Genomic DNA, 56,168 nt, shown 5'->3' on the forward strand with positions numbered 1-56,168 from the left:
CACGGACGAACCCGAACCGATCGCCTTCTCGGCCATGTGGTCGCCCCACAACCGCAGCGCCGCGCTCAGGAACATCCTCGCCCTCGCCAGCGAGATGGAGCGGTCGAGCCCTGGCCATTGAGCCTTGGGGCGATTCGCTCCGGCCACATCGGCGAGGCTACGGCGCAGGCGAGCGCACGAACACAACCCCTCCTATTTACCGCCGATAGTATCCGGCAGCCCTCCCGCCCTCTCTTTTCTGTTGCCTGTCCCGGATTTGCCTACTCTCTGATCGGCTCCGTCTCTTTTGCCGACTGGAGCCCGTATGCGCGGAGGCCGAATCCTTTGGGGTCAGATCGCCGTGGTCTTCACCATCGTTCTGGTGATGACCTGGGCGGCGACGCAATGGACGGCATGGCGGCTCGGGTTTCAGCCGCAGCTTGGCAACCCATGGTTCGAGCTGGCCGGCTGGCCGATCTATTATCCGCCCGCGCTGTTCTGGTGGTGGTATGCCTTCGACGCCTATGCACCCTCGATCTTCGTCGAGGGCGGCGTCATCGCGGCATCGGGCGGCCTCATGGCTGTCGCCGCCGCCATTCTCATGTCGATCATCCGGGCGCGGGAAGCGCGCAACGTCGCAACCTATGGCTCGGCGCGATGGGCCGAGGATCGGGAAATCCGCGCCGCAGGGCTGCTCGGCCCGGATGGCGTCGTGCTCGGCCGATACGAGCGCGACTATCTACGCCATGACGGGCCGGAACACGTTCTTTGCTTCGCGCCGACCAGAAGCGGCAAAGGCGTCGGCTTGGTGGTCCCCACCTTATTGACGTGGCCGGGAAGCTGCATCGTCCACGACATAAAGGGGGAAAATTGGACGCTGACAGCGGGCTTCCGCGCGAAGCATGGCCGGGTGTTGTTGTTCGATCCGACCAACGCCAGATCGTCGGCCTACAACCCGTTGCTGGAGGTGCGGCGGGGCGAATGGGAAGTCCGCGACGTGCAGAACGTCGCGGATATTCTGGTCGATCCCGAAGGCAGCCTCGACAAGCGCAACCATTGGGAAAAGACGAGCCACAGCCTTCTGGTAGGCGCAATCCTGCATGTTCTCTATGCAGAGGCCGACAAGACCTTGGCGGGCGTCGCAAACTTCCTGTCCGATCCCCGCCGCCCGGTCGAGGCGACCTTGCGTGCGATGATGGACACGCCGCACCTGGGCGACGCGGGCGTTCATCCGGTCATCGCGTCGTCGGCGCGCGAGCTGTTGAACAAGTCCGAGAATGAACGGTCGGGCGTGCTCTCCACCGCCATGTCCTTTCTCGGCCTCTATCGCGATCCTGTCGTGGCGCGGGTAACGGCGCGGTGCGACTGGCGCATTGCCGATCTCGTCGGCAGCAAGGAGCCGGTCAGTCTCTACCTCGTCGTGCCACCCAGCGACATCAACAGAACGAAACCGCTCATCCGCCTGATCCTCAATCAGATCGGCAGGCGATTGACGGAGGAATTGCATACGTCCGGCAAGCGGCATCGGCTTCTGTTGATGCTGGACGAGTTTCCCGCGCTCGGCAGACTCGACTTCTTTGAATCAGCACTCGCCTTCATGGCCGGCTACGGGATCAAATCCTTCCTGATCGCGCAGAGCCTAAATCAGATCGAGAAGGCTTACAGCGTCAACAATAGCGTGTTGGACAATTGCCATGTCCGCGTCGCCTTTGCGGCGAACGACGAGAGGACCGCGAAGCGGATCAGCGACGCGCTCGGCACCGCGACCGAGATGCGCGATTCCACCAACTATGCCGGGCATCGGCTCGCGCCCTGGCTGGGGCATCTCATGGTCTCGCGTCAGGAGACGGCGCGGGCGCTGCTCACACCCGGCGAAGTCATGCAGCTTCCGCCCAGCGACGAAATCGTCATGGTCGCGGGCACGCCGCCCATCCGGGCGGCCAAGGCACGCTATTTCGAGGATGCGCGGTTCATGGAACGCATCCTGACCCCGCCCGACCCGGCGGCCAGTCCCGCCATAGCAAACCTATCTTCCGACGATTGGTCGAACCGCATCGTCGCGGCGACGAATGCGGCGGCTCCGGCCACGGCCAGCGGGACCGAAGGCGATCCCGCCAATGCCGGCATCCGCCGCGAGCCGGAATTGCCCGAGCATGAGGAAATCGTCGCGCAGCCACCCCCGTCCGAACAGGAGTTCGATTTGCTGGACGACGAGCCGGACGTTGACCCCGCCAAGGCCCGCGCGCTGCGCCAGCGGATGCGGATGGTGGCGCGGCAGGTCTCCATGAATCCCGATGACGGTATCGAACTATGAGGACGTGCCTTTGACCAACCGCACCCGCATCAATGTCTATCTGGCCCCCGAACTGCTTGGCGAGGTGAGGACGCTGGCCCTGCGCCGCAATGTCGCTCAATCCAAGATCGTGGAGGCCGCTGTCGCATCCTTCCTGTCCGGCGACACGTCGGATCGGCTGGAGGCGGCCATGTCACGGCGGCTCGACAAGCTCGGCCGCCAGATCGATACGCTCGACGAAGATCTCGCCGTGCTCGGCGAGACCGTCTCGCTGTTCATCCGCATATGGCTTTCGTCCACGCCGACGCTGCCGGAGAGCGCGCAGGCTGCTGCGCGCGCCAAAGGCGTGGAACGGTTCGAGGGCTTCATGCAAATGCTCGGCAAGCGTCTGGCGACCGGAGACAGATTCCTGAAAGAGCTGTCGCGCGACATCGAATCACAACCTGCCGATTCCGGGTCATCGGAAGTCCCGGAGGATTGAGCGGCAGTATTCAACCCATCCTATTTGCCGTCGATAGCCGCCGATCACCGCATTCGCTTAGATAGTTGTTGAACCAGCCCGATTTCGGGCTTTCTTAATCGACCCCATTGCGGGGACCATCTGTCGCGCCCCGTGAGGAAACGGGGCCACGATGACCGCCACACACAACAGACCGGAAGCGATCCAGCGCGGCGCGCGCATGTTGCGCACCGCACTCGGCCCCGCCATCGCGCGCTTTCTGGAAGACCCCGCCGTCGTCGAGGTGATGCTGAATCCCGATGGCCGTATATGGATAGATCGACTTTCCGAAGGGCTGGCCGACACGGGCGAGATCATGTCGCCGGCCGATGGCGAACGCATCGTTCGGCTGGTCGCGCACCATGTCGGCGCGGAGGTTCATCCGCGCAGCCCGCGCGTCTCGGCCGAGCTTCCCGAGACCGGCGAGCGCTTTGAAGCCTTGCTTCCCCCGATTGTCGCCGGACCCGCTTTCGCCATCCGCAAACCCGCCGTCGCGGTGTTTACGCTGGACGACTATGTGGCCGCCGGCATCATGTCCGCCGATCAGGCAACGGCGTTGCGCGAAGCAGTCGCCTCGCGCGCCAACGTGCTTGTCGCGGGCGGCACGTCCACCGGCAAGACCACGCTCGTCAACGCGCTTCTGTCGGAGATCGCAAACAGCGCGGATCGCGTCGTCATCATCGAGGACACGCGCGAGCTGCAATGCCGCTCGGAAAATAAGGTGCCCATGCGCACCAAGGACGGTGTGGCCGACCTCACTGAACTGGCGCGGTCGTCCATGCGCTTCCGGCCCGACCGCATTCTCGTCGGCGAGGTGCGCGGCCCGGAAGCCCTCGACCTGCTCAAACTTTGGGGCACCGGCCATCCGGGCGGGGTCGGCACCATCCATGCCGGTTCCGGCATCGGCGCGCTGCGCCGCCTCGAACAGCTCATTCAGGAGGCCGTCGTCACGGTCCCCAAGGCGCTGATCGGCGAAACCATCGACCTTGTTGCCGTCCTCGCCGGGCGCGGTTCCGCGCGTCGGCTGGCCGAACTCGCCCGCGTCGAAGGGCTGGGGCCGGACGGCGACTACCGCATCAACCCCGCAACCAGCACCGAAGGAGATTCCCAATGATCCATCACGCCCTGCGTATCCGTCGCCATATCGCGACGGCCGCCGCCGTCACCTACGTCAGCCTGTTCCTCGCCCCGGCCGCCCATGCGTCCGGCTCGTCGATGCCGTGGGAAGCCCCTCTCCAAAGCATCCTCCAGTCCATTGAGGGGCCGGTCGCCAAAGTGGTGGCCGTCATCATCATCATCGTCACCGGCCTGACGCTCGCCTTCGGCGATACGAGCGGCGGGTTCAGGAGATTGATTCAGATCGTGTTCGGTCTGTCGATTGCGTTCGCCGCCAGCTCGTTCTTCTTGAGCTTCTTCAGCTTTGGCGGCGGGGCGCTCGTTTGATGGCGGGCGCGTTCGAGCAACTGGACACGGTGCCGGGCTTCACGATCCCGGTCCACAGGGCGCTGACCGAGCATATCCTGCTCGGCGGCGCTCCACGCTCCATCGCCATCATGAACGGCACGCTGGCCGGGGCCGTGGGCCTCGGCCTGCGCCTCTGGCTGGTCGGCCTCGCCATATGGGCCATCGGCCATTTCGCGGCCGTCTGGGCGGCCAAGCGCGATCCGCTTTTCGTGGAAGTCGGGCGGCGACATCTGCGCATCCCCGGCCATCTGGCGGTGTGAGGGCGCGGCCATGATGAACCTTACAGAATATCGCCGCACCGCCACCCGGCTCGCCGACTATCTGCCATGGGCCGCACTGGTCGGCTCCGGCGTCGTCTTGAACAAGGACGGGAGTTTTCAGAGGACAGCGAAGTTTCGCGGTCCCGATCTGGATTCTGCCGTCGCCGCCGAGCTGGTCGCCGTCGCCGGCCGGATCAACAATGCCGTGCGCCGCCTCGGATCGGGCTGGAGCATCTTCGTCGAGGCGCAGCGCTCCGAGGCCGCGACCTATCCCGACAGCATCTTTCCCGACGCAGCATCTGCGTTGCTGGACGCCGAACGGAAGGCAGCATTCGAGGAAGCCGGGACGCATTTCGTGTCCGGCTACTTCCTGACCTTCCTCTATCTGCCGCCGGCCGAGGAAGCCGCCCGCGCGGAATCCTGGCTCTACGAGGGTCGCGAGCAAGCCGGCGTCGATCCTTGGGAAGCCCTGCGCGGCTTTGCCGACCGCACAGACCGCGTGCTGGCGCTGCTCGACGGCTTCATGCCCGAATGCCGCTGGCTCGATGACGGCGAGACGCTGACCTACCTGCATTCCACCATCTCCACGAACCGGCATCGCGTGCGCGTGCCTGAGGTGCCGATGCACTTGGACGCGCTGCTCGCCGACCAGCCGTTGACCGGCGGTCTGGAGCCGCGCCTGGGCGGCCAGCACCTCCGCGTGCTGACCATCGTCGGCTTCCCCACCGCGACCACGCCTGGCCTTTTGGACGAGATGAACCGGCTGCCGTTTCCGTATCGGTGGAGCACGCGCGCGATCCTGCTCGACAAGACCGATGCGACCCGGCTGCTGACGAAGATCAGGCGGCAATGGTTCGCCAAGCGCAAGAGCATCGCGGCGATCCTGAAAGAGGTGATGACCAACGAGGCGTCCGCGCTTGTGGACACCGACGCCGCGAACAAGGCGCTCGACGCCGACATGGCGTTGCAGGAACTCGGCGCGGACTTGGCGGGCATGGCCTACGTCACCGCCACAGTGACGGTATGGGATGCCGACCCGCGCATAGCCGACGAGAAATTGCGCCTGGTCGAGAAGATCGTTCAGGGCCGCGACTTCACCGCCATGGCCGAGACCGTCAACGCGGTTGACGCATGGCTCGGCAGCCTGCCCGGCCATGCCTACGCAAACGTGCGGCAGCCACCCATCAGCACGTTGAATCTCGCCCACGTGATCCCGCTATCGGCGGTGTGGGCGGGGCCGGAACGAGACGAGCATTTCGGTGCACCCCCTTTGCTCTTTGGAAAGACCGAAGGCTCAACCCCGTTCCGGCTAAGTCTCCATGTCGGCGATGTGGGCCACACCCTTGTCGTCGGCCCCACGGGCGCGGGTAAATCCGTGCTGCTCGCCCTCATGGCCTTGCAGTTCCGCCGCTATGCGGAATCGCAGGTGTTCGCGTTCGATTTCGGTGGCTCGATCCGGGCCGCTACACTTGCCATGGGCGGGGACTGGCACGATCTCGGCGGCAACAGCGCCGCCGCGCCGCCAGTGGACGAGACCGATGCCATCGACCGGGCGTTGGCCGCGCTCGATCCCCTCTACGATGGCGTCGCGCTGCAACCGCTCGCCCGTGTCCACGACACCTATGAACGGGCATGGGCCGGAGACTGGATCGCCGCCATCCTCATGCGCGAGGGGCTGTCGATCACGCCGGAGGTGAAGGAGCATCTTTGGACGGCGCTGACCTCGCTGGCGTCCGCGCCGGTCGAGGAACGCACCATCACCGGCCTTGCGGTCCTGCTGCAATCCAATGATCTGAAACAGGCGCTACGCCCGTTCTGCGTCGGCGGTGCCTATGGCCGGCTGCTCGACGCCGAGACGGAGCATTTGGGATCGGCGGACGTGCAGGCGTTCGAGATCGAGGGCCTTGTCGGAACCGGCGCGGCCCCGGCCGTGCTCGCCTATCTGTTCCATCGCATCGGCGACCGGCTCGACGGGCGGCCGACGCTGCTCATCATCGACGAGGGCTGGCTTGCGCTGGACGACGAGGGTTTCGCCGGCCAGCTCCGCGAATGGCTGAAAACGCTCCGCAAGAAAAACGCCAGCGTCATCTTCGCCACGCAAAGCCTGTCCGACATTGATGGGAGCAACATCGCGCCCGCCATCATCGAGAGCTGCCCGACGCGGCTCTTGCTGCCGAACGAGCGCGCCATCGAGCCGCAGATTACAGCCATCTATCGCCGCTTCGGCCTCAATGACCGCCAGATAGAAATCCTCGCAAGGGCCACGCCCAAGCGCGACTATTACTGCCAGTCGCGGCGCGGAAATCGCCTGTTCGAGCTTGGCCTGTCCGAAGTCGGCCTCGCGCTCTGCGCCGCATCAGCCAAGTCCGACCAGACGCTCATTGCGCAGATCGTCGCCGAACACGGCCGCGCCGGCTTCCTCGCTGCCTGGCTGCGCGAGCGCGGCGTCGATTGGGCGGCCGACCTGATCCCCGACCTCACCAACCTCGCCGACCGACCGGAATCCGCCGCGCCGGCCCGGCTCGATACCCACCCCACGCAGGAGATCCTTCCATGACCTATTCCAAGATCGCTCGGGCTTCGGCCCTCGCATTGGTGCTTTCCGTACCCGTCGCGCTTTCGCCGATGGCGGCGGCACCGGCACACGCCCAGCTTTTCGGCCGGATCGTCTATGACCCGTCCAACTACGCGCAGAACGTGCTCACCGCCGCCCGCTCCCTGGAGCAGATCAACAACCAGATTCAAAGCCTCCAGAACGAGGCGACCATGTTGATGAATCAGGCCCGCAATCTGGCGAGCCTGCCGTTCTCGTCGCTTCAGCAGCTCCAGCAGAACGTGAGCCGCACGCAGCAGCTTTTGGGACAGGCACAGAACATCGCTTTCGACGTGCAGCGGATCGACCAGGCGTTCCAGCAGCAATACGGCAATGTCTCGCTCTCGGCCACCGACCAGCAGCTCGTCGCCGATGCCCGCGCGCGCTGGCAGAACACGGTCGGCGGCTTGCAGGACGCCATGCGCGTGCAGGCCGGCGTCGTCGGCAACATCGACACCAACCGCACGCAGATGTCGGAGCTTGTCGGGCAGAGCCAGAACGCCACCGGCGCGCTGCAAGCCACGCAGGCGGGCAACCAGCTTCTCGCCCTCCAGTCGCAGCAGCTTTCCGACCTGATCGCCTTGCTCGCCGCCAACGGTCGGGCGGGCGCGCTGACCGAGGCCGAGCGCGCGACCGCCGCCGAACAGGGCCGCATCCAGCGCGAGCGGTTCCTGACGCCGGGTACCGGCTACCAGCCGGGCAATGCGCAGATGTTCAACGGCAACAACTGACGGGAGGCTCGCCATGGACGGCAAGATGCTGGCCCGGCTCGGGGCCGTGGTGTTCATCGCCATCGCCGTCACGGCGACCGCCATCGACATGGCGCGGAAGGACGAACCGTCCGCGCCGCCCGCTGCGCCGACCTTCCAGCCGCCGGCCGATCCGCTGCGCGAAACCCTGCGCCGCTGCCAGCGGCTCGGCGAGGCGGCCGCCAGCGACGCCGACTGCCTCGCCGCCTGGGCTGAATCCCGCGACCGCTTCTTGCGTCCCACGCCGTCGCCCGCCGCGCCGCAGTCCAGCGAAAGGCGGTAGGCACATGGGGAACACGGGCGTCATCGACAATTTCCTCGGGGTCTTCACCCAATATATCGACTCCGGGTTTGGCTTGCTCGGCGGAGAGGTGGCGTTCATCGCCACGACGCTCATCGTCATCGACGTGACGCTGGCTGCCCTGTTCTGGAGCTGGGGGGCGGATGACGACATCATCGCCCGGCTGGTGAAGAAGACCCTGTTCGTCGGGGTGTTCGCCTACATCATCAGCAATTGGCAGAACCTCGCCCGCATCGTCTTCGAGAGCTTCGCCGGACTCGGACTCATGGCGTCGGGCACTGGCTTTTCCGTCACCGATCTGATGCGGCCCGGTCGCGTGGCGCAAACCGGCCTCGACGCCGGCCGGCCGCTGCTCGATTCCATCTCCGACCTGATGGGCTGGATCGCGTTCTTCGAGAACTTCATTCAGATCGCCTGCCTGTTGTTCGCCTGGGCGCTCGTGGTGCTCGCCTTCTTCATCCTCGCCATCCAGCTTTTCGTGACGCTGATCGAGTTCAAATTGGTGACGCTCGCCGGCTTCGTGCTGATCCCCTTCGGCCTGTTCGGCAAGACCGCCTTCATGGCCGAAAAGGTCTTGGGCAACGTGATTTCCAGCGGCATCAAGGTTCTGGTGCTGGCCGTCATTATCGGCATCGGCTCGACACTGTTCTCTCAGTTCACGGCCGGCTTCGGCGGCCAGACACCGAGCATCGACGACGCGATGGCCATCGTTCTGGCCGCGCTGTCGCTGCTCGGCCTCGGCATCTTCGGTCCCGGTATCGCCAACGGCATCGTCTCCGGTGGCCCGCAGCTCGGTGCGGGCGCGGCCGTGGGAACCGGCCTTGCCGCAGGCGGCATGGTGCTGGCTGGCGGCGCGGCGGCAGGGGGCGGGGCGATGCTGGCTGCAAGAGGCGGTGCCGCCGCCCTGTCCGGCGGGGCCGCGGCCGTTCGCGGAGGTGCTGCCACCGCAGGCGCGGCGACCGCCGCCTACAGCGTCGGCGCGCTCGGCCAGTCTGGCGCGACAGGCGTCGCCTCCGGCCTTGGCGGCGTCGCCCGTGCCGCAGGCTCCGCCGCCGTCTCGCCGCTCAAACGCACCGCCGCGCGGGCCAGTGATTCCGTCAAATCCAGCTTCACCGAAGGCGCACGCGCCGGCTTCGGCGCGACCGGCGGCACGGTCGGCGGCGGCGATAGCGCGTCGGCAGCCGCATCGCCGTCTCCCCAAACCAACACGCCGCCAGCCTGGGCGCAGCGGATGCAGCGCTCGCAGGCGCTCAACCACGGCACCACCATGGCCGCCCATGCCGTGCGCTCCGGCGATAGCCATGGCGGCGGCTCTTCCGTCAATCTTTCCGAAAGCGACCGCTCATGAGCATCTTCAAACGACCAGCAGCCCACTACGGCAAGACCCCACAACCCGAGACGCCCTATCAGAAGGCCGCGCAGGCATGGGACGAGCGCATCGGCTCGGCCCGCGTGCAGGCGAGGAACTGGCGGCTGATGGCCTTCGGTTCCCTGTTCCTCTCGGCCGGCTTCGCCTCGGCGCTGGTCTGGCAGTCCGCACGCGGGACCGTCGTGCCGTGGGTTGTTCAGGTCGATGATCTCGGCCAGGCGCAGACCGTCGCCCCGGCCGTTGCCGACTATCGCCCGACCGACCCGCAGATCGCATGGCATCTCGGCCGCTTCATCGAGCAGGTCCGCGCGATCCCGGCAGACGCCATCATCGTCCGCCAGAATTGGTTGAGAGCCTACGAGTTCACCACGGATCGCGGCGCGGCGGCGCTCAACGACTATGCGCGGGCCAACGACCCGTTCACCCGCGTCGGCCGCCAGCAGATCGCCGTTGAGGTCTCCAGCGTCATTCGAGCCTCGCCCGACTCGTTCAGGGTGGCATGGACCGAACGGCACTACGAGAATGGCCAACTCGCCACGACCGAGCGATGGACCGCGATCCTGACCACCGTGCTCCAGACCCCGCGCGACGCCGAGCGCCTGCGCGCCAATCCGCTGGGCATCTATGTGAACGCAATTTCGTGGTCGCGGGAGATGAGCCAATGAGGACGATCACCCGCACGCCCGCGATTGCTGCCATGTTGCTTTCGGCGACCATGCTGGCCGGATGCGCCACCAATCGCACCCAGCAATGGAGCTATGACGATAGCGTGCCACCGCTGCCGACCGTGCAGGCGGCCGTCACCAACGACATGCCCCGGCCATTGCATGTTCCGCCGGCATGGACCGTGGCGCGCGGCGGCACCGCAGCGAGCACGCCGGCCGCCCGCGTCGAGAACGCCAATGCGGCCGCCCGCGTCGAGCCACGCCGCGAGGGCTACTACAACGCCATCCAGATTTACCCCTGGAGCGAAGGCGCGCTCTATCAGGTCTATGCCGCAGTCGGTCAGATCACCACCATTGCGCTGGAACCGGGCGAGGGCCTGACCGGCGCGGGACCGATTGCGGCCGGCGACACCGCCCGCTGGATCATCGGCGATACCGAAAGCGGCAGCGGCACGACCCGGCGCGTGCATGTGCTGGTGAAGCCGACCCGGCCGGACATCTCGACCAACCTCGTCATCTCCACCGACCGCCGCATCTACATGATCGAGCTGCGCGCCCGCGATGCGCTCTACATGCCCGCCGTCGCCTGGGCCTATCCCGCGCCGCCGGCAGGCCAGCGCCAGACCGTTCCGGCCGCGCCGGTCATCCCGGCCGAGGCCGCGCGCAACTACCGTTACGGCCTGACCGGCGACAGTCCGCCATGGCGGCCCATTTCCGTCTTCGACGACGGCCGCCGCGTCTATGTCGTCTTCCCGGCCGGCATCGTGCAGGGCGAAATGCCGCCGATCTTCGTGCTCGGCTCCGATGGCGAACCGCAGATCGTCAATTCCCGCATCCACCAGAACGTCCTGATCGTGGACCGCCTGTTCGGCGCGGCCGAGCTGCGCCTTGGCGGCGGCGACCGCCAGCAGGTCGTCAGGATCGTGCGCGTCGAGCAGACGCAGGCGGTGGCCCCGCAGGTCATCGGGGCAAGCACAGGAGGGCCGTCGTCATGACGGAAACCGTCACCAGCACGAATACCACAGCTCCGATGCGGCTGCGCGCCGAGCCGCCGCGCGTCACCCGCCTGTCCCGCAAGATGCTCGCCGGCGTCGGCGCTGTCGCCTTGCTCGGCATCGGCGGCGCTCTGATCTACGCCCTCCAGACCCGCGACGTGGGACCGGGCGGCGGCGAACTCTATTCGACCGAGAACCGCCCCACGGCGGACGGCTTGTCCGGCCTGCCGCGTGACTATACCGGCCCGGTCCTAGGGCCGGCGCTGCCCGGCGACCTCGGCCGTCCGATCCTCGACGCGCAGAACCGGGGGCAGCCGGTTGCGCCGCCGGTCATGGCGACGCCCGCCGTCGATCCCGAGGAAGAACGTCGCCGCGCCGAGGAAGAAGCCGCACGCCTGAGCAACGTGTTCTTCCAGACAGGTCCGAGCGCAGGAGCCGTCCCCGGCNCGGGGGCAGCCGGTTGCGCCGCCGGTCATGGCGACGCCCGCCGTCGATCCCGAGGAAGAACGTCGCCGCGCCGAGGAAGAAGCCGCACGCCTGAGCAACGTGTTCTTCCAGACAGGTCCGAGCGCAGGAGCCGTCCCCGGCGCGACCATGCCCGGCCTTGCCGGTCTCGACCTTGGAGGCCAGACGGCGACACAGGATCGGCAAACGGCGTTCCTTAACGGGCCGGTGGACCGGCAGACCGTCTCGGCGGATCGCGTCATGCCGCCACCCTCGCCTTACATCCTTCAGGCCGGAGCCGTCATCCCCGCTGCGTTGATAACCGGCATTCGTTCCGATCTGCCTGGCCAGATCACCGCCCAGGTCACAGAGAACGTCTATGACAGCCCGACCGGCAGCTTGCTCCTGATCCCGCAGGGCACGCGCATCATCGGCCAGTATGACAGTGGCGTGCAGTTCGGCCAGCGCCGCGTGTTGCTGGTGTGGAATCGTCTGATCTTGCCGGGCGGACGCTCCATCGTCCTCGAACGCCTGCCGGGCGCGGATGCTTCCGGCTATGCCGGTCTTGAGGATGGCGTCGATTATCACTGGTGGGATTTGATGAAGGCCGCCGGACTGTCCACGCTGCTCGCGGTCGGCACGGAGCTGGCGACCAGCGACGAGGACCGGCTTATTCGCGCCATCCGCGACGGGGCGCAGGACACCATCAATCAGGCCGGTCAGCAGATCATCCAGCGCCAGTTGCAGGTCGCGCCCACGCTGACCATCAGGCCGGGCTTCCCGGTCAGGGTCATCGTGACCCGCGACCTCATATTCGAGCCAGCAGGAGGTTGACCATGACTAAACTGAAACTTGGCGCGATCCCCGACGACAAGCCAATGAAAGTCACGGTGGAGCTGCCCGCGTCGCTCCACCGCGATCTGACCGCCTATGCCGAGGTGCTGGCCCGCGAGACCGACCAGCCCGTCGCCGATCCCATCAAGCTGATCGTGCCCATGCTGGAGCGGTTCATCGCCACGGATCGGGGGTTTGCGAAGGCACGGCGCTCGACCGACAGAGCGTCGTCGGCGAGGACATGAGCACGGAGGTATTATGACAGATCATTCGCTATCTGCGCTGACGAAACGGACCATTCGCAGGCACCAGCTTCGCGAGTTGGTTCCCCTTGCTGACACCACCATCTACGACATGGAGCAACGGGGGGAATTTCCTCAACGGTTCTATTTGACGGCTCGTTGCGTAGTTTGGGACCTTGCCGAAGTGGAGGCATGGCTTGAGGAACGTCGCCAAGCCTCCAGAGAGAAAGCCATCAAGCGCGCGCCGTCTCCCGACGTGAAGCTCAGGAAATTCCGACCCGTCAAACAGTAGGTTCAGAGCGCAGAAGGTCCATGGACGGCGGATACAGCGTCGGGACGTATTTCTGGCCGGCAACCCAGGCATCCACGAGGTTCGCCCACTCCTGCATCATGTGGCGGCGCTGGTGCTCGTATTCGGCTTTGTTGTAGATGCCGCGCGACGAACGTCCGTCCTCATGCGCCAGGCACTTTTCGATCCAGTCGCTATTGAAGCCCAACTCGTTCAACAGGGTTGAGCCTGTCCGGCGCAGATCGTGGACCGTGAACGGTTCGAGCGGCAAACCCTCCTTCTTCGCCCGGACCACGACGGCCGTGGTAATGCGGTTGAACGTCGCGCGCGACATCGGCGCATCCGCATCGTAGCGCGATGGCAGCAGATATTTGGAGTTGCCGGCGCAGGTCTTGAGCGCAATGAGGATGTCGATTGCTTGCTGCGCAAGATAGACGTTGTGCGCCTTGGATCGCTTCATCCGCTCCTTCGGGATCGACCAGACGGCGTTCTCGAAATCGACCTCATCCCAGGTCGCGTCCTGTAGCTCACTCTTCCTGACCATGGTGAGCAGGAACAGCTTCATGCCGAGCCGGATCGTCGGCAGCGTGGGCACATGCTCAAGCTGGCCGAGCATGACCCGGATTTCGGCAGGCGACAGAGAGCGGTCTCTGGGAACGAACGTTGTGATGGAGGCAGGCCCAACCTCATCGGCCGGGTTGGCCACCTTTTCCCCGTGCAGGATCGCGAAGGCGTAGACGAGCTTCACAATATCGCGGACGTGGACGGCTGTGGCCGGGGCTCCCCGTGCCTTCACCTTCTCGCACAGTGAACGCAGATCATCCGGTGTGATTTCCGTCAGGAGCCGCCTGCGAAACGTAGGCAGTATGTCACGCTCAAAGATCGAGCGGCGCATCGCGCGGGTGCTGTCCGCCATCCGCGCCTCTTGCAGCCAGCGTTCGCCAAGCTCGCCAAAGCTCTTTGCTTCCTTGATACGGCGTTTGTCCCGCCGCTTTTCGTGGGCCGGTGAGATGCCATCCTGGAGCATCAGTTTGGCCTCGATCAGCTTCTCCCGAGCACGAGCGAGCGAGGCACCGGCGGGACCATACTTGCCGATGATTACCGTTTCCCGCCGTCCGTTCAAACGGTAGTCGTACCGGAAGGTCATCGCTCCAGTCGGAGAGACCAGAAGGTACATACCGTCACGGTCCGTCACCTTGTATTTTTTGTCTCGTGGTTTCAATGCCTTAATGGCTGCATCCGTGAGCATTCTTCCCTCCGAAATTGACCCGAAAAGGAGGAATCCGCCCAAAAAGTCCGTCAGCCCAATTTTGACCCCTTCGCAGAAATTTCTTTCATGAAATTCAATGACTTATGGTCAAAAAAAGTCCGTCAGCGGCTTCCATTCCCCTGACGGTACTTTCAAAAAGTCGATTGAGCAAGTTCGGGGATGCCGTCGAAAAGTCCGTCTATCGCGAGGCTTGCCCTGCGATAGACGACGATAGACAGAGATTAAATTATCGTTTGATTTCAGAGTGTTATAGAGGGCTCTGGAGGGCTATCGGCGGCGTTTGGATAGGCCTGAATCATTCCCACTCGATCGTGCCAGGGGGCTTCGAGGTCACGTCGTAGACGACGCGGTTGATGCCGCGGACCTCGTTGATGATGCGGGTTGCCGCATTGCCGAGGAATTCCATGTCGTACGGGTAGAAATCCGCCGTCATGCCGTCCACCGACGTCACCGCGCGCAGGGCGCAGACGAACTCGTATGTCCGCCCGTCACCCATCACGCCCACCGTCTGCACCGGCAGAAGCACAGCGAAGGCCTGCCAGATGGCATCGTAGAGGCCAGCCTTGCGGATCTCGTCCAGGTAGATCGCGTCGGCCTGACGCAGGATATCCAGCTTCTCCCGCGTGACGCCGCCCGGGCAGCGGATCGCAAGCCCCGGTCCAGGGAAAGGGTGCCGCCCGACGAATTGCTCCGGCAGGCCAAGCTCCCGCCCGAGGGCCCGAACCTCGTCCTTGAACAGCTCGCGCAGCGGTTCCACCAGCTTCATGTTCATGCGTTCGGGAAGACCGCCCACATTGTGATGCGACTTGATGGTCACCGAAGGGCCGCCGGTAAAGGACACGCTCTCGATCACGTCGGGATAAAGCGTGCCTTGCGCCAGGAAGTCGGCGCCGCCGATCTTGGCGGCTTCCGCCTCGAAGGTCTCGATGAAAAGACGGCCGATCGTCTTGCGCTTGATCTCCGGGTCGAGTTCGCCCTCCAGCGCGTCGAGGAACAGATCCTGAGCTTCGACGTGCACCAGCGGGATGTTGTAATGGTCGCGGAACATCGTGACCACTTCCTGCGCCTCGTTCAGGCGCATCAAGCCGTGATCGACGAAGATGCAGGTCAGCTGGTCGCCTATGGCTTCATGGATCAGGATCGCCGCAACCGAAGAGTCGACGCCGCCTGACAATCCGCAGATCACCCGCCCGCCGCCGACCTTCTCGCGGATTTCCGCAACCGCCTGCTCGCGGAAGGCGGCCATTGTCCAGTCGCCCTTCAGGCCGACGATCCGGTGCACGAAATTGGAAATCAGCCGTGCGCCATCCGGCGTGTGCACCACCTCCGGGTGAAACTGCACGCCATAGAAGCGCCGCCTCTCATCCGCAATGGCGGCAAAGGGCGCGCCGGGCGAAACTCCGACGATCTCGAAGCCTTCGGGCAGCGCGGTAACCCTGTCGCCATGGCTCATCCAGACCTGATGCCGCGTGCCTTCGGCCCACACGCCCTCGAACAGCGGCGAATTCTTCTGCACTTCGACGAAGGCGCGGCCGAACTCCCGATGCAGACCGCCCTCGATCCGTCCGCCGAGCTGGGCGCACATGGTCTGCTGGCCGTAGCAGATGCCGAGAACCGGCAGGCCCGCGTCGAAGATCTCCTGCGGGGCGCGCGGAGAATCCTGCTCGGTCGTCGAAGCCGGGGAGCCGGACAGGATCACGCCCTTCGGCTTCAACCGCGCGAAGCCTTCCGCCGCAGACTGGAACGGTACGATCTCGGAGTAGACGCCCGCCTCGCGGACGCGTCGCGCGATGAGCTGCGTCACCTGCGAGCCGAAGTCGATGATGAGGATAGTGTCGGGGTGCTGGGTCATGGCGAACTTCTAGATAAAGTCGCCCAAAAGGCAAGGGCCTTTTTCGCCCTTATCGGCTTGTCAGCCCTCGTTCTCGTTCGCCAAGATCGGAGCCGGACGCCAGCCGCCGGCAAGCACGACCTCCAGCGTATCGACGGCGATCGCCAGACGCTCGTCGAGGGCATCCAGCAGACGCGTCCAGTCTTCGTAGCGCCGCAGGTCCGCGGCGCCGTCCGATATGCCGCGCAGGGCCACCATCGGCACGCCGAAGCGCTGGCAGGCGCGCATGACGGCGAAGCTTTCCATATCGACCATGTCGGCGTCGATCGCCAGATAGCGCGACCCGGTCACCACGTCCGAGCCGGTCGACAGGCGCGCGGACGGGACTGCGGGCAGCGGCGTCTCCAGCGGCGTTTCGACGAGATGGTCCGTAAACGGTGTCTGCCCCTTGTCGAAGCCGAGCGGCGAGGCGTCCATGTCGCGCCACGAGACGCTGGACGCCTGGTAGATCTCGCCCTGCGGCAGGGTACGCGAGCCGGCGGAGCCCAGGCATACCACGAGGCCCGGCATGGCGCCGGCTTCCTGCGCCAGCCTGAGCGCCAACCCGGTCTCGAGCGCGGCCTCCACGGGGCCGACGCCGACGATGGCCGGCTGGATGCGCTTTCGCAGCTGCGGCCCGTATTCCGGCATCGCCGCCATGACGAACAAGGTCGGTACCCCACCCAGCGATGCGATCCGCGCCTGGCTCATCATGCAGCTCCAACCCGGGTCAGCCGGGCGAAGAAGAACCCGTCCGTACCCGTGCGATGCGGCGTCATCGTCATCGCCCGGCCGCCCGCGACATCGACCGGAATGTATGGTGCGCCCGGCTGCGGTATCGCCGTCTGCCATAGGGTCGACGCATCCTCGACGCGGAATTGAGGATGCGTGTCGACGAAGCGGGCGACGCGCGCGCCGTTCTCCTCTTCCAGGACGGAGCAGGTCACGTAGGCCAGATGCCCGCCGGGCCTGACATATTGCGCCGCCGCCGACAGAACCTTGTCCTGCTCGGCCATGCGGCGGTGAAGCTGCTGCTCCGTCAGCCGCCACCGGGCATCCGGGCGGCGCCGCCAGGTGCCCGACCCGGTACATGGCGCATCAACCAGGACGAGATCCATAGACCCCGCAAGCGACGAAAGATCGTCGCGCGGCGCATGAACGGTGATCGCCTCGGCGCCGGCGCGCCGGAGCCGTTCCCAGATGGGGGCCAGCCGCTGGCGGTCCGCGTCGTAGGCGTGGACGGCCCCCTCGCCGGCCATGTCGGCCGCCAGCGCCAGCGTCTTGCCGCCGGCGCCGGCGCAGTAATCGAGCACCGAAATGCCGGGCCGCGCCCCGGCCAGCAAGGCCGCGATCTGCGACCCTTCGTCCTGGATTTCGAACAGGCCGGTCTGGAAGGCTTCCTCAACCTGCACGTTGGGGTGGCGGCCGTCCCCCTGGATCGGCGGTATCCGCAAGCCCTGCGGCGCGTACGGCGTCGGCACGGCGCCGAACCCGCGGAGCTTTTCGAGTACCTCGTCCCGGTTGGCGCGCAGCGTGTTGACGCGCATGTCCAGCGGGGGGCGATCGCCCATGGCGCGCGCCTCGGCCACCCACTCGTCGCCGAGCGAGCGCGCAAGGGGCACGGCCAGCCAATCCGGCACATCGGCCGCCACGGCATCCGGCGCATCGGAAAGCGGCGCCTGTGTCAGGCGGACGAAACCGTCGGAAGCCGGCATCTGCGGCGCGAACCTGTCGCCTGCGAGCGCTACCGAAAGATCCTGCGCAGGCAGGCCGGCATCCACCACTGCCGCGAACGCCAGTGCGCGGGGTGTATCGTCGCCCATGCGCCAGCCCAGAGAACGGCGGCGTCGCAGCACGTCGTAGACGATATTGCCGATGGCCGCCCTGTCGCCGGAGCCGGCAAAGCGATGCGAAAGGCCCCAGTCCTTCAGCGCATCGGCCACAGGGCGTCGGCGCGAATCCATGTCTTCGATGATTTCGATCGCGGCCGCGATTCTTCCGCCAAGGCGCATGGACAAGATCCTGAAGTCGTTCCTGCCGTTTGGTACCGAAGGCACCCGGCATCGGCAAGCCCATCGAAAAAGGGGCCGCCCGTCGCCAGGCAGCCCCCTTCGGAATGTCGGCTCGCGGTGGTTACTCGGCGGCCTGCTGCGGCGTGTTCGGCGTCACCGAGATTGCAGGCTCGCGGCCCGCGAGTTCGGCGCGGGCCTTGCGAACTCCGGCCCCGTAATCCGGATGGACCTTGTCGAACAGGGCGATCTGCCGCTCGGCGATCTCTTCCGGGATACCGCCCATCGCCGCCGCGATATTGGCGAAGAGGCGCGCCTTCTCGCCATCGTCGAACAGGTTGAACAGGGCGCGCGGCTGGCCGAAATCGTCGTTGCCTTCGCGGTGGTCGTAACGCGAGGCATCACCCGAGATACGCAGGGGCGGCTCCTGTGCCGACTTGTCCTCGAACGGGCCGTTGACCGAGTTCGGCTCGTAATAGGCATCCGGATTGCCGGTCTTGATGCCGCCGAAGACGTTCATCTGGCCATCGCGATGGTAGTGATGCACCGGGCAGCGCGGCTGGTTGACCGGGATGGTCTCGTAATGCGTGCCGAGGCGGTGGCGATGCGCGTCGGCGTAGGAGAAGACGCGCGCCTGCAGCATCTTGTCGGGCGAATAGGCGATGCCCGGCACGATGTTCGACGGCGAGAAGGCGGCGTTCTCGATCTCGGCGAAGTAGTTTTCCGCGTTGCGGTTCAGTTCCATGACGCCGATATCGATCGGCGGATAGTCCGCATGCGGCCAGACCTTCGTCAGGTCGAACGGGTTGTAGGGCGTCTTCTCGGCATCCGCCTCGGGCATGATCTGCACCTGCAGCGTCCAGCGCGGGAACTCGCCCTTTTCGATGCCGCCGAACAGCGCTTCCTGGTAGCTTTCGCGCGTACGCCCGATGACCTGGTCGGCTTCTTCGTTGGTGAAGTGCTTGTGGCCCTGCTGGGTCTTGAAGTGGAACTTCACCCAGTAACGCTCGCCCGCGTCGTTCCACAGCGAGAAGGTGTGCGAGCCGTAGCCGTTCATGAACTGCGGCGCCACGGGCAGCCCGCGGTCGGACATGAGGATCGTTACCTGGTGCAGGCTCTCGGGCGAAAGCGACCAGAAGTCCCACATGGCGGTCGGCGAACGCATGTTGGTCTTGGGATGGCGCTTCTGCGTGTGGATGAAATCCGGGAACTTGTAGGCGTCACGCACGAAGAAGACAGGCGTGTTGTTGCCGACGAGATCCCAGTTTCCGTCCTCGGTATAGAACTTCAGGGCGAAGCCGCGCACGTCGCGCTCGGCGTCGGCGGCGCCCATTTCGCCGGCAACGGTGGAGAAGCGTGCCAGCATCGGCGTCTCGGCACCCGGCTGCAAGACCTTGGCCTTGGTGTAGCGCGAGATGTCGCCGGTGATCGTCAGCGTACCGAAGGCGCCCCAGCCCTTGGCGTGAACGACCCGTTCCGGAATGCGCTCCCGGTTCTGGTGGGCCAGCTTCTCGATGAGCTGGTAGTCCTGCAGGAGCGCCGGGCCGCGAGGACCGGCCGTCCACGTGTTCTGGTTGTCGGGCACCGGCGAGCCGGCGGTCGTCGTCAGGGTCTTGCGATCGGTCATGTCAATCTCCGTCTTGCCGTCCAACAGGCGAAACCTGGAGACGTTCCAACATCCTTTTTCGATAAATTCCAATCGTATTTACGCTGCGCGTCGATTAGTTTATCTGATGACGATGCTGACCGTACGCCAGATGCGCTATTTCGAGGCGCTTGCCGACACGCTCCATTTCGGGCGCGCGGCCCATCGCCTCAACATCACGCAACCCGCCCTTTCCGGCCAGATCGCGCAGATGGAGGCGGATTTTGCGGCACGGCTTTTCGAGCGTCGTCCATCGGGCGTGGTCCTGACACCGGAAGGCGACGCGGTTCGCCAGCGCATACGGCGGATCATGGGCGAGATCCGGGACCTCGAAGCCATGGCGGGACGGCGCGAGGGCCTGACCGGCCAGTTGCGGCTGGGCGTCATCGCGTCGGTTGCGCCGTACCTGCTGCCCGATCTGCTGCCCAAGGCCGCAACGCGCTTTCCCGGCCTCGATCTCGGCCTGAAGGAAAACGTTACCGAGCGCCTCCTGGCGGACCTGTCGGCCGGCAGCCTCGACTGCGCCCTCGTGGCGCTTCCGGTCACGGACCCCTCCTTCCGCGTCGTCGAACTGGTCGACGATCCCTTTTATCTGGCGGTGCCGACGGCCGATGCGGCGCGCATCGCAGCACCTGTGCGGCCTCAGGCGCTCGTCAACGAACGGTTGATCCTGCTCGAAGAGGGCCACTGCATGCGCGACCAGGCGCTGGCCGTGTGCAAGATCGTGGAAACCCGCGACCTGGCATCGCTGGGCGCCACCTCACTCGCGACGCTTCTGCGCATGGTGGCCGGCGGACTCGGCGTCACGCTGGCGCCACTGCTGGCACTGGCCGCGGAAGGCCGCAGCGGCGGCATAGAGTTCCTGCCCTTCGGTGCACCGCAGCCGATCCGCCGACTGGCCCTTGCCTACCGCGCGTCTTCCGGACGGGAGTCGGGCTTCGCCGCCTTGGCCGATTGCATCAGAGGCGTGCTTGCAGAGGAACAGGCAAAGAGCCTGCACCATGTCGAATCCGCATGACGATTATAACTTTTGATTGAGCATATTCCATTCAGGATCAGTCGAACGCAGGAGAACCGCGAGTTAAGATTGCGGAATCGAGCGACACACGTTTAGCTAACGCATTGCGATTAGCCGATTGCGCTCCGATGCCTGCTCCATGCGCCCATTCCGATGCCCGAGCCTGAGGCCCCCGATCCGGCGCAAGCGCGCATCGCCGCGCTCGAGGCGGAGCTGGCGCTGGCGCGCAAGGCACTCAACGAAAGCCGTTCGCGCTATCGCCTCATCGTCAACAGCATCGTCGACTATGCGATCATCGCCACCGACCTGGACGGCAGGATAACCCTGTGGACGGAGTCGGCCTCCACGCTGTTCGGATGGTCCGAACAGGCGATGATCGGCCGCTCCATCGAGGAAATCTTCACCGAGGCGGATATCCTCGCCAAAGTACCGTCGGCGGCGATGCGCGCGGCCCTCGCCTCCAGCTCGACCCGGCAGGAGCGGTGGCATCGCCGCGCCGACGGCATGCACTTCTTCGCCTCGGGAGAAGTCATGGTCTTGCGAGACGACAGCGATGCTTTGGCGGGCTTCCTGCACATCCTTCGCGACCGTACCGAAGAGCGACGCATCCAGCATGAGCTGGAGGCGAGCCGCGAGCGGCTGGACTATGCTCTCAATTCGTCCGCGCTGGTCGGCACGTGGGACTGGGACGTCGTCAACGATCTCGTCTATGCCGACGACAAGTTCCGCGATTTCTTCGGATTGCCGACATCCGCAGCGACGGGCCCGCTGCCTATCGAACGGTTTCTGGAGGGTGTCCACCCCGAAGACCGGGAGACGGCCAGAACCCGGATCATGGCCGCCAAGATATCGGGCCAGCCCTTTACGCTGGAATACCGCACCATCGACCGTATGGGCGATGTCCACTGGGTATCGGCACAGGGGCGCTGCTTCCACGATGCGCTCGGCGATCCGATCCGGTTTCCCGGGGCCATCATCGACATCACGCAGGAAAAGCGACGGCGCAACATGCAGGCCGCGCTGCTGCGCCTGGGCGACGAAGGCGTCGAGCAGCTCGGCGATTCGATCGACTATTCCGTGCGCTCGCTGGCGATCATAGGGGAGACGCTGGAGCTGGGCCAGGTGGGATACGCCGCCATCACCGATGACGGCCAGTATTTCGCGGTCACCGCGCAATGGACCGACGGCGTTTCGCCCGCCATCCCGCCGCACGGGAAGATCGGCCGGATCGAACGGCGGCTGGTGGATCGGCTCACGCAGGACGGAACGCTGGTTGTGGAAGATGTGCACCTGCACCCAGCCACCCGCGAAAACATGGAGTTCTGGCAAGGGTTGAACGTCGCCGCCATGATCAACATGGCGGTGGTGGAAGACGGCCGTGTGCGGATCATCCTGTTTCTTTTCAGCTCCCGCCCCCGCAACTGGGACGAAGAGGAGCTCGCTTTCGTCCGCGACATCCTCAACCGTGCGTGGACCTACAGCCGCCGCCGGCTCGCGGAGCGGCGGCTGATCGAAACCGAAACGCGGCTCCGCCTGGCGCAGGAAGCCGCGGATATCGGCACGCTCGACTATCGCCCCTTGTCCGGCGCGTTCGACATGGACGAAAGATGCAGGGCCATCTTCGGCGTTGCCGGGACGGCCGAGCCGATCTTTCCGGACGATCTCCTTGGGTCGATCGCGCCGGAAGACTGTCCCGTGCTTCGGGTCCAGGTGGAGAAGGCGCTCGGCTCCGGCACGGAAAGCCTTCTGGACCTGCAGTTCCGGACCTTCAATCGGGTCGACGGCGGCATCCGGCACATCCGCCTGGAAGCGCAGACCGTTGCCGAAGAGGGGCGCGTCGTCCGCTTCGTGGGGGCGGTGCATGACGTGACGGAGGAGAGGACGGCACAGGACAGGCAAGCCTTGATGACGCGGGAACTGCGACACCGGGTCAAGAACACGCTTGCCATGGTAGAGGCGCTGGCCGGGCTGACCATGCGCCGGGCAGCCACCCCGCGCGAGGGGCTCGCCGCGTTCGTCGCCCGGCTGGCCGCCCTGCGCGAGGCGCACGAAATCCTGACGACGACCAGTTGGACCAGCGCGCCGCTGCGCGCCGTCGTCGACCGGATCATGGCCGGCCGCGATGCGACGAAGGCCAAGCGTATCCGATATGGCGGGCCCGACGTGCATCTGTCGGCCCGGCAGAGCCTTGCCCTTTCACTGACCCTTTTCGAGATGCTGTCGAACGCGATGCGCTACGGATCCCTGAGCGGCGGGACGGGGATCGTCGATCTCGGCTGGTCGGTCTCGATGACGCCTTCCGGCCCGCACCTCCGGATGATCTGGAAGGAGCGGGGTGGCCCGACGGTCCAGCCGCCGCGCCGCTTCGGGCTGGGCCTGAAGCTGATCCGGCAGTCCCTTCCGGTCGAGATCGGTGGAACGGTCGACCTGACCTTTCCCCCGGACGGAGCCAGCCTCGTCATCGAGGCGCCGGTGCATCTCGGCCCGGACGAGGCTGAAAACCGCGGGGACGGGCCGCCGAGGGATGCCGCAGAAAGACCTTAAACGGCGATATCGATGACGCCGGCTTCGCCGGATTCCGTGCCGAATGCCAAAAGCCGGCCCTCACGGTGCCAGCTCATGCCGTTCACCGAACCCTTGCCGCCGCGACGCAGCAGCGCCTCCTTCTGGTCGGCGAAGCGAACCGCAAGGACCATTCCGTCCGCATAGCCGATGGCCAGGATATCGTCGCCCGGGTGGCACGCCACGCTGGTGACCATCGTGTCGCCGCGCGTACCCAGTTCCAGCGGCGCCTTGCCCATCGGACCTTCCTTGCCGGAGAATGGCCAGAGGATCGCCGCCGGGGCTCCCGTCGTGGCAAGATACCTGCCCTTCGCCGACCAGGACCAGCCTTTCACCTTCGACGGATAACCCGTCATGCGCATGTGCTTTCCGTCGTCCAGGCGCCAGCCATGTAGAGCGTTTTCCTGCATGGCCGTCACCAGGAACCGCCCATCGGGAGAAAAGCCGACGGACATGTGCGCGCCCTTCCACTCCAGGCCGGTCGGCGGCGTCTGCATCGCCGGAAACCAGAGGCTCGCGCCGTCGTAGCGCGCAAAGGCGACGCGCATGCCCTTCGGTGCAAACGCGACGTCCTCGGCCGAGCGGTCGTGCGTATGCGTCTTCATGGTGCCGTCCGGCAGGCGGACATGGACCGTGCGACCGGAGGTGAAGGCGACGGCGCCGGACGGACCTCCGGCGACCGAGGATATCCATTTGCGGCCGATAGAGGCCAGCTCTACGGCCTGGCCATCGACGCCGAGCGCGACCACGCGCCCGTCTTCGCCGCCGCAGAGGAGACGGTTGGACGTTTCGTCATGCCTGGCCACTACCAGGCCGGCCGGGTTTGTCTCGATGGCGGTTTCCCCACCCTGCATCCGCCGGACTGTACCGTCGGCGAGCGCAAAGAAAGGGACGTCGCCGAGGAAGGTGGCGCAGGCGACGAAGGTGTCGAACTCGTACGGGGCGATCTGTGGCATCAGGCGGGCGTCTTCGCTTCCGCCCTGCAGGCCATGAAGCCGGCTTCCAGCCGCGCACGATCCAGTTCGCGGCCGATGAAGACGAGCCGGCTTTCACGCGGCTCCCCGTCCCGCCACTTGCGCTGGTGGTCACCCTCGATGATCATGTGCACGCCCTGCACAACATAACGGTCCGGATCCCCTGCAAAGGCGATGATGCCCTTCAACCGCAGGATGTTCGGCCCCTCGGTCTGGGTCAGTGCCTGTATCCAGGGAAAGAATTTCTTCTCATCCATCTCGCCGCCCTTGAGCGAGATCGACGTCACCGTGACGTCGTGGATGGCCGCCGCCTCGCCGTGGTGGTGATGGCCATGGTCGTGATGATGATGGTCATGATCGTGGTCGTCATGATGATGATGATGGTCGTGGTCGCAGTCCGGCCCGCAGACATGGTCGTCATGCGCGTGGGCGGCCTGCTCCAGGAAGGCGGGGTCTTCGTCCAGCACCCGCGCAAGGTCGAAGGCTCCCTGGTCCAGCACACGGGCAAGGTCCACCTCGGCCCGGGCGGCGCGGTGGATGCGGGCATGCGGATTGATGGCGCGCACGGTGGCCTCGACGGCGGCAAGCTCTTCGGCGGTCACGAGATCCGTCTTGTTGACGATGACGACGTCGGCGAAGGCGATCTGGTCTTCGGCCTCGCGCGAGTCCTTGAGGCGCAGCGGAAGGTGCTTGGCGTCGACGAGGGCCACGACGGCGTCGAGGCGCGTGCGGGCGCGCACGTCGTCGTCCATGAAGAAGGTCTGCGCCACGGGCACCGGGTCCGCCAGACCGGTGGTCTCGACGATGATCGCGTCGAACCGGCCCTTGCGGCGAACCAGCCCTTCCACCACGCGCACGAGATCGCCTCGCACGGTGCAGCAGATGCAGCCGTTGTTCATCTCGTAGATTTCCTCGTCGGTCTCCACGATCAGGTCGTTGTCGATGCCGATCTCGCCGAACTCGTTGACGATGACGGCATAGCGCTTGCCGTGATCGCCGGTCAGGATGCGGTTCAACAGGGTGGTCTTTCCCGAGCCGAGATAGCCGGTCAGTACCGTTACGGGAACCTGTTCGGCGGCGGCGTTATCTGTGCGCGACATGGGCTTGCCTGTCTCCTGCGGATAGGTTGGACACCGATATAAGGAGCCGGCGCTGCGATTGCACGGATGATTTTGGAGGGGAAGCGGCTTCTGGCCGCGCTTCCTATGGACGGACCGCCGGCGCCCCTGCAAGAGTGACGCGACGGACGAGTGCGGAAAGGCCAGGCATGAAGAAGGGCAAGACATCCATCCTGCGGCAGCTGACCGTTACCGCACGGGCGGAACGCCAGTTGCTGGCGCGGCATCTGGCCGGCCTCGGCCTGCATCCGGGCCAGGACGCGCTGCTTCTTGCGCTCGCCGCGCGCGACGGACAATCGCTGGCTGAACTTGCCGCCGGCCTGGGTGTGTCCGCGCCCACCGTCACCAAGACGGTCGGGCGCATGTCCGCCGAAGGTTTCCTCGAAAAGCGCGCGTCGACCGAAGACCGGCGCCAGAACTTCGCTTTCCTGACCGACAGCGGCCGCCTGGCCGCAAGCGCCGTCAGGCGGGCGCGCCGCGACATGGAGGAGACGGCGCTCGCCGGATTCAGCCAGAAGCAGCGCAGGCGCCTGCGCAAGCTCCTCGGCAAGATGGACCGCAACCTGGCGCCGGCCGCCGCCGAAAGCGGCGAAGAGGGGGAAGCGTCGCACTCCTCTGTTGCATGAAAAGCGGTCCATCGCTTAAGGATCGTTCAGGCAGATTCACTGCCGGATCGAATGTCTCGGGAGATCGGTGGCTCAAAAGGTCAAATTGTCGACGATTGCGGAGGCGCTCGGCCTGTCCACCGCAACCGTGTCCCTGGCGTTGCGTGACAGCCCGCTGGTGGCCGAGTCGACCCGTGAGCGCATCAAGGAAGAGGCGCGCGCCTCCGGCTACATCTACAACCGGCGCGCAGCGAGCCTTCGCACGTCGAAATCCGGCATCATCGGCGTCTGCGTCAGCGACATCATGAACCCGTTCTTCGGCGAGATCCTGAAGGCCATCGAGAACGAGCTCGACCGGCATCGCCAGACCTTCGTCCTGTGCAATCACTACGACCAGCTCTCCAAGCAGCGCGCCTTCGTGGACACGATGCTGCAGCTCGGCGCAGACGGCCTCATCATGTCTCCGGCCATCGGGACGCCCGCTCCCGACATCCACCTTGCCGAACAGAACGACCTGCCGGTCACCCTCATCGCCCGGACGGTCGAGGGCTGCGGCGTCACGTCCTTCAGCGGCGACGACAGCTATGGCATGCGTCTTGCCGTCAATCACCTGATCGGCAAAGGCTATCGTCGCATCGCCATGGTGGGCGGCACGGACCTTACCTCCACCGGCCGCGAGCGCGAGCGCGGCTACCGCGAGGCATTGGCCGAGGCCGGAATCGACTATCGGCCGGAATGGCGGATCCCTGGACCGCGCAGCCGACATTCGGGCTTCGACGCCGTCGCGGGCTTCCTGCGGCTGCCCGAGCGGCCCGATGCGGTCGCCTGCTTCTCCGACCTCGTCGCGCTCGGCTTCATGTATGGGCTGGCCCGCGAGGGCCTTCGTCCCGGCGTGGACATCGCGGTGACGGGCTATGACGATATCGACGAGGCGGCCATCGCCATGCCGTCGCTGACCACCGTCGCCAACGGCCAGAGCGAGGTGGGCCGGCGCGCCGCGGCCGCGCTGCTGGCCCGGCTCAACGGCGCCCCTGCCGTCGAGTCCGTCGAGTTGATCACACCGCAGATCAAGGTCAGGCAATCCACGGAAGGGCCTTGACGACAGGCCCTTATCCACAAGAAGGAAACGACTGAAAATGGCAGACCTCAAGACAGTGCCCGTGCTCGTCCCGATCGGCTTTCACGCCGAATCTCGCAAAGCCCTGGAGGCGCTGTTCTCGGTCCGGGAATTCCAGAAACGCGACCTTTCCGAACTGTCGGAGGACGAGAAAGCCGCAATCCGCGGCATAGCATCCTTCGGCAACGTTTCCGCTTCGATGATGGACGCGCTTCCGGCGCTGGAGATCGTCGCGAGCTTCGGCGTCGGCTACGACAGCGTCGATGCGGCCCATGCCGCTTCCAAAGGCATCATGGTTACCAACACGCCCGATGTCCTGACGGAGGAGGTCGCCGACACCGCACTTGGCCTTCTGCTGATGACGGTGCGTGAATTGCCGCAGGCCGAGCGCTACCTGCGCGCCGGAAAATGGGAAGGGGAAGGCCCCTACCCGCTGACCCATGGCACGCTGCGCGGCCGCACCGTTGGCATCATGGGGCTCGGTCGCATCGGCATCGCCATCGCCAGGCGCCTCGAGAGCTTCGGCGTCGCGGTGGCCTATTTCAACCGTCGCAAGCGAGACGACGTGCCCTACGCCTATCATGGGTCGCTGGAAGAGCTCGCCGGCGCCGTCGATACCCTGATCGTCGCCGCGCCGGGCGGCGCGTCCACGGACAAGGCCATCGATGCTGCGGTGCTGAAGGCGCTCGGACCGAATGGCATTCTCATCAATATCGGGCGGGGAACGACCGTGGATGAAGACGCACTGATCGCCGCGCTGCAGGACGGCACCATCATGGCGGCCGGCCTCGACGTCTTCGAAAAGGAGCCGAAGGTTCCGCAGGCGCTAATCGACCTGCCGAATGCCGTGCTTCTGCCGCATGTCGGGTCGGCCTCGCACCACACGCGCAACGAGATGGGCAACCTCGTCGTCCGGAACCTTCAAGCCTGGTTTTCCGGAAGCGACGTGCCGACACCCGTCGCCGAATGCGTCTCGGCCGGTGTCCGACGCCACGGTTAACCCTTAGGTAAGCTTAAGAAAGCTATACTTCCGGTCTTCCAACCGAAGAGGAGGGATCGCCATGAATTACGCCGTGATGGTTCTTTCGATCGGCCTGGCCGGTGTGATCGCGGTGTCGAACATGCAGGGCGCCACGGTGGCCGCGCACGAGTCGCTGCTGTCGTCGCTGTCGCCGTCGCCGGAGATCACCAATTCGACGCGACAGGCCGACGGCGCGGAGCGCAAGGCGCTCCGCTTCATCGATCTTCGTGACGGCGCGAGTTGCAAGGTTCCGGAGCCGACGGACGTCGACGGCTCCTGGCAGCGCATTCCCATGGGGCCGGATTGCGCGTCTTCGAGCGACCTTTCGAAGGCCGCCTACTGGCGCATCGGGGCGAATGGCACCTTGCTGATGGCGGACGACAGCGGCCGTACGGTGCTGGAGTTCTCGCCGGGCGACGGCGTCCTGTACGAAAGCGTCTACCCGGCAACGGCGCTCATCACCGTGGTGCCCGCCAAAAGCTAGAGCGTTTCGGCGATGAAACGACCGAGGGATCGGCTCTGCCGGCCCTCGGCATCGTAGTTCGAATCGTCGAGGTAGGCCGCATAGGCGGCGTCGAGCGCCGGCCATTCGCCGTCGATGATCGAATACCACGCCGTGTCGCGGTTGCGCTGCTTTACGATCATATGCTGGCGGAACAAGCCCTCGTAGCGGAATCCCAGCCGCCGTGCGGCTGCATGGGACGGCGCATTCTCGTCGTTGCACTTCCATTCGTAGCGGCGATAGCCGAGCTCGCCGAAGACGCGCCGCAAGACGAGGTGAAACGCCTCGCTGGCGATCCTGGTCCGCTGGAGGGCCGGCGAAAAGCAGATGTTGCCGATTTCGATGACGCCGTTCGCGCGGTCGATCCGCATGAGCGAGAGGACGCCAAGCGCCTTTCCGCTGTCGCGGTCGATCACGCTGTAGAAGCATGGATCGTCGCCGAAATAGGTGGCCTCGGCAAACCGCTCGAAGGTGTCGTAATCCGCGAAGGGCCCGTAGGCGAGATAGTCCCAGAGCCCTTCGCTGCCGGGCAGGGTGAACGCTTCGTGGAGGTCGCGCAGGTGGGCGCGGTCGATGCGTACGACATTCGCGAAGCGGCCGGCCATCGGCGCGTCGCCGGGGTGCGGACGCGGCGTGTAGTGCGAGAGGTCGGTGTGCATCCGGGTTCTCAGCCGCGCAGGGCGGCGGCTTCCGCCGCCAGGGCCGTGACGGCCGCGAAATCTCCCGCTGCGAGGCGGTCTTTCGGAGCGACCCAGGATCCGCCGACGCAGATCACGTTGGGCAAGGCGAGATAGTCGTGTACGTTGGCCGGCGAGACGCCGCCCGTGGGACAGAAGCTTATGTTCTGGAACACCGGGGCAAGCGCCTTGAGATAGGCGATGCCGCCCAGCTGCTCGGCCGGGAAGAACTTGAGGACTTCGTAGCCCTCCTCGATCATCGCCATCAGTTCGCTCGGCGTCGCCGCGCCGGGCAAAAGCGGCGCGTCGCCGGCCTTTGCGGCGTCCAGCACTTCTACCGTGGCGCCGGGCGATACGATGAAGGTGGCTCCGGCCTCTTCGGCGGCATCGTATTGCTGCGGGGTCAGGATCGTGCCTGCGCCGCAGATGGCTTCGGGCACGTCGGAAGCGACGGCGCGGATGGCGTCCAGCGCCGCAGGAGTGCGCAGCGTGATCTCGATCGCCGGAAGGCCGCCGGCTGCAAGCGCGCGGGCAAGGTCCACCGCGGCGGCGGCGCTTTCGACAGCGACCACGGGAATGACAGGCTGTCCCGTCAGGACCGTCCGCAAGGCATCCGTCTTCTGCGCCATCTCACTTCCTCTCCTGGACATACGGCAAGGGCATCGCGACTCGCTCGCCCGTGCTTTTAGAGTGTTTCGATATGAGTAGGAAACGCTCTACAGCATTTTGCGGCAGAGCGGGAGCGATCCGTCCGCCGTCAGCCCTTGATGACCGGGTCGCCCTGTGCGGCGACTTCGGGCCGGTCGTCCTCCAGCGCGGAAAGGAAAGCAGCGCACCAGTGGCCTGCGGTATTGCCGAACACGGTTCGCCGCAATGCCTCGTGACGCTCCTTGCGTTCGGAAAGAGACATCGTCAGCGCCCGTTGCATGGCCCTTGCCACATCTTCGGACGAGTAGGGATTGACGATCAGCGCTTGCCCCAGTTCCTCCCGCGCACCGGCAAACCGCGACAGCACGAGGACGCCGGGGTCGTTGCTGTTCTGGGCCGCGACATACTCCTTGGCGACGAGGTTCATGCCGTCGCGAAGCGGCGTCACCATGCAGACGCGCGCTGCACGGTAGATGCCGGCCAGGGCCCGGCGGGTAAAACCGCGCGTCATGATCTGGACCGGCGTCCAATCCAGCGTGGCGAAGCGCCCGTTGATGTTGCCGGCCAGTTGCTCCACCTCGACCCGCAGTTCCGCATAGGCGTCCAGCTCGGCACGCGACAGCGGCGCCACCTGCAGGAACTGCGATGCGCCGCGATTTTCAGGGTAGTCTTCCAGCAGCTGTTCGAAGCCGCGCAGCCGCTCGATGATCCCCTTGGAGTAATCCAGCCGGTCGACGCCTACGATCTGGTGCCGGCCATGGGCGATGTCGCGCACCATCTCCTCGTGCTCGACCGCCTCGGGGCTCAGCGCGAACTCGGCGAACCCTTCCGCGTCGATGCCGATGGGGAAGGCGCTGGCGCGGACGGTCCGGCCGGATACCCGGACCCTGTCCTTGTCGAGTTCCTCGCCGCCCAGTTCCTGCGTGCAGAAGGCCACGAAATTGCGCCTGTCCTGCGCGGTCTGGAAGCCTATGACGTCATAGGCCAGCATGGCGCGCACGAGGTCGTGGCTGGCCGGGAGTGCGGTCAGTATCTCCGGTGGGCAGAACGGTATGTGCAGGAAGAAGCCGAGCCGGCCATTGAAGCCGCATTGCCGAAGCTCGGAACCCAGGTAGAAGAAGTGATAGTCATGCACCCAGACGACGTCGCTTTCGTCGAGCTGGGGATACAGCCGTGCGGCAAAACGTTGGTTAACCGACCGGTAGATGCGGTCGGACTGGCGGTCGAACTGCGCTATATCGAGGCGGTAATGGAGCAGCGGCCAGAGCGAGCGGTTGGCATAGCCGTAATAGAAGCCGGCCAGTTCTTCCTTGTTGAGATCGATGGTGACGAGCGCCGTCGACCCCACGATCTCCGTCTTGAGTTCGCTGAACGTGCCCTGCGGCGAGACTTCGCCGCTCCAGCCGAACCACAGGCCGCCTCGCCTGCGCAGGGCATCCGCAAGGCCGACTGCAAGGCCGCCGGCCTTGCCCTCGTCATTGAGAGGGCCGACGCGGTTGGAAACCACGACGAGCCTTTTCGCCTCCCCGCTCATGTGCGCTCTCCAGCTTCTGCCAGCCAGCGTTCGACGGCCGAGACATCGGCCAGCCGCTCCGTTGCCGCGGTCGCGCCCTGCCCCACCTTGATGCCGGCACCATCCAGTTCCGGAACAACGGCGAATGCGAACTCATCCGTCGTGTCGTCACCGATATAGATCGGCTTGCGGCCGGCAAAGGGCGCGGCTTGCATCAGCCGGCGCAGGGCCGCGCCCTTGTCCATTCCGGCCGGATGGACCTCGACGATATTGTTGCCGCGCATGACTTTCAGGCCAGAAACCCCGGAGACGGCGTCGTCCATCAGGCGTTCGGCGTCCTGCCGGCGGTGGGGCGCCGTCCGGTAATGCAGGACAAGCGCCGTTCCCTTGTCCTCGAGCCTCAGATCGGCATCCCCGGCAACCCCTTCGGCAAGTGCGGCGCGGATGGGGTCCATATCCTCGGGACGGGCGATCCGCTCGACAGGGGCGCCCGGGCCTGAGCGAAGCTCCAGCCCATGGACGCCGGCGGCGGCGAATTCGAGCGGCGACAGGAAACGGTCGAGGTCGGCGATGCGCCGGCCGCTGACGATGGCGAGCGCGCCGGACAGCGCGGCCTGCAGCGCCATCAGACTTCGGAGCGTGCCCGAACGAATGGAAACGGCTGACGGATCGTCGACGAAATCGACGAGCGTTCCATCGAAGTCGAGGAACAGGGCATGGCGACTGAAATCGATTTGGGTTCTGGCTTGCATCTCGCCCCTGAACATAGGCGAACGGTCTGCGATAGCCACCCCCATCGGCTGCAAACGGACGAAGGCCGGGGTTATCGCCCGGCCTTCCGCAACGCTCAGGCGGCCTGGCGCGCCGCCTGCTCCGCCGCCTCTTCGCGGACTTCGTTCACCGTCGGGAGCGAAGGCGCGACATGACGGCTGCCGGGCATGTCGCCGGCCAGTTCCGCCGCGATGGTGTCGGCCGTGATGGCCGACAAGGTCCAGCCCAGATGGCCATGGCCGGTATTGTAGTAGACGCCCTTCGCATGGCCGCGGCCGACGCGCGGCATCATATCGGGCATCATGGGCCGCAGGCCCGCCCACGGCACGGACGAGGCCGTCGATACCCGCGGGAAGCGATGGCGGCACCATTCGACGAGCGGCCGGATGCGATCCATCTTGATGTCGCGGTTGTATCCGGCAAACTCGGCCGTACCGGCGATCCGAAGGCGATTGCGGCCGAGGCGGCTGGTGACGATCTTGGCCTTGTCGTCCAGGAGGCTGACCCAGGGGGCGCCCTGCTGGCTTTCGTGATCTTCGAGATTGACGGTGATCGAGTAGCCCTTTACCGGATAGATGTTGACGCGGTCTCCCAGCATGGAGGCGAAACGGCGGCTTTCGACACCCGCGCAGATGACGACGGCGTCGAAGCGCTGGTGCGTCGCTTCCGACGCGTCGGCCAGCGAACTGGATACGGTGACGCCCTCGGGCCCATGCCGCAGCCGGGAGACGTTCGCCTCGTAGACGAAGGTTACGCCCTTGCGGCGGCAGGCATCGGCCAGCCCGCGCGTGTAGCGGTGGATATCGCCGGTGAAATCGCTTTCGGTGAAGAAGCCGCCATAGAACTTGCCGGCCAATGCCGGCTCGATGTCATGGATTTCGCTGTCGCCGAGTGCGCGGCGATCGAGCCCGCCCTGCTTGTAGAGCTGGCTGACGCGGCTCGCATGCTCGAATTCGGACTTGGACTCGTAGACATGGAGGATGCCGCGCTTCTCGACGTCGAAGCCGAAGCCCTCGGCCTCGGCCATCTCCAGGAGATGGCGGCGCGCGGCGATCGCCATCTTGACCGTCGCTATGGTGTTTTCTTCGTAATTGCGGGCCGCAAGGACGAACTCCGCCATCCAGGACAGCTTGTGCCAGGTCGGCGCCGGGTGCACCAGCAAAGGCGCATCCTTCTTCAGCATCCATTTCACGCCCTTGATGAAGGTGGACGGCGAGTTCCATACCTCGGCGTTGGACGCCGAAAGCTGCCCACCATTGGCGAAGGACGTTTCCATGGCCGCATAGGGATTACGGTCGAAGACCGTAACGTCCATGCCCTGCTTCATGAGCTTGTAAGCGGTTGTCACGCCGGTGATACCGGCGCCGATGACGGCAACTGAGGTCACGACAGATCCTTTCGGCCGCGGCTGTGCGCGGCGCTGACTGCGTGCCCCATCCGTCATTGGCCTGAGAGCTTCACGTTGCGCGAGTCAGTCCCGCAACGCTTTCTCCTTCGGCGGGCCGCGTTGCCGCGACCACTCTCCGGATGTTTAACGCCGCGCGGTCCTTCTGCCTGAGAGATTCCGGGGCGGTTGCTCCTTCGGCGCCGGCCGTTAAAGGCCAGTCTCTCCCGCAAGCGGCGTGTAGGGACTTTATACACATTGCCGCACCGAGCGGCAAGATTAACTTTTAGGCACTGTTCGAGTGTGCACCGTCTACTTCCAGTTATCTCACCCGATACGACGTCCGTCCCTGTCGAAATGATGCAGGCCCGCAATGTCGGCGACCGCGGTGAAGGCTTCGCCGATATTGCGCCTCTGATATCCGGGCATGCGTACCGCGATCGGCGCCGTCAGCCCGTCCCGCAGGCCGTAGAGATAGGTTTCCGCTCCGACCATCTCGACGGCGCTGACCTTGAGATCCAGCCCCAGTTCCCCCGGGCCGGCGCGCTCGGCAAGGCGCATATGCTCGGGCCGCACCCCGATCGTGTCCGCCGTGCCCGGCTGGCCGGCCATGTTCGACAGGGCGCCCGTAGGCACGAGGTTCATGGCGGGAGAGCCTATGAAGCTGGCGACGAAAAGACTGGCCGGTCGCTCGTAGACCTCGAGCGGAGTACCGACCTGCTCGATTCGTCCCCCATTCAGCACCACCAGCCTGTCGGCCAGCGTCATGGCTTCGAGCTGGTCATGGGTGACGTAGAGGCTCGTGGTCCCGAGGCGCGCCTGCAAGGCCCGGATCTCGGCGCGCATCTGCACGCGCAGCTTGGCGTCGAGGTTGGACAGCGGCTCGTCGAACAGAAAGGCGGCCGGCTCCCGCACGATGGCGCGGCCCATGGCCACGCGCTGCCGCTGGCCGCCGGACAACTGCCGCGGCTTGCGATCGAGGAAATCGGAAATCTCCAGGATCGCGGCGGTATCGGCGATCCGCTTCTCGATCTCGGCCTTCGGCGTCTTGCGGTTGCGCAGGCCGTAGGCCAGGTTCTGGCGCACGCTCATATGCGGATACAGCGCATAGTTCTGGAACACCATGGCGATGTCCCTGTCGGCGGGCTCGACATCGTTGACGAGGCGATCGCCGATCCGGCATTCGCCGCTGGTGATGGTTTCCAGCCCAGCCACCATGCGCAGCAATGTCGACTTGCCGCAGCCGGACGGTCCGACGAGCACGACGAACTCGCCATCCGCCACGTCGAGGGAAATGCCCTTCACCGCCTCCTGTCCGCCGGGATAGACCTTGCGGACCGTGTCCAGAACGATGGACGCCATTTCCTATTTCTCCGTTTCCGTAAGGCCGCGCACGAACAGCTTCTGCATGGCGATGACGACGATGACCGGCGGCAGCATGGCCATCACGGCGACGCCCATGACGAGATTCCAGACCGGCTCCGAATCGACGGCCCGCGCGATGCGCTGGATACCCATGACGACGGTGTAATAGTCGGGCTGGGTGGTGACGAGCAGCGGCCACAGATACTGGTTCCATCCATAGACGAAGAGGATGACGAACAGCGCCGCCGTCGAGGTGCGGGTCAGCGGTATGACGATATCCCACAGGAACTTCAGCGGCCCCGCCCCGTCTATCCGAGCCGCCTCCAGCATTTCGTCCGGAATGGACAGGAATACCTGCCGGTACAGGAACGTCGCCGTCGCGCTGGCGATCAGCGGCACGACGAGCCCCGCATAGGAGTTGAGCAGCCCGAGCCCCGCGACGACCTGGAATGTCGGGACGATTCGCACCTCCACCGGCAGCATCAGGGTCATGAAGATCGCCCAGAAGGCCACCATGCGGAAGCGGAAGCGGAAGTAGACGATGGCGAAGGCCGACAGGATGCAGATGACGATCTTGCCGAAGGCGACCCCGAGCGCCATCACCAGCGAATTGAGCATCATCGGCAGCACCGGCGGCAGCCCGTTCCGGCTGGCTCCGTCCGACAGGATCAGGCTGTAGTTCGTCCAGAATTCGCCGCCCGGCCAGAACGGCGCGATGCCGCTGTTGAGCCGGAACGACGTATGGGTGGATGCGACGAAGGCGATCCAGACCGGAAACAGCACGAGCGCGACCCCGAGGATCAGGATCGCATGTGTGAGGAACGTATAGAGGGGGCGGTTCTCAACCATGGTTCGGCGCCTCGTCAGTAATGCACGCGCCGTTCCACGAAGCGGAACTGCACCACGGTCAGAAGGATCACGACGACGGTCAGCACGACCGACTGGGCGGCGGACGAGCCGAAATTCTGCCCGAGAAAGCCGTCCGTATATGCCTGGTAGACCAATGTCGTCGTCTGGCGGCCCGGCCCGCCCTCCGTCGTCGTATCGATGATGCCGAACGTGTCGAAGAAGGCGTAGACCATGTTGACGACGGACAGGAAGAAGATCGTCGGCGACAGCAATGGCAGGGTGATCGTGAAGAAGCGCTTGGCCGGACCGGCGCCGTCCATGGCCGCAGCCTCGATCAGCGAGCGCGGTATGGACTGAAGCCCTGCCAGGAAGAAGATGAAATTGTACGAAATCTGCGCCCAGCTTGCCGCAATGATCGTCAGCAGCAGGGCCTGGTTGCCATTGGTGAAGTGGTTCCAGCTTATGCCGAAGCCGCGCAGCGTATAGGCGAGGATGCCCACCGAGGGGTTGAACAGGAACCACCAGAGCACGCCGGCCACCGCCGGCGCCACGGCATAGGGCCAGATCAGCAGCGTCGAATAGGTGGTCCGGCTGCGGATCATCCGGTCCACCGCCGAGGCGAAGGCCAGCGAGACGCACAGCGTGATGATGGCGACGGATGCGGCGAAGATCGCCGTCACCTGCACCGATTCCCAGTACCGTGCCGAACGGAACAGCGCGGTGAAATTATCCCCTCCGACGAAGCGCTCCCCGAATCCGAATGCATCGGAGCGATACAGGGATTGCCGCACGGCCTGGATGGCCGGCCAGAAGAAGAAGATCGCCGTGATCGCCAATTGAGGGGCGAGCAGCAGGATCGGCAGTGCGGTGCCGCCGAAGGTGACGCGCTTCTGTGCCATGCGGCCCCTGCCTACCTCTTGTCAGGATGAATGATGGAAAGGGGCCGCCGCCCTCCGGCAACGGCCCGGTCTTGACCCGCGAGGCTGCGCCTTACTGGTGCTGGGACTCGAACTCGCGCAGCATCTCGTTGCCGCGCTCCTGTGCCGACCTGACCGCGTCCTCGGCGCTCTTCTGCCCCCCGAGCGCGGCTTCGAGCTCTTCCTCGAACATGGTGCGGATCTGCACGTAGTTACCGAAGCGCAATCCGCGCGAATTGTCCGTCGGCGCGTTCAGCGTCACTTCCTGGATGGCGGTGTCGGCGCCGGGATTCTGTTCGTAGAAGCCCGCAGCCTTCGTCGCCTCGTAGGCGGCCTGCGTGATCGGCAGGTAGCCCGTGCTCTGGTGCCACTCGCTCTGGATATCGGGTTGCGACAGGAACGAGAGGAACTCCGCGACGCCCTTGTAGCTGTCGTCGTCCTTGCCGCGCAGCACCCACAGCGAGGCTCCGCCGATGATCGAGTTCTGCGGCGCGCCCTCGATGTCGTCGTAATAGGGCATCATGCCGTAGCCGACGTCGAAATCGGCATTGGCGGTGATCGATGCCCGCCCGGCCGAGGATTCCAGCAGCATGGCGCATTCGCCGGAGTTGAAGGACGGACCGGCGGTGTTGGTGCGGCCGCGATACTGGAAGGCTCCGCCCTCCTGCCAATTTACCAGGTTGGCCCAGTGCTTGGCGACGAGGCCCGCCTCGTCGAACTCGAACACGGCGTCGAAACCGGCCATGCCGTTCTGCTGCGTGGCGATCGGCTTGTTATGCCAGGCTGACAGGTTCTCGAGGTTCACCCAGGCCGGCCAGGTCGTGGTGAAGCCGCAGGTCTTGGTGCCGGAGGTCACGATCTTCTGCGCCGCCTCGGCCAGTTCGTCCCACGTCTTGGGCGGCTGCGAGGCATCGAGGCCGGCGGCCTCGAAGGCATCCTTGTTGTAGTACAGGATGACCGACGAGGAATTGAACGGGAAGGAAAGAAGTTCGCCGTCGCCCGTCTGGTAATAGCCGGTCACCGCCGGCAGATAGCTTGCCGGATCGAACGTCTCGCCCGTGTCGGTCATCAGTTCCTGCACGGGGTAGATCGCGTCGCGCGCCGCCATGAAGGTTCCGGTGCCGACCTCGAAGACCTGCAGGATGTGCGGCTGCTCGCCCGCACGGAACGCCGCGATCGCCGCCGTCATCGATTCCGGGTAGGTTCCGCGGTAGAGCGGCACGACCTTGAATTCGGACTGGCTCTCGTTGAACCGGTTCGCCAGGCCTTCGAGCTTCTGCCCGAGTTCGCCCGACATGGAGTGCCACCACTGGATCTCCGTCTGCGCCGCGGCGTGGCCGGCCGTCAGCAGAAGCGCGGACATCGCCGCCGCCATTACCCCGATTTTCTTCATAGGTTCCAATCTCCCAACGCTGCGACCGTTCACGGTCCTGCCGGTGGGCTCCTCCTAGCCCATGCCGGCAAACAGCTCGGTGACAAACCTAAGATAGTTTCATGACAGGGCAACGCCCTGAACCTAAAGTTGTATTTCCATCCACAGCTCCGTTCGATGCGGGCTATCGCATCAGCGCTTCCCTCGGGGGAAGCGCTTTTCATCCTCCAGGACGTTCAGATCCATGTGGTTGCGCATGTATCGTTCGGATGCGCGCTGGAGCGGCTGGTAGTCCCAGGGATAGTATGCGCCGTTGCGGAGCGCCGCATAGGTGATGTGTCGCCGGGCCTGGCTTTCCCGGACGGCGGCGTCGAACGCCTCGAGATTCCACAGGGCGTCCATCTCCGACGACAATGCCGCCAAAGTCGCCGCATGCGCCGGATCGGCGGCAAGATTGGTCAGTTCCGACGGATCGGCGGACAGGTCGAACAGCTGGTCCGGATCGGCCTTGCAACGGTTGAGCTTGTATGGGCCCGACCGCAGCGAGACCATCGGGGCGACAGACCCTTCCGCGGCATATTCCATGCGCACCGGGGCGCGGCCGCCCTCGAGCGTCTCGAACAGGGATACGCCGTGCAGCCATGGGGCCAGCGCGCCGAGGGGCCGGCCCGCGATCTCGGACAATGTCGGCATGACATCCATGGTGGAAACCGGCGTCCGGCAGAGACCGGGTCCGAGGCCCGGCGCCGCCAGCATCAGGGGCACGCGCGCGGACCCTTCGTAGAAGTTCATCTTGAACCACAATCCGCGCTCGCCCAGCATGTCGCCGTGGTCGGAGACGAACAGCACGGCGGTGTTGTCCGCCATGCCGGTGCGCTCGAGGATACCCAAAAGGTCGCCGACCTTGTCGTCGACATAGGAGAGGTTGGCGAAATAGGCCCGGCGCGCCCTGGCCACCATCTCAGGCGCGATGTCGTAGGCCTCGTCCTGGCAAGCCGCCATCAGGCGCGCCGTATGCGGATCCGGATCCTGCATGCGGCCGACCTCCGGTTGCAGGGCCGGGCAATCGGCATAGAGATCGTGAAAGCGCCGGCGAGCCACATAGGGATCGTGGGGATGGGTGAAGGAGACGGTCAGGCAGAAGGGCCGGTCATCCTGGCACCGCGACAGATCGTAGAGCCGCGCCGCCGCATGGAAGGCGACCTCGTCGTCATATTCGAGCTGGTTGGTGATCTCCGCGACCCCGGCGCCGGTTACCGATCCGAGGTTATGATACCACCAGTCGATGCGTTCTCCGGGCTTCGTATAGTCGGGCGTCCAGCCGAAATCGGCCGGATAGACGTCGGTGGTCAGCCGCTCCTCGAAGCCGTGCAACTGGTCCGGACCGACGAAATGCATCTTGCCGGACAGGATCGTGCGATACCCGGCAAGACGCAATTGATGCGCAAAGGTCGGAATCTCGGACGAGAATTCCGCCGCGTTGTCGTAGACGCGGGTCGCCGACGGAAGCTGCCCGCTCATGAACGACGCTCTTGCCGGGGCGCAGAGCGGGCTGGCCGTATAGGCATTGGCGAAGCGCATGGAGCGGGCGGCAAGCGCCCGCAGGTGCGGAACATGGAGGAAGTCGGCGGGGCCGTCCGGAAACAGTGTGCCATTGAGCTGATCGACCATGACGATCAGGATATTCGGTCGGCGGAATGCCATGCAGATGCCTCAACCTCCGATCGCGGCCTTGACGGCCGGGAGCCCCGGCTCGCCCGACAGCGTCGTCACTCCGTCCAGCCAGCCGTCCAGCACGTCAGGATTGGCGGCAAGCCATTCGCGCGCCGCGGCCCGCGGCTCGGTCCCCTCGGCCAGCTTCGCCATCATCTCGTTTTCCATGTCGATGTCGAAGACGAGCTTCTCGAAGAATCCGGCCGCATTCGGACATTCGTCCGCATAACCGGTGCGGGCTAGGGTAAAGACTTCGGCGCCGCCGTAATTCGGGCCGAAGAAATCGTCCGCCCCCGACAGGTAGGTTATGTCGAAGCTGTTGTTCATGGGATGCGGCGCCCAGGCCAAAAACACCACCCACTGCTTGCGCCTCTCGGCGCGCGAGACCTGCGAGAGCATGCCCTGCTCGGACGAGGCGGTCAGCTCCCATCCGGACAGGCCGAAGGCCGGATCGGCGATCATCTTCTGAATATTCTCGTTGGCGGGCGCACCAGCCTCGATGCCATAGATGCGCGAGCCGAACTTGTCGGCATGCGCCGCAATATCCTTCACGTCCCCGACGCCTTCGTCGGCGACATATTTCGGAACGGCAAGGGTGAACTTCGCTCCTTCGAGGTTGCGCGCCAGTTCGTCCGCGGCGCCCTTGTCGTCGAGATCCTTGCGGAAGGCCGTCTGGGCCGGCATCCAGTTGCCGAGGAAGACGTCGATCTCCTTGTTGGCCAGGGCCTGGTAGCCGATCGGCACGGACAGGGTCTTGACGTCGGCGGTGTAGCCGAGCCCTTCCAGCACCACCGAGGCCAGCGCGTTCGTCGATGTGATGTCGCTCCAGCCGGGATCGGACAGGCGCACGGTTGCGCAGCTCTGCGGATCGTTGGCCTGTGCGGTTCCGGCAGACAGGAGGCCCATCAGCGCCACGCCTATGAATCGGTTCATGACTTGCTCCATTATGGTCGTGGCCCGGTTGCGGTTGAACGAGCCTTCAATGCGGTGAGAACCGACACGCTTTTCGATGCGAGAGCAACCCTGAGGTTTTCGCCTTCGCCCCTTTGATGCCAATTTTGCCATCTAACCGCGAACAAACGCCGATTATGCTGCACGGCACAATAAACTTGTCGCACCGCCATCGTGCCCGTATCCTGCGACCATCGACCGAAAGTTCGAGGAGCCCCTATGTCTTCGGGTGCATGCGATATCAGCCTTGTGGTTTCGTCGCGCAACCGCGCCTATGGCCTCACCTCCTGCCTGGAGGCGATCGGCCGCGCAGCGCGGGCGGCAGAGTCGCTTTCGGTCGAACTGGTCTTCGTGGACAACGGCTCGACCGACGACACCAGCGCCGTCGTCTCGGCCTGGGCGGCGTCGGCGCCGCTGCCTGTCCGCCTGCTGCACGAGGCTCGCCCCGGTCTGGCGGTCGCACGCAATACCGGCATCGCGGCAGCGCGTGGTGGGTTGATCGCCTTTACCGACGATGATTGCGAGCCGGAACCCGGCTTCTTCCCGGCGCTGTCGCAGGCCTTCGCCGCCGACGAGGGCCCGGTGCTGCGCGGCGGACGGGTGGAGCTCGGCGACGCCCGAGACCTTCCCGTCACCATAAAGCCCGACATCGAGCCCGCCACGCTGGACCGCACGCTGCATCCCGGCGGCTTCATCCACGGCTGCAACATGGCCTTTCCGCGCACGCTGATCGAGGCCATCGGCCCGTTCGACGAGCGGTTCGGGGCCGGCGCGCCGTTCCGCTCCGGAGAGGATACCGACTTCACCCACCGCGCCTTCAAGGCCGGGTTTCCCGTGGTCTACTGCCCCGACATCGTGGTGCACCACTTCCACGGCCGCCGCATGCCGGAGGATATCCGCAAGCTGCAATCGGGCTACGCCTTCGGCAATGGCGCGCTCTATGCCAAATACCTGTTCGACCGCCGTTCCAACATGCGCGGCATGTTGCGCTGGGACATGCGGATGGCTGCGCGCGAGTTGTGGACGGGCCGGACGATGAGCGCCGAGATGGGGCTGACCTATCGCGACACCATGCGCGACAGCCTTTCGGGCATGATGTCGTACTGGCTCAACCGGCCGGCCGCCTGACCGATGAGCGACGCCGCAACCGCGGAACTGAAGCACAAGACGGTCCTGTCGGTCCTGTGGTCCGTCGTGCGCGTGGCCTGGAGCACCGTTGCGACCTTCGTCATCTTTCTGGTGCTCGCGCGCGTATTGGGGCCCGCCGAGTTCGGCACGTTCGCGCTGGCCAGCCTGTTCACGGAGGTCGGCCGCATCATCGCCTTCGGCGGTTTCGGCGATGCGGTGACGCGGCAATACGACCTGGACGAGGAACTCGCCGACACCGCCTTCTGGGCGCTCGTCGCCTTCAGCGTGGCCATGGGCCTCGTCATCTTCTTCAGCGCCCCCTTCTATGCATCCGCCGTGCGCGACCCGGCGGTGGAGCCGATCCTGCACTGGCTGGCCTTCCTGATTCCGCTCGGGTCGCTGGCCGTGGTGCACAATGCGCGCCTTGCGCGCGACTTCCGGCACAAGAACCTTGCGGCGCAAAGCATCGTCGCAAGCATGCTGTCGGGGGCCGCCGCCATCGCGGCCGCCCTGGGCGGCTGGGGTGTCTACGCCCTCGTCGCGCAGGCGGCAGTCCAGGCCGTGGTGACGGTCGCACTGGGTTGGTACTATTTCCCGTGGCTGCCGAAACTGCGTTTCGACATGCGGCGGTTTCGCGGCGTCTTCACCTTCAGCATCAGCCTGATGGTGAGCCAGCTTCTCTGGATGCTCCTGACCCGCGTCCAGGATATCTTCATCGCCCGATGGTACGGCCCTGCCGAAGTCGGCCGCTATCGCATCGCCTGGCGGCTGATCGAACTGATCGGTCAGGCCGTGCTGGCGCCGATCGGAAGCGTCTCGCTGGTGACGCTGTCGCGCCTGCAGAACGACCGGGCGGCATTCCGCAACGCCTACAACCGCATCGTCGGAGCCGCGGCACTCGGCACGTTCCCGCTGCTTTTCGGCTTCGGCGCGCTGTCGCAGGAAACGATCGACCTCCTGTTCGGGCGGCAATGGCAGAATACCGGTCCCATTGCGACGGCCCTCGTGCTGATGGCCGTGCCCTTCGTCATGAACGTCTTCGCCGCGCCGGCGCTTGCGGCGGTCGACAAGGCGCAGACGATCATGTCCGTCGCGGCGCTGCAACTGGCCGCCACGCTGCTCCTGACATGGTTGCTGGTGCCCTATGGCGTGGTCGCCGTCGCCGCCGGCTATACGCTGCGCGCCTGGGCGACGATGCCGTACCAGCAATATCTGCTGAAGAAGCATGCCGGCATCGACCCCGGCGGAACGATCCGGGCGGTCGCAATGCCGCTGGCAGGCTCGCTGGCCATGGCCGCCATCGTCTGGCTGACCAAGGCGCCGATCGCCGGCGCCATCGGCTGGCCGCCCGCGGCCCTCGCGGCATCCGTCGCCCTCGGCGCCATCGCCTACGTGCTTTTTCTCGCCCTGTTCGGCCGGCGTACCTTGAAACCCTATATCGATACCGCCCTGTCCGCGCTGCGTCGCGGCCGCGCGGCAGCGACATCCACCGGAGAAGCCTGATGCCGGAAACGAACGCAGCCATCATCGCCCGCCTCAAGGGCCTTATCGAAGACGCGCTCGCCGACCTCGTCGATCCGGCACAGAAGTTCGCGCTGCTCGATTTCCCGAACCATTACAACATCGGCGACAGCGCCATCTGGATGGGCGAACTCGCCTATTTCGACGGTCGCGGCATGCGCGCCGGCTATGTGTCGGAGATCCCGACTTTCGACGAGGGCAAGATGAAGGCGGCCGTCGGCAACGCGCCGATCTTCCTGCATGGCGGCGGCAATTTCGGCGATGTCTGGCCCGGTTTCCGGCCCTTTCGCGAAGCCCTGCTGGATCGCCACAAGGGACGCCCCGTCGTCCAGCTGCCGCAGACCATCAAGTTCAATTCCGAGGCCAACCGCGATTCCACGGCCCGTGCCATCGAGAAGCACGGCGCCTTCACCCTTCTGGTGCGCGACCAGCGCAGCCTCGACTACGCCCGCGCGCATTTCCAGTGCAAAAGCCGGCTCGTGCCCGACATGGCCTTCTGCATCGGCCCCGTCGCGCCACCTAAGCCGGTTCATGACTTGCTTCTCAACCTGCGCGACGACCACGAAGCCACCGGCGCACACGATGTGTCCGAAGCCGTGAAGCGGCCCGGCACCATCCAGTCCGACTGGCCGGAAGAGCCGGCCGACTTCCAGCAGCGCACCAAGCGGGCCGCGATCCTGCGCGGCTTCCTTGCGGGACAGGTCGGCGGACGGGCGCGCATGACGGAACTGGCCTACCGCGAACGCGCCCGCCAGCGCTTCGAGCGCGGCATCGCGCTGCTCGGCTCGGCGCGGCAGGTGATCACCGACCGCATGCATGGCCACATCATGTGCGTGCTGATCGACCGGCCCCATTGCGTGCTCGACAACAGCTACGGCAAGACCAGCGGCCTCATCTCCGCATGGAAGACGACGAACAGCGACCGCTCCTTCCTGGTCGGCGACGTGGCCGAGGCATTGGCCGTGCTGGACGGCCTGAAGCAGCGGCGAGCGGTAGAGGCCTGATTTTGGCCTGACCAAATAGCCACATTTGGTGGCGTTTGCGTAGCGTGAATGCGGGATGCGCAAATTGGATTGACCACTTTCCTGTTGGACGATAAGTCTTGCGCACTGGCCCTCGGGAGGGGCCGGCCGACGCGGGCAAGCAGGGAGGCAGGCCGTCCGCATGACGCATGCAGCAGCATCCATGCGCGGAGACGCGCCACCGCTTCTTGCCCTCGACGGCATCGTGAAGACGTTTCCGGGCGTGCGAGCCCTCGGCGGGGTCTCCTTCGACCTGAGGCCGGGCGAGGTGCATGCCGTCTGCGGCGAGAACGGCGCCGGCAAGTCCACCCTGATGAAGGTGATCGGCGGCCTGTACCAGGCGGACGAGGGCCGGATCCTGCTGGACGGAGCCGAAACCCGTTTCGCCGGCACGCGCCAGTCCGAGGCGGCCGGCATCGCCATCATCCACCAGGAGCTCAACCTCGTTCCGCATCTCAGCGTCGCGGAGAATATCTTTCTGGCGCGCGAGCCGAAGCGCGGACCCTTCATCGACCGTTCGCGCCTGAACCGCGATGCCAAGGCCCTGCTGGAGCGGCTCAAGGTGGCCATCGCGCCCACGGCGGAAGTGCGCCGCCTGTCCATCGCCCAATCGCAGATGGTGGAGATTGCGAAGGCTCTTTCGCTCGATGCGCGCGTGCTCATCATGGACGAGCCGACATCGTCACTGACCGAATCGGAAACAAGCGTCCTCTTCCGGATCATCAAGGATCTGAAGAAGGCCGGCGTCGGGATCGTCTACATTTCGCATCGGCTGGACGAAATGGCCGAGATCGTCGACCGCGTCACCGTGCTGCGCGACGGCACCCACGTCTCGACCCGCGATTTCGCCGATACCAGCGTGGACGAGATCGTCGCCGACATGGTCGGACGTTCGCTGGAAGAAAAATTTCCGCCGCGGACTTCGGTACCCACGGGCGAAATCCTGTTCAGCGCCGAACGTCTGACGCGCAAGGGGGTCTTCGCGGACGTCTCCTTCGACCTGCGCCGTGGCGAGATTCTAGGCTTCGCAGGCCTGATGGGCGCGGGGCGCACGGAAGTCGCCCGCGCGATCTTCGGGGCAGACCCCCTGGATGCCGGCACGATCCGGCTCGGCGGCCGCACCCTGTCCATCGCCAGCCCGCGCGACGCGATACGAGAGGGGATCGCCTATCTTTCGGAAGACAGGAAGGGTGACGGGCTGGCGTTGAAGATGACGGTGGCCGACAACATCACCCTGCCCAGCATGGACAAGGTGTCCGGGCCGGCCGGCTTCATCCGCTTCAAACAGGAGCAGGAGGTCGCGCGGGACTATATCGACCGCCTGTCGATCCGCACCCCTTCGGCACGGCAGGTAACGCGGCTCCTGTCCGGCGGCAACCAGCAGAAGATCGTGATCGCCAAATGGCTGTATCGCGGCTCGCGCATCCTGTTCTTCGACGAGCCGACCCGCGGCATCGACGTCGGCGCCAAATACGCGATCTACGAGTTGATGGACGCGCTCGCCGCGGAGGGGTTCGGCATCGTGCTCATCTCTTCGGAGCTGCCGGAAATCCTCGGCGTGACGGACCGTATCGCCGTCTTCCACGAGGGGCGCGTCATGGCGACCCTCGATACGGCGCGAACCACCCAGGAAGACATCATGCACCATGCCTCGGGCCACGGCCGGCCCGCGGCGCAACAGCTTGCCGGGAAAGCCGAATGACGAGCGACCGCAGAAAAGACCTTCTCCAGAAATTCGCGGCCCTCGGCAGCCTGCTCCTGCTGACGATCGCTTTCTCCGTCACCAGCAGCGCCTTCATGACCGTCAGCAACGGCATGACGATCGCCCTGCAGGTCACGTCCATCGCCATTCTCGGATTCGGGGCGACCTGCGTCATCATAACCGGCGGCATCGACCTTTCGGTCGGATCGGTGCTCGCGCTGGCCGGCGTCGCCGCCGCGCTGCTGGTCAAGGCCGGCGTTCCCGTGCCGGTCGGCATGCTGGGCGGCGTCGCGGTGGGCGCCCTGTGCGGCCTCGTCAACGGCATCGCCGTCACGCAACTGCGCCTGCCCCCGTTCATCGCCACGCTCGGCATGATGCTCATCGCTCGCGGCCTGGCGCTCCAGATCACCGGTGCGCGGCCGGTTTCCGGCCTTGGCCAGTCCTTCGGCGAACTGGGCAACGGGGCGTTGTTCCGCATCGTCGACATCGGCGACGACGGATTTCCGACGGTCGTCTTTCCGGGCATCCCCTATCCGGTCATCCTGATGATCGTGCTTGCCATCGCCATCTCCATCATGCTGACGCGCACTACGCTCGGACGCCACATCTATGCCGTCGGCTCCAATGTCGAGGCGGCGCGCCTTTCCGGCGTCAACGTCAAGGCGGTCACGCTGTTCACCTATGTCCTGTCCGGCACCATGGCCGGCCTGACGGGCTGCGTGCTGATGTCCCGCCTCGTCACGGCACAGCCCAACGAAGGCGTCATGTACGAGCTGGACGCCATCGCCAGCGCCGTCATCGGCGGCACCTCGCTGATGGGCGGCGTCGGCACCATCTCGGGCACCATCATCGGCGCCTTCGTCATCGGCATCCTGCGCAACGGCCTCAACATGAACGGCGTGTCGGCCTTCACGCAGCAGATCATCATCGGCCTCGTCATCCTGCTGACGGTCTGGCTCGACCAGATCCGCAACCGGCGCTGAACCGAACCCAGATCAAAGAGGAGGAATGAGCATGAAAAGACTGGCACTCGCCGCACTCGCATCGGCCCTGACCCTGACCGCCGGCACGGCCCTGGCGCAGGAAAAGGAGATCGCCGTCATCGTCAAGACGGCCAACGCCACCTTCTGGCAGAACGTCCAGAAGGGCGCGGACGCGGCCATGCAGGATGTTGAGGGCTACAGCATGACCTTCCAGGGCCCCGCCTCGGAATCGGCCATAGCCGACCAGGTCAACATGGTGGACAACGCCGTGAACCGGGGTGTCGCCGGCATCGTCCTCGCCCCTTCCGATCCGGAGGCATTGGTGCCCTCGATCCGCAAGGCATGGGAAGCGCGCATCCCCGTGGTGCTGATCGATTCCGCCATTTCGGACGATGCGTCGGATTACTACCAGTCGTTCCTCGCCACCGACAACAAGGCCGCCGGCGAACTGGCGGCGCAGGCGATGATCGAGCGCATCGGCAAGGAAGGCAAGGTCGCCGTCATGTCCTATGTGGCGGGCGCGGGTTCCGAGATCGGGCGCGTGGGCGGCTTCGTCGACTACCTGAAGGCCAATTCCGAGATCGAGATCGTCGGCCCCTTCTACTCCAACTCCCAGATGGCGACGGCGCTGAACCAGACCACCGATGTCCTCGCCTCCAACCCGGACCTCAAGGGCATCTTCGGCGCCAACGAGCCGACCGCTATCGGCATGGGCCGCGCGCTTGCCCAGTCGGGTCGCTCCGGACAGGTCGTCGGCATCGGCTTCGACGGCAACGAGGACCTGCAGAACTTCGTCAAGGACGGCACGCTGGCGGCCATAGCCGTGCAGGGCAGCTTCCAGATGGGAGAAAAGGGCATCGAGACGGTGGTCGACGTCATCGACCGCACGAAGGTGGAGAAGAACCAGGATACCGGCGTCGTGCTCGTCACCAGGGAGAACATCGACACCCCCGAGGCGCAGAACGTCCTCTACTGAGCCGATGCCGCTTCGCCGGGCCCGGCGCCCTGCGCAGCGGCTTGCGGCAGCATCGACAAGGAATACGACGCATGAAGGTTTCGGACCGCCGCGCCCTGCCCCGCACCGGGCTGGAACTGACCGTGCTGGGCCTCGGCGGCGCGCAGATCGGCGGACTCTACCGCCCGATGGCGGAAGGCGTCGCCGCAGCCATCGTCGATGCCGCCTGGGATGCCGGCATCCGCTATTTCGATACGGCGCCCTTCTACGGGTTTACCCGCTCGGAGCGCCGTGTCGGCGCGGCGCTCGCACCGCGCGACCGGGAGGCATTCGTTCTGTCGACGAAGGTGGGAAGGCTGATGCGACCCGACCCGACGGTCGGCGCCTTCGAACAGGGCTATGCCGAACCCATGCCCTTCCGCCCGACTTACGACTATGGCTACGACGCCATCATGCGTTCCTTCGAGGACAGCCTGCAGCGCCTCGGGCTGACGCGGATCGACCTTCTCTTCGTGCACGATATCGGACGGATGACGCATGGCGAACGCGCCGACCATCACTGGCGGCAGCTGACCGATGGCGGCGGCTTCCGCGCGCTGGACGAGCTGCGCGGCGCCGGCCTCGTCCGCGGGGTCGGGCTTGGCGTCAACGAAGTGGCGGTCGTCGAGGCGGCCATGAACGAAATCGATCTCGACTGCACCATGCTGGCGGGGCGCTACACGCTGCTGGAGCAGGAAAGCCTTCCGATGCTGGATCGCGCTGCCCGGGCAGGCCACGCCATCGTGGCGGCGGCGCCCTTCAATTCCGGCCTGCTGGTCGGCAACGGCAAGTTCAATTACGAGGACGCGCCGGACGGCGTCGTCCGCCGGGCCGAGGCGCTGGCGGACGTCGCGCGGGCGTTCGATATCCCCCTGCCCGCTGCCGCGATCCAGTTTCCCCTGGCGCACCGGGCCGTCGTCACCGTCAACACCGGCGCGCACCGTCCGGACCAGATCGAGACAAGCGCACGCTGGCTCGAAACGGTAATTCCAGCCGAATTCTGGTCGACCCTGGCGCAGCGTGGCCTGATCGCGCCCGAAGCGCCCGTTCCGGGGCAGTGACATGCGGATCGATGCACACCAGCATTTCTGGGCGATCGCCGACCGTGTCGGGCAATGGCCGCCGCCGGACCTGGCCGCCATCCATCGCGATTTCTCGCCGGCGGACCTGAAGCCGCTTTTGGCCTCGGCGGACATCGAGGCGACCGTGCTCGTCCAGTCCCTTCCCAGCCTTGCCGACACGCGTTTCATGCTGGACCTCGCGGACCGCGAGCCGTTCGTTCTTGGCGTCGTCGGCTGGGCCGACATGAAGGCCCCGGACGCGGCGGCCACAATCGCCGACCTGGCCCGGCACCCGAAGCTGAAGGGCCTGCGCCCCATGCTGCAGGACCTACCCGACGTCGACTGGATCGACGATCCGGCGCTCGATCCCGCCGTGGCCGCGATGCTGGCGGCGAGCCTCGTCTTCGACGCCCTCGTCAAGCCGGCGCATCTTGCGGCGCTGGTCCGGTTCGCGCGGCGGCATCCGGACCTGCCCATCGTCATCGATCATTGCGCCAAACCCGATATAGCCAACGGCGACCTTTCGGCCTGGCGGCGCGGCATGGATGCGTTGGCGGCGATGCCGCAGGTCTTCTGCAAGCTGTCGGGCCTCGTCACCGAAGCGGGCGCCCCGCCCGACATGGAGGGCGTCGGCCGCGTGGCCGACACGATCCTGCATGCTTTCGGGCCGGACCGCGTCATCTTCGGCAGCGACTGGCCCGTGATCGAGCTTGCCGGGCGGTACGCCGACTGGGTGGAGACCGTCGAGCGCCGCGTCCTTTCAAGGTTTGGCCGATCGGCCGTCGAAGGGGTTTTCGGCGCGAACGCGCGGCGCGTCTACGGCCTCTGACACGCAGACGTCAGACTTCCGAGCCTACGGGTTGGCCGCCCCGCCCGCCGCAACGGCAGCAGGGGAAGCCACGCCGAGCCGCGCCTCCACCTCCTGCGCCGACAGCGCATGCCCGAAGAGCCAGCCTTGCAGGCTCGTGCAGCCGATACGCCGCATCAGTTGCGCCTGGTTTTCGTTTTCCACCCCTTCGGCCGTGACCGGCAGTTCCAGTGCGCGGCCGAGTTCCACGATCGCCGCGGCGAGGCGGTAGGGTTTCCCGCCGAGCTCCGCGGCCACGACGAAGGATCGGTCCATCTTGATCCGGTCCAGCGACAGGCGCTGGAGATATCCGATGCTGGTGAAACCCGTGCCGAAATCGTCGAGCGAGATGCGGATGCCGCGCGAGCGGAATTCACCCAGGATCCGCTCCGCCTCCTCCGGCCGCCGGAGGAGGTGCTTCTCGGTGATCTCGAGGTCCAGCCGCCGCGTGGGGAAACGCGCCTCTTCGAGCGCCTCGACGATCGAGCAGACCAGGTTGCGATCCCAGAACTGTACCGGCGACAGGTTCACCGACAGGCCGATATCCCACGCCCGCGCCCGCTGGCACGCCTTGGCGATCACGCGTCGGCCGAGTTCGTTGATGAGGCCGCTCTGCTCGGCGACACGGATGAAATGGTCGGGTGCGACCGCGCCTGTCTCCGGATGCTCCCAGCGCGCAAGGGCCTCCACCATTTCGATGCGGCCGGTGATCGCATTGACGATCGGCTGGAAGGCCACCTCGATCTCGTCCCGCGCCACGGCCTGGCGCAACGCGCCCTCCATGGCGTGGCGCACCAGGTTCGCTTCGTCTAGCTGCGGCTCGTAGGCCAGCCAGCCACGCTTGCCACGCGACTTGGCGGCATACATGGCGACGTCCGCGCGCCGCATGACTTCTTCCGCCTCCAGCCGCGCCTCGCGGCGCGCCACGCCGATGGTGACGCCGATATTCACGCTGTAGCTGCTGACGTGAAACGGCGGCTCGAAGGCCGCAAGGACCCTGTCGGCCGTGCGCTCCGGCTCGTCCGGCGCTCCGCCCGGCAAAAGCACGGCGAATTCGTCGCCGCCGGTGCGCGCCACGGCCGAGCCGGGCGGCGTGGACCGCTGGATGCGACGGCCCGCCTCGACCAAGAGGTCGTCGCCGGTGGCGTGGCCGTAGACGTCGTTGGCCTCCTTGAAGCCGTCGAGGTCCATGTAGAGCAGGTACTGGTCCGGCCGCCGGTCGCCGTGGCGAAGCTGGGCCAGAAAGCGGCCGCGATTGGCAAGCCCGGTCAGGGCGTCGTGATAGGCGAGAAAGCGGATATTGGCCCGGCTGGAATGCAGCGCCTCGTTGGACAGGCGCGCGCGGTTCAGGATCATGCCCGCGGCGAAGAACGAGATGAGCGCGATCAGCATCAGCCCCGGCAGGATCTGGTGCATCAGGGCGGTGCCGGGACGGTCGGGCGTCCAGGCGACGATGCCGACGGCCTCGTCGGTCAAGCCTCTCAGGACCACCGTCTCCTCTCCGGCCAGGGTGCCGCTGTCGGTCAGGAGGCGCAGGGCGCCGGTGCTGTATCGGGCGGACAGCCCGTCGAGGAGGACGCCGTCGATCGGGCGCGCGATCACCATCGTGCGCCGCAGCCCTTCCGGGCCGGTCAGCCCCGGGGTCAGCGGCGCAAGGTCGGCCGCCGCGTAGACGAACAGGTTCTCACCCAGCGACGTGAAGGCTCCGACGGCCGTTCTGCCCGAATATTCGGCCGTGCCGGCGGCCTCTACGCCGGCGCGCAGCGCCTCGCCCACCGTCGCGAATGCGTCCAGGGGCTGCGCCGTCGGGTTGCCGTCGTCATAGGAATAAACAGTCGAAGCGCCGTTCTCGATGATGAACAGATGCGTATAGCCCTGCCGCTGGCCAAGATAGACGCCGATGTTGGCGTCTGCCCATGCCGGATCGAACGACAGGACCAGCGCACGGAACGCATCGTCCCACACGGCATAATCCTGCAGATCGTGCACGGCGAACTCGACGAGGCTCTGCATGGCGCTGGCGATCGTCTGCCTGTCGCGTTCCGTATCCAGCCTGTCCTGCGCGTTCGTCAGGTAATAGAGCAGCGAAAACAGGGCCGCGAACGACGTGACGACCAACAGGCCCGTCGGCACCAGGTACTGGCGCGGAAAGAAGCGGCGAATGGATTGCATGCGCTTTCGCAGACCTGGAGACAGCGTTGAAACAATACAACTGTAGATTAATCGTAATCTGTTGCAAGATGCGATGGCCCGATGCCGAGGGTGTGCGAGGCAAAAGGGAATTCTATCGCTGGCCGTCTCGTGTTAACTGACGGGCATGGACGTCACGCAACTCAAGACCCTGATCCACGTTGCCGAACTCGGCAGCCTCAGCAAGGCGGCCGACAGGTTGCACGTGGCTCAGCCGGCCCTCAGCCGCCAGGTCCGCCTTCTGGAGCAGGAGCTCGGCGTCACGCTGTTCGAGCGGCACGGGCGCGGCATGGTCGTCACCGATGTCGGACGCGACATCCTCGAGCACGCGTCCCGGATCCTCGCGGAGATGGAAGCGATCCGCAACGTCGCCGCCGGCACCGGCAAGGAGCTTGCCGGCACGGCGACGATCGGCACCACGCCGACGGTTGCGGAGATCATCACCGTACCGCTGGTGCGCGAACTGCGAGAGCGGCATCCACGCCTGAACCTTCGCCTGGCGTCGGCCTTCAGCGGCCATCTCCTGGATTGGCTGCAGCGCGGCGAACTGGAACTTGCGGTCTCATACGATCCGCCGCCCATGCGCTCCCTTCGCATCGTGCCCGTGATGCTGGAGGAGCTTCTGCTGGTGCAGGCCGCCCCTGCGGGCCTGCAGCCCGACCCGCTGCCCTTCGCCTCACTGGCCGACATGGAACTGGTTCTTCCGAGTTCCCGGCACGGCCTGCGCGCCATCGTGGAGGACTGCGCCCTGCGTGCGGGCGTCTCGCTGAAGGCCGGCGTCGAAGCGGACTCTTTCGGAGCCATGATCGACCTCGTGCGGAACGGCTTCGGCGCGACGCTTCTGCCCCTGGCGCCCATCTATGCCCTCGTGCAGTCGGGCGCGCTCGGGGCGACGCCGGTGATCGACCCTGTGCCCACGCGCAAGCTGGTATTGGCCTACCCGTCCGACAGGCCCGTGGCGCGCGCCACCCGCCTCGTCGCGGAGACCTTCGTGTCGATTGCCGCCGACCTGGTCGAGCGCAGGGTCTGGGCCGGACGGATGCTTGCCGATCCCCCGGCGGACAAGCCATAACAGCTCGGCATATCTCAATGCGAAATCGGATAATCGCATGAAGGGCAATTCGGGATTAAACCGGGATCCGGACATGCGGACATTCGGACGCGGAGGATTGGATGAACGAAATGGCTTCGAAACTGGCCGGTGAAATCGACTGGCAGAGCGACGTATACCGGGTGCTGAAACAGCACGATGTCCGGCATGTCGTCTACGTCCCGGATGCCGGCCATTCGACGGCGATCCGCATGGCGGTGGCCGACGAGGCGGTGCACTCGGTGGTGCTGACGACGGAAGAGGAAGGCATCGGCTATCTGGCCGGCGCCTGGCTGGGCGGCGAGCGCGGCGCGCTGCTGATGCAATCCAGCGGCGTCGGCAACTGCATCAATACGCTGGCGCTGCAGGCCTGCGTCCGTTTTCCCCTGCTGATGCTCGTTACGATGCGCGGCGACTGGGCCGAGTTCAACGCCTGGCAGAACCCGATGGGCCAGGCCACCGAGGCGGCCTTGAAGCTGATGGGCGTGATGACGTGGCGGGCCGACGTGCCCTCCGAGGTGGAACCGCTTCTGCACGGCGCGGCGACGATGGCCTTCAATGGTGATTCCGCAACCGCCCTCCTGCTCGGGCAACGGCTGATCGGAGAAAAGAAATGGGTGAAGTAAAAGTCGGAGGCGACCTCGATCGCCGGGACGTCGTCCGCAACCTCCTGGCCGGCCGGGACGAGCTTCTCGTCGTCACGGGCCTCGGCTCGCCGTCCTACGATGTGATGGCCGCCGGCGACCACGACAACAATTACTATCTCTGGGCAGCGATGGGCAGCGCGATCACGGTCGGGCTCGGCCTTGCCAAGGCGCAGCCGAACCGCTCCGTGCTGGTCGTCACCGGCGACGGCGAGGCGTTGATGGGCCTCGGCGCGCTTGCCACCGTGGCGTTGCAGAACCCCGCCAACCTGACGATCGCGATCCTCGACAACGGCCATTACGGCGAGACGGGGATGCAGCTCAGCCATGCCGGCCAGGGCATCGATCTGGACAAGGTGGCGGCGGCCTGCGGCTTTGCGTGGACGGCCTGCATCGAGGATATGGGCGGCGTCGACGACCTGCGCGCCAGGCTGTCCGAGCGGGAGGGCGTCAAGCTGGCGACCATCAAGATCCGGCCGGAAAACGCGCCGCGCGTGCTGCCGCCGCGCGATGGGCCCTATATCAAGAACCGGTTCAGGGCGGCGCTCGGCTTCGCGACGATCTGACCGGCCCCGGGAGGAGCAGGTAACATGGCGGAACGCGTCCGTTTCGAGAATGTGGTGGATGGGGTCAGGCTCGGCAGCGCGGACGGGCGCTGGATCGAAAGCGCCAACCCCTTTACCGGCAAGCCCTGGGCCGAGGTGCCGCATTGCGGGCTCGATGATGTCGACCGCGCTGTGGATGCGGCGCACAAGGCGTTCGTGAAAGGGCCATGGCCCTCCATGACGGCCAGCGCGCGCGGCAAGCTCCTGCGCCGGCTCGGCGACCTGATCGAGCGGGACGCCGCGCGGCTGGCCGAGATCGAGGTAAAGGACAATGGCAAGCTCCTGGCCGAAATGGCCGGCCAGGTGCGCTACATGGCCGAGTGGTTCCACTATTTCGGCGGACTTGCGGACAAGATCGAAGGCGGGGTCATCCCCACCGACAAGCCCGACATGTTCACCTATACCAAACGCGAGCCGCTCGGCGTCGTCGTGTGCATCACGCCGTGGAACTCGCCGCTGCTGCTTCTGACGTGGAAGCTCGCCCCGGCGCTTGCCGCCGGCAACACCATCGTCATCAAGCCGTCCGAGTTCACCTCCTGCTCCACGCTGGCCTTCATGGACCTGATCGCGGAGGCCGGATTTCCGCAGGGCGTGGTCAACACGCTCACCGGCTTCGGCTCGGAGATCGGGACGGCGTTGGTGGAGCACCCCAAGGTGGCGAAAGTCGCCTTCACCGGCGGCGACGCCACCGGCGCTTCGGTCTATGCAGCGGCGGCGCGCGGCATCAAGCACGTGACGCTGGAGCTGGGCGGCAAGTCGCCCAACATCGTCTTCGCCGACGCCGCCATCGACGACGCCGTCAAGGGGGCCATTTCCGGCATATTCGCCGCTTCGGGGCAGACCTGCATCGCAGGCTCCCGGCTGCTGGTGCAACGCGCCGTCTATGACGAGGTCTGCGAAAAGGTGGCGAGCTTCGCCGCCACGGCCAGGCTGGGCGACCCGATGGATTCCGGCACGCAGGTGGGCCCGATAACGACGCAGCCGCAGCGCCGGAAGGTGCTGGACTACATGGAGGTTGCCAGGGGCGAAGGCGCGCGCTGCCTGCTCGGCGGCGGCACCCCCGACCGGCCCGACCTGAAGGACGGCTGGTTCGTCGAGCCCACCATCTTCGCCGACGTCTCCAACGACATGCGCATCGCGCGGGAAGAAGTGTTCGGCCCCATTCTCTCGATCATTCCCTTCGAGGACGACGAGGAAGCGGTCGAGATCGCCAACGACACGATCTACGGTCTTGCATCCGGCGTCTGGACGTCGAATATCCGGCGCGCCTTCACCATGGCCGACCGTATTCGCGCCGGCACCGTATGGGTGAACACCTATCGCGCCGTCAGCTATCTGGCGCCGTTCGGCGGCTACAAGAAAAGCGGCATCGGCCGCGAAAGCGGCCAGCACGCGATCGACGAGTATCTCCAGACCAAATGCGTCTGGATCAATCTCGCCGAGGGGGTACCGAACCCGTTCGTGCTGCGCTGACAGAAAGGGAGAGACGATGAAGATACTCGTCTGCATCAAGCGCGTTGTGGATTACAACGTT

Annotated in this window: 50 protein-coding genes, 1 pseudogene and 2 riboswitches; of the genes and pseudogenes, 32 read left to right on the forward strand and 19 right to left on the reverse strand. The window is 65.8% G+C overall.

Annotation, left to right across the window (positions count from 1 at the left end; translation table 11 throughout):
* Positions 1–304: 304 nt before the first annotated feature.
* From NDN16_RS19720 to NDN16_RS19785, 14 genes and pseudogenes are all read left to right on the forward strand, one after another.
* Positions 305–2,293 (forward strand): conjugal transfer protein TraG, encoded by a 1,989-nt coding sequence (locus tag NDN16_RS19720; RefSeq protein ID WP_251115167.1) that lies wholly within the window; start codon positions 305–307, stop codon positions 2,291–2,293.
* Positions 2,274–2,753, forward strand: coding sequence for a CopG family transcriptional regulator (locus NDN16_RS19725; protein WP_435301138.1), 480 nt, complete (start codon positions 2,274–2,276; stop codon positions 2,751–2,753). Before NDN16_RS19720 ends, NDN16_RS19725 begins: the two co-directional genes overlap by 20 nt.
* Before the next feature lie 151 nt (positions 2,754–2,904).
* A complete protein-coding gene (gene trbB, locus NDN16_RS19730) occupies positions 2,905–3,885 on the forward strand; it encodes a P-type conjugative transfer ATPase TrbB (RefSeq protein ID WP_251115168.1) in 981 nt (326 codons plus the stop codon).
* The gene (locus NDN16_RS19735; protein WP_251115169.1) at positions 3,882–4,214 is read left to right on the forward strand and encodes a TrbC/VirB2 family protein; all 333 of its coding nucleotides are present in this window, start codon (positions 3,882–3,884) and stop codon (positions 4,212–4,214) included. Before trbB ends, NDN16_RS19735 begins: the two co-directional genes overlap by 4 nt.
* A complete protein-coding gene (locus NDN16_RS19740; RefSeq protein WP_251115170.1) occupies positions 4,214–4,495 on the forward strand; it encodes a VirB3 family type IV secretion system protein in 282 nt (93 codons plus the stop codon). Before NDN16_RS19735 ends, NDN16_RS19740 begins: the two co-directional genes overlap by 1 nt.
* A 10-nt stretch (positions 4,496–4,505) precedes the next feature.
* Positions 4,506–7,052, forward strand: a complete 2,547-nt coding sequence (gene trbE / locus NDN16_RS19745; protein ID WP_251115171.1) for a conjugal transfer protein TrbE — start codon at positions 4,506–4,508, stop codon at positions 7,050–7,052.
* The gene (trbJ, locus tag NDN16_RS19750) at positions 7,049–7,819 is read left to right on the forward strand and encodes a P-type conjugative transfer protein TrbJ (protein WP_251115172.1); all 771 of its coding nucleotides are present in this window, start codon (positions 7,049–7,051) and stop codon (positions 7,817–7,819) included. The genes trbE and trbJ overlap by 4 nt, the downstream gene beginning before the upstream one ends.
* Before the next feature lie 13 nt (positions 7,820–7,832).
* Positions 7,833–8,120, forward strand: a complete 288-nt coding sequence (gene trbK-alt / locus NDN16_RS19755; RefSeq protein ID WP_251115173.1) for a putative entry exclusion protein TrbK-alt — start codon at positions 7,833–7,835, stop codon at positions 8,118–8,120.
* A 4-nt stretch (positions 8,121–8,124) separates the two neighbouring features.
* Positions 8,125–9,486 (forward strand): P-type conjugative transfer protein TrbL, encoded by a 1,362-nt coding sequence (trbL, locus tag NDN16_RS19760; protein ID WP_251115174.1) that lies wholly within the window; start codon positions 8,125–8,127, stop codon positions 9,484–9,486.
* The gene (trbF, locus tag NDN16_RS19765) at positions 9,483–10,172 is read left to right on the forward strand and encodes a conjugal transfer protein TrbF (protein ID WP_251115175.1); all 690 of its coding nucleotides are present in this window, start codon (positions 9,483–9,485) and stop codon (positions 10,170–10,172) included. The genes trbL and trbF overlap by 4 nt, the downstream gene beginning before the upstream one ends.
* On the forward strand, positions 10,169–11,167 hold the full coding sequence (gene trbG, locus NDN16_RS19770) for a P-type conjugative transfer protein TrbG (protein WP_251115176.1): 999 nt from the start codon (positions 10,169–10,171) through the stop codon (positions 11,165–11,167). Before trbF ends, trbG begins: the two co-directional genes overlap by 4 nt.
* 35 nt (positions 11,168–11,202) lie before the next feature.
* A pseudogene (locus NDN16_RS19775) lies at positions 11,203–12,445 on the forward strand (TrbI/VirB10 family protein).
* Between the two features lie 2 nt (positions 12,446–12,447).
* Positions 12,448–12,690 (forward strand): DUF2274 domain-containing protein, encoded by a 243-nt coding sequence (locus NDN16_RS19780; protein ID WP_251115177.1) that lies wholly within the window; start codon positions 12,448–12,450, stop codon positions 12,688–12,690.
* 13 nt (positions 12,691–12,703) lie between these two features.
* Positions 12,704–12,979, forward strand: coding sequence for a helix-turn-helix transcriptional regulator (locus NDN16_RS19785; protein ID WP_251115178.1), 276 nt, complete (start codon positions 12,704–12,706; stop codon positions 12,977–12,979).
* On the opposite strand, the gene NDN16_RS19790 is transcribed toward NDN16_RS19785, so the two are convergent.
* From NDN16_RS19790 to katA, 5 genes are all read right to left on the reverse strand, one after another.
* Entirely contained in the window at positions 12,969–14,225 is a 1,257-nt protein-coding gene (locus NDN16_RS19790; RefSeq protein WP_251115179.1) for a tyrosine-type recombinase/integrase, read from the reverse strand. The two genes, NDN16_RS19785 and NDN16_RS19790, sit on opposite strands and share 11 nt — an antisense overlap.
* A gap of 316 nt (positions 14,226–14,541) precedes the next feature.
* Complete coding sequence (gene guaA / locus NDN16_RS19795) at positions 14,542–16,098, reverse strand: glutamine-hydrolyzing GMP synthase (protein ID WP_251115180.1); 1,557 nt, start codon at positions 16,096–16,098, stop codon at positions 14,542–14,544.
* Between the two features lie 60 nt (positions 16,099–16,158).
* Positions 16,159–16,827, reverse strand: coding sequence for a 5'-methylthioadenosine/S-adenosylhomocysteine nucleosidase (locus NDN16_RS19800; protein WP_251115181.1), 669 nt, complete (start codon positions 16,825–16,827; stop codon positions 16,159–16,161).
* Complete coding sequence (locus tag NDN16_RS19805; protein WP_251115182.1) at positions 16,827–18,128, reverse strand: RsmB/NOP family class I SAM-dependent RNA methyltransferase; 1,302 nt, start codon at positions 18,126–18,128, stop codon at positions 16,827–16,829. The genes NDN16_RS19800 and NDN16_RS19805 overlap by 1 nt, the downstream gene beginning before the upstream one ends.
* A 121-nt stretch (positions 18,129–18,249) precedes the next feature.
* Positions 18,250–19,752 carry a catalase KatA gene (katA, locus tag NDN16_RS19810; RefSeq protein WP_251115183.1) on the reverse strand — a complete coding sequence of 501 codons (1,503 nt, stop codon included), beginning with the start codon at positions 19,750–19,752 and terminating at the stop codon, positions 18,250–18,252.
* Positions 19,753–19,858: 106 nt separating this feature from the next.
* Here katA and NDN16_RS19815 point away from each other — a divergent pair, with 106 nt between their 5' ends.
* Positions 19,859–20,788 (forward strand): hydrogen peroxide-inducible genes activator, encoded by a 930-nt coding sequence (locus NDN16_RS19815; protein ID WP_251115184.1) that lies wholly within the window; start codon positions 19,859–19,861, stop codon positions 20,786–20,788.
* Between the two features lie 153 nt (positions 20,789–20,941).
* Positions 20,942–23,332 (forward strand): PAS domain-containing sensor histidine kinase, encoded by a 2,391-nt coding sequence (locus NDN16_RS19820; RefSeq protein ID WP_251115185.1) that lies wholly within the window; start codon positions 20,942–20,944, stop codon positions 23,330–23,332.
* Here NDN16_RS19820 and NDN16_RS19825 read toward each other — a convergent pair.
* Together NDN16_RS19825 and NDN16_RS19830 are read right to left on the reverse strand one after the other, a co-directional pair.
* On the reverse strand, positions 23,329–24,306 hold the full coding sequence (locus NDN16_RS19825; protein ID WP_251115186.1) for a WD40 repeat domain-containing protein: 978 nt from the start codon (positions 24,304–24,306) through the stop codon (positions 23,329–23,331). The two genes, NDN16_RS19820 and NDN16_RS19825, sit on opposite strands and share 4 nt — an antisense overlap.
* Positions 24,306–25,424, reverse strand: a complete 1,119-nt coding sequence (locus tag NDN16_RS19830; protein ID WP_251115187.1) for a CobW family GTP-binding protein — start codon at positions 25,422–25,424, stop codon at positions 24,306–24,308. The genes NDN16_RS19825 and NDN16_RS19830 overlap by 1 nt, the downstream gene beginning before the upstream one ends.
* A 167-nt stretch (positions 25,425–25,591) precedes the next feature.
* On the opposite strand from NDN16_RS19830, the gene NDN16_RS19835 reads away from it, so the two are divergent.
* The 4 genes from NDN16_RS19835 to NDN16_RS19850 all read left to right on the forward strand — a co-directional run bounded on the left by NDN16_RS19835 (position 25,592) and on the right by NDN16_RS19850 (position 28,669).
* Positions 25,592–26,068, forward strand: coding sequence for a MarR family winged helix-turn-helix transcriptional regulator (locus tag NDN16_RS19835; protein ID WP_251115188.1), 477 nt, complete (start codon positions 25,592–25,594; stop codon positions 26,066–26,068).
* A gap of 67 nt (positions 26,069–26,135) precedes the next feature.
* A complete protein-coding gene (locus NDN16_RS19840; RefSeq protein WP_251115189.1) occupies positions 26,136–27,146 on the forward strand; it encodes a LacI family DNA-binding transcriptional regulator in 1,011 nt (336 codons plus the stop codon).
* A gap of 37 nt (positions 27,147–27,183) precedes the next feature.
* Entirely contained in the window at positions 27,184–28,164 is a 981-nt protein-coding gene (locus NDN16_RS19845) for a 2-hydroxyacid dehydrogenase (protein ID WP_251115190.1), read from the forward strand.
* Between the two features lie 61 nt (positions 28,165–28,225).
* Positions 28,226–28,669, forward strand: a complete 444-nt coding sequence (locus NDN16_RS19850; RefSeq protein WP_251115191.1) for a hypothetical protein — start codon at positions 28,226–28,228, stop codon at positions 28,667–28,669.
* On the opposite strand, the gene NDN16_RS19855 is transcribed toward NDN16_RS19850, so the two are convergent.
* The 11 genes from NDN16_RS19855 to choX all read right to left on the reverse strand — a co-directional run bounded on the left by NDN16_RS19855 (position 28,666) and on the right by choX (position 40,829).
* The gene (locus NDN16_RS19855) at positions 28,666–29,346 is read right to left on the reverse strand and encodes a GNAT family N-acetyltransferase (protein WP_251115192.1); all 681 of its coding nucleotides are present in this window, start codon (positions 29,344–29,346) and stop codon (positions 28,666–28,668) included. The genes NDN16_RS19850 and NDN16_RS19855 overlap by 4 nt on opposite strands.
* Positions 29,347–29,354: 8 nt before the next feature.
* Complete coding sequence (locus NDN16_RS19860; RefSeq protein ID WP_251115193.1) at positions 29,355–29,993, reverse strand: 2-dehydro-3-deoxy-phosphogluconate aldolase; 639 nt, start codon at positions 29,991–29,993, stop codon at positions 29,355–29,357.
* Between the two features lie 128 nt (positions 29,994–30,121).
* Positions 30,122–31,546 carry an alpha,alpha-trehalose-phosphate synthase (UDP-forming) gene (locus NDN16_RS19865; protein WP_251115194.1) on the reverse strand — a complete coding sequence of 475 codons (1,425 nt, stop codon included), beginning with the start codon at positions 31,544–31,546 and terminating at the stop codon, positions 30,122–30,124.
* Positions 31,543–32,277 carry a trehalose-phosphatase gene (gene otsB, locus NDN16_RS19870; protein ID WP_251115195.1) on the reverse strand — a complete coding sequence of 245 codons (735 nt, stop codon included), beginning with the start codon at positions 32,275–32,277 and terminating at the stop codon, positions 31,543–31,545. Before otsB ends, NDN16_RS19865 begins: the two co-directional genes overlap by 4 nt.
* A 95-nt stretch (positions 32,278–32,372) precedes the next feature.
* Positions 32,373–33,683 carry a D-amino acid dehydrogenase gene (locus NDN16_RS19875; protein WP_251115196.1) on the reverse strand — a complete coding sequence of 437 codons (1,311 nt, stop codon included), beginning with the start codon at positions 33,681–33,683 and terminating at the stop codon, positions 32,373–32,375.
* Positions 33,684–33,730: 47 nt separating this feature from the next.
* Positions 33,731–33,826, reverse strand: a riboswitch (glycine riboswitch).
* A 2-nt stretch (positions 33,827–33,828) separates the two neighbouring features.
* Positions 33,829–33,920, reverse strand: a riboswitch (glycine riboswitch).
* Between the two features lie 87 nt (positions 33,921–34,007).
* Complete coding sequence (locus tag NDN16_RS19880) at positions 34,008–35,042, reverse strand: sn-glycerol-3-phosphate import ATP-binding protein UgpC (protein WP_251115197.1); 1,035 nt, start codon at positions 35,040–35,042, stop codon at positions 34,008–34,010.
* 3 nt (positions 35,043–35,045) lie between these two features.
* The gene (gene ugpE / locus NDN16_RS19885) at positions 35,046–35,894 is read right to left on the reverse strand and encodes a sn-glycerol-3-phosphate ABC transporter permease UgpE (protein ID WP_251115198.1); all 849 of its coding nucleotides are present in this window, start codon (positions 35,892–35,894) and stop codon (positions 35,046–35,048) included.
* 14 nt (positions 35,895–35,908) lie between these two features.
* Complete coding sequence (gene ugpA, locus NDN16_RS19890) at positions 35,909–36,793, reverse strand: sn-glycerol-3-phosphate ABC transporter permease UgpA (protein ID WP_251115199.1); 885 nt, start codon at positions 36,791–36,793, stop codon at positions 35,909–35,911.
* A gap of 91 nt (positions 36,794–36,884) precedes the next feature.
* Positions 36,885–38,204, reverse strand: a complete 1,320-nt coding sequence (gene ugpB, locus NDN16_RS19895) for a sn-glycerol-3-phosphate ABC transporter substrate-binding protein UgpB (RefSeq protein ID WP_251115200.1) — start codon at positions 38,202–38,204, stop codon at positions 36,885–36,887.
* A gap of 171 nt (positions 38,205–38,375) precedes the next feature.
* Entirely contained in the window at positions 38,376–39,887 is a 1,512-nt protein-coding gene (gene betC, locus NDN16_RS19900) for a choline-sulfatase (protein WP_251115201.1), read from the reverse strand.
* 9 nt (positions 39,888–39,896) lie between these two features.
* Complete coding sequence (gene choX, locus NDN16_RS19905; protein WP_435301139.1) at positions 39,897–40,829, reverse strand: choline ABC transporter substrate-binding protein; 933 nt, start codon at positions 40,827–40,829, stop codon at positions 39,897–39,899.
* Positions 40,830–41,066: 237 nt separating this feature from the next.
* On the opposite strand from choX, the gene NDN16_RS19910 reads away from it, so the two are divergent.
* The 8 genes from NDN16_RS19910 to NDN16_RS19945 all read left to right on the forward strand — a co-directional run bounded on the left by NDN16_RS19910 (position 41,067) and on the right by NDN16_RS19945 (position 50,087).
* The gene (locus NDN16_RS19910; protein ID WP_251115203.1) at positions 41,067–41,975 is read left to right on the forward strand and encodes a glycosyltransferase family 2 protein; all 909 of its coding nucleotides are present in this window, start codon (positions 41,067–41,069) and stop codon (positions 41,973–41,975) included.
* A gap of 3 nt (positions 41,976–41,978) precedes the next feature.
* Positions 41,979–43,478, forward strand: a complete 1,500-nt coding sequence (locus tag NDN16_RS19915; protein WP_251115204.1) for a lipopolysaccharide biosynthesis protein — start codon at positions 41,979–41,981, stop codon at positions 43,476–43,478.
* Positions 43,478–44,500: a polysaccharide pyruvyl transferase family protein gene (locus NDN16_RS19920; protein WP_251115205.1), complete on the forward strand. Its 1,023-nt coding sequence runs from the start codon at positions 43,478–43,480 to the stop codon at positions 44,498–44,500. Before NDN16_RS19915 ends, NDN16_RS19920 begins: the two co-directional genes overlap by 1 nt.
* Positions 44,501–44,660: 160 nt before the next feature.
* Positions 44,661–46,220, forward strand: a complete 1,560-nt coding sequence (locus NDN16_RS19925) for a sugar ABC transporter ATP-binding protein (RefSeq protein WP_251115206.1) — start codon at positions 44,661–44,663, stop codon at positions 46,218–46,220.
* A complete protein-coding gene (locus tag NDN16_RS19930; protein WP_251115207.1) occupies positions 46,217–47,203 on the forward strand; it encodes an ABC transporter permease in 987 nt (328 codons plus the stop codon). Before NDN16_RS19925 ends, NDN16_RS19930 begins: the two co-directional genes overlap by 4 nt.
* 31 nt (positions 47,204–47,234) lie before the next feature.
* Positions 47,235–48,179 (forward strand): ABC transporter substrate-binding protein, encoded by a 945-nt coding sequence (locus NDN16_RS19935; RefSeq protein WP_251115208.1) that lies wholly within the window; start codon positions 47,235–47,237, stop codon positions 48,177–48,179.
* Between the two features lie 71 nt (positions 48,180–48,250).
* Entirely contained in the window at positions 48,251–49,258 is a 1,008-nt protein-coding gene (locus NDN16_RS19940; RefSeq protein ID WP_251115209.1) for an aldo/keto reductase, read from the forward strand.
* A gap of 1 nt (position 49,259) precedes the next feature.
* A complete protein-coding gene (locus NDN16_RS19945; RefSeq protein WP_251115210.1) occupies positions 49,260–50,087 on the forward strand; it encodes an amidohydrolase family protein in 828 nt (275 codons plus the stop codon).
* Between the two features lie 24 nt (positions 50,088–50,111).
* Here NDN16_RS19945 and NDN16_RS19950 read toward each other — a convergent pair whose 3' ends face one another.
* Positions 50,112–52,277: a putative bifunctional diguanylate cyclase/phosphodiesterase gene (locus tag NDN16_RS19950; protein ID WP_251115211.1), complete on the reverse strand. Its 2,166-nt coding sequence runs from the start codon at positions 52,275–52,277 to the stop codon at positions 50,112–50,114.
* Between the two features lie 145 nt (positions 52,278–52,422).
* Between NDN16_RS19950 and NDN16_RS19955 the strand changes: the two genes are divergently transcribed.
* From NDN16_RS19955 to NDN16_RS19970, 4 genes are all read left to right on the forward strand, one after another.
* A complete protein-coding gene (locus tag NDN16_RS19955; RefSeq protein WP_251115212.1) occupies positions 52,423–53,367 on the forward strand; it encodes a LysR substrate-binding domain-containing protein in 945 nt (314 codons plus the stop codon).
* Between the two features lie 101 nt (positions 53,368–53,468).
* The gene (locus NDN16_RS19960) at positions 53,469–54,011 is read left to right on the forward strand and encodes a thiamine pyrophosphate-binding protein (RefSeq protein ID WP_251115213.1); all 543 of its coding nucleotides are present in this window, start codon (positions 53,469–53,471) and stop codon (positions 54,009–54,011) included.
* Positions 53,999–54,595: a thiamine pyrophosphate-dependent enzyme gene (locus NDN16_RS19965; RefSeq protein WP_251115214.1), complete on the forward strand. Its 597-nt coding sequence runs from the start codon at positions 53,999–54,001 to the stop codon at positions 54,593–54,595. The genes NDN16_RS19960 and NDN16_RS19965 overlap by 13 nt, the downstream gene beginning before the upstream one ends.
* A 24-nt stretch (positions 54,596–54,619) precedes the next feature.
* Positions 54,620–56,107 carry an aldehyde dehydrogenase gene (locus NDN16_RS19970; protein ID WP_251115215.1) on the forward strand — a complete coding sequence of 496 codons (1,488 nt, stop codon included), beginning with the start codon at positions 54,620–54,622 and terminating at the stop codon, positions 56,105–56,107.
* Positions 56,108–56,168: the final 61 nt, after the last annotated feature.

The sequence above is a fragment of the Aureimonas altamirensis genome (genome assembly GCF_023702225.1).
In the GTDB taxonomy this organism is placed as follows: domain Bacteria; phylum Pseudomonadota; class Alphaproteobacteria; order Rhizobiales; family Rhizobiaceae; genus Aureimonas; species Aureimonas altamirensis_B.

Excerpts from the sequence above, each read along its gene's own strand:
- NDN16_RS19720 (WP_251115167.1), top strand. The coding sequence starts at position 305 with ATGCGCGGAGGCCGAATCCTTTGGGGTCAGATCGCCGTGGTCTTCACC.
- NDN16_RS19725 (WP_435301138.1), top strand. The coding sequence starts at position 2,274 with ATGACGGTATCGAACTATGAGGACGTGCCTTTGACCAACCGCACCCGC.
- trbB (WP_251115168.1), top strand. The coding sequence starts at position 2,905 with ATGACCGCCACACACAACAGACCGGAAGCGATCCAGCGCGGCGCGCGC.
- NDN16_RS19735 (WP_251115169.1), top strand. The coding sequence starts at position 3,882 with ATGATCCATCACGCCCTGCGTATCCGTCGCCATATCGCGACGGCCGCC.
- NDN16_RS19740 (WP_251115170.1), top strand. The coding sequence starts at position 4,214 with ATGGCGGGCGCGTTCGAGCAACTGGACACGGTGCCGGGCTTCACGATC.
- trbE (WP_251115171.1), top strand. The coding sequence starts at position 4,506 with ATGATGAACCTTACAGAATATCGCCGCACCGCCACCCGGCTCGCCGAC.
- trbJ (WP_251115172.1), top strand. The coding sequence starts at position 7,049 with ATGACCTATTCCAAGATCGCTCGGGCTTCGGCCCTCGCATTGGTGCTT.
- trbK-alt (WP_251115173.1), top strand. The coding sequence starts at position 7,833 with ATGGACGGCAAGATGCTGGCCCGGCTCGGGGCCGTGGTGTTCATCGCC.
- trbL (WP_251115174.1), top strand. The coding sequence starts at position 8,125 with ATGGGGAACACGGGCGTCATCGACAATTTCCTCGGGGTCTTCACCCAA.
- trbF (WP_251115175.1), top strand. The coding sequence starts at position 9,483 with ATGAGCATCTTCAAACGACCAGCAGCCCACTACGGCAAGACCCCACAA.
- trbG (WP_251115176.1), top strand. The coding sequence starts at position 10,169 with ATGAGGACGATCACCCGCACGCCCGCGATTGCTGCCATGTTGCTTTCG.
- NDN16_RS19780 (WP_251115177.1), top strand. The coding sequence starts at position 12,448 with ATGACTAAACTGAAACTTGGCGCGATCCCCGACGACAAGCCAATGAAA.
- NDN16_RS19785 (WP_251115178.1), top strand. The coding sequence starts at position 12,704 with ATGACAGATCATTCGCTATCTGCGCTGACGAAACGGACCATTCGCAGG.
- NDN16_RS19790 (WP_251115179.1), bottom strand. The coding sequence starts at position 14,225 with ATGCTCACGGATGCAGCCATTAAGGCATTGAAACCACGAGACAAAAAA.
- guaA (WP_251115180.1), bottom strand. The coding sequence starts at position 16,098 with ATGACCCAGCACCCCGACACTATCCTCATCATCGACTTCGGCTCGCAG.
- NDN16_RS19800 (WP_251115181.1), bottom strand. The coding sequence starts at position 16,827 with ATGAGCCAGGCGCGGATCGCATCGCTGGGTGGGGTACCGACCTTGTTC.
- NDN16_RS19805 (WP_251115182.1), bottom strand. The coding sequence starts at position 18,128 with ATGCGCCTTGGCGGAAGAATCGCGGCCGCGATCGAAATCATCGAAGAC.
- katA (WP_251115183.1), bottom strand. The coding sequence starts at position 19,752 with ATGACCGATCGCAAGACCCTGACGACGACCGCCGGCTCGCCGGTGCCC.
- NDN16_RS19815 (WP_251115184.1), top strand. The coding sequence starts at position 19,859 with ATGACGATGCTGACCGTACGCCAGATGCGCTATTTCGAGGCGCTTGCC.
- NDN16_RS19820 (WP_251115185.1), top strand. The coding sequence starts at position 20,942 with ATGCCCGAGCCTGAGGCCCCCGATCCGGCGCAAGCGCGCATCGCCGCG.
- NDN16_RS19825 (WP_251115186.1), bottom strand. The coding sequence starts at position 24,306 with ATGCCACAGATCGCCCCGTACGAGTTCGACACCTTCGTCGCCTGCGCC.
- NDN16_RS19830 (WP_251115187.1), bottom strand. The coding sequence starts at position 25,424 with ATGTCGCGCACAGATAACGCCGCCGCCGAACAGGTTCCCGTAACGGTA.
- NDN16_RS19835 (WP_251115188.1), top strand. The coding sequence starts at position 25,592 with ATGAAGAAGGGCAAGACATCCATCCTGCGGCAGCTGACCGTTACCGCA.
- NDN16_RS19845 (WP_251115190.1), top strand. The coding sequence starts at position 27,184 with ATGGCAGACCTCAAGACAGTGCCCGTGCTCGTCCCGATCGGCTTTCAC.
- NDN16_RS19850 (WP_251115191.1), top strand. The coding sequence starts at position 28,226 with ATGAATTACGCCGTGATGGTTCTTTCGATCGGCCTGGCCGGTGTGATC.
- NDN16_RS19855 (WP_251115192.1), bottom strand. The coding sequence starts at position 29,346 with ATGCACACCGACCTCTCGCACTACACGCCGCGTCCGCACCCCGGCGAC.
- NDN16_RS19860 (WP_251115193.1), bottom strand. The coding sequence starts at position 29,993 with ATGGCGCAGAAGACGGATGCCTTGCGGACGGTCCTGACGGGACAGCCT.
- NDN16_RS19865 (WP_251115194.1), bottom strand. The coding sequence starts at position 31,546 with ATGAGCGGGGAGGCGAAAAGGCTCGTCGTGGTTTCCAACCGCGTCGGC.
- otsB (WP_251115195.1), bottom strand. The coding sequence starts at position 32,277 with ATGCAAGCCAGAACCCAAATCGATTTCAGTCGCCATGCCCTGTTCCTC.
- NDN16_RS19880 (WP_251115197.1), bottom strand. The coding sequence starts at position 35,042 with ATGGCGTCCATCGTTCTGGACACGGTCCGCAAGGTCTATCCCGGCGGA.
- ugpE (WP_251115198.1), bottom strand. The coding sequence starts at position 35,894 with ATGGTTGAGAACCGCCCCCTCTATACGTTCCTCACACATGCGATCCTG.
- ugpA (WP_251115199.1), bottom strand. The coding sequence starts at position 36,793 with ATGGCACAGAAGCGCGTCACCTTCGGCGGCACCGCACTGCCGATCCTG.
- ugpB (WP_251115200.1), bottom strand. The coding sequence starts at position 38,204 with ATGAAGAAAATCGGGGTAATGGCGGCGGCGATGTCCGCGCTTCTGCTG.
- betC (WP_251115201.1), bottom strand. The coding sequence starts at position 39,887 with ATGGCATTCCGCCGACCGAATATCCTGATCGTCATGGTCGATCAGCTC.
- choX (WP_435301139.1), bottom strand. The coding sequence starts at position 40,829 with ATGAACCGATTCATAGGCGTGGCGCTGATGGGCCTCCTGTCTGCCGGA.
- NDN16_RS19910 (WP_251115203.1), top strand. The coding sequence starts at position 41,067 with ATGTCTTCGGGTGCATGCGATATCAGCCTTGTGGTTTCGTCGCGCAAC.
- NDN16_RS19915 (WP_251115204.1), top strand. The coding sequence starts at position 41,979 with ATGAGCGACGCCGCAACCGCGGAACTGAAGCACAAGACGGTCCTGTCG.
- NDN16_RS19920 (WP_251115205.1), top strand. The coding sequence starts at position 43,478 with ATGCCGGAAACGAACGCAGCCATCATCGCCCGCCTCAAGGGCCTTATC.
- NDN16_RS19925 (WP_251115206.1), top strand. The coding sequence starts at position 44,661 with ATGACGCATGCAGCAGCATCCATGCGCGGAGACGCGCCACCGCTTCTT.
- NDN16_RS19930 (WP_251115207.1), top strand. The coding sequence starts at position 46,217 with ATGACGAGCGACCGCAGAAAAGACCTTCTCCAGAAATTCGCGGCCCTC.
- NDN16_RS19935 (WP_251115208.1), top strand. The coding sequence starts at position 47,235 with ATGAAAAGACTGGCACTCGCCGCACTCGCATCGGCCCTGACCCTGACC.
- NDN16_RS19940 (WP_251115209.1), top strand. The coding sequence starts at position 48,251 with ATGAAGGTTTCGGACCGCCGCGCCCTGCCCCGCACCGGGCTGGAACTG.
- NDN16_RS19945 (WP_251115210.1), top strand. The coding sequence starts at position 49,260 with ATGCGGATCGATGCACACCAGCATTTCTGGGCGATCGCCGACCGTGTC.
- NDN16_RS19950 (WP_251115211.1), bottom strand. The coding sequence starts at position 52,277 with ATGCAATCCATTCGCCGCTTCTTTCCGCGCCAGTACCTGGTGCCGACG.
- NDN16_RS19955 (WP_251115212.1), top strand. The coding sequence starts at position 52,423 with ATGGACGTCACGCAACTCAAGACCCTGATCCACGTTGCCGAACTCGGC.
- NDN16_RS19960 (WP_251115213.1), top strand. The coding sequence starts at position 53,469 with ATGAACGAAATGGCTTCGAAACTGGCCGGTGAAATCGACTGGCAGAGC.
- NDN16_RS19965 (WP_251115214.1), top strand. The coding sequence starts at position 53,999 with ATGGGTGAAGTAAAAGTCGGAGGCGACCTCGATCGCCGGGACGTCGTC.
- NDN16_RS19970 (WP_251115215.1), top strand. The coding sequence starts at position 54,620 with ATGGCGGAACGCGTCCGTTTCGAGAATGTGGTGGATGGGGTCAGGCTC.